We start from the raw sequence: 57,671 nt of genomic DNA, 5'->3' as shown, positions 1-57,671 counted from the left end.
GTTATCATCTCATTGGCATCGGTCATTATGGTGCCATCGTCGTTCTCAAAGCTTTTTTGCGTTTGGGAGATGACCACATTCCTGATTTTCGGCACATTGTATCTTTGGCACAAGATTCGTCGGAACGGATTGGTCTGTTTCGATTTGTTTTTCATCCCTACTTTCTTTATTGTAAACTACGCTCATGCGGTGTTTATCTATCCGGAGGATGACTTCTTGCCTGCTTTCCAATTTTCAACAAACAAGGATATTATTCCTTATGCTATTTCTGTTGCTCAGATGGCTATAGCGATGTATATGTTGGGAAGTGTGTTTTTTGAACGGAGGGATTCGGAGAGAAATGCTGCGAAAGTAAGAGTTCCCGAGATGACTGTGAACCGGTCGGCATACGTGTCGTTTGGAGTCAGTCTGGCAGTGTTCATTTATGTTTTCCTCAGTAACCAGATTCAGAGCGGTGTTACCCATCTATATCCGCGACTGATGGTCATGATCCTATCGTTGATAGGACTCTCTTGGTATTATCAGGCACAACAACTCGGTGAGAACGAACGAGGTGTCAGGACCTTATTTGGAAGGAACAAATTGAATATCGTGTCTACGGTAGCTTTCACCCTGAGTCAGTTGTTCATTGGTAGTCGTAGTGAGGTGCTTTTCCTGTTGTTGATGGTGTTATTAATCATCAACAGCTATTATATACGTGTCAGAATGAAGTACCTGTTGCCTGTTATTGTCATGGGTGTTGTTGCTATGGGCTTCCTGATGATTACGCGTGTTACTTCCTATAATCTGGTGGAAGCCAGTTTCGCGGAGTTTATCAGTTATGGAATGGAGGTCTTGGAGGAATCCCCTGAGGCAGGTTGGCTTTTGCTGACCGATCTTCTCGTGAATGCGAAGACACTCTATGATGGTGTCGACTACACGCAGGTGTATGGATTCCTCTATGGTCGGTCTTATATCCCGTATCTGTTCGTGTTTATCCCCTTTGGTGGCTCCTTCTTTACGAGGATGCTGACGGGGTTGGATATGGATTCTATCCATACAGGTTATATCCTGACAGACTTTGCCCAGGCTGATTACGGACTGGGTACTAATATGATTGGCGACCTCTATATGAACCTCTCTTTAGTAGGAGTGATTGTCCTGTTGTTCATCCTTGGCGGCATTGTCGCTAAGGTCGAGGTTCCACGTTCGCGCTATCAGTTCTTTATCTTGATGGCCTTATTCGCCAATGGTATTTATCTGGTACGTGCAGACATCTTTAGTTGGATTACTTTCCTGGTGTTCTTTGTGATTTTCGACTGGATCCTTCGCTTGCATATCAGTGTAGATGAGGAAACAGGAGGTGAGATGGAAAGACGCTCTGTTTAAAACAGAATTATATGCCTGTATTATTTCAGATTAATGTAACTGCCAACTGGGGCTCTCATGGTCGTATTGCTGAAGAAATTGGTGAGATGGCCATGGCTCAGGGGTGGGATAGCTATATAGCATATGGGCGATATGCCAATCCGAGTAAGTCGCATCTGTTGAAGGTCGGAAGTCCGTTTGGCCATTATCTCCACGGGCTACAGTCAATGCTGTTCGACCGTCATGGCCTAGGTTCAACGAGCGCGACTTGGAAACTGATTCGTGAGATAGAGTGGATCAGGCCGGATATTATTCATCTGCATAATATTCATGGATATTATCTGAATTATCCGATCTTGTTCCAGTATCTGTCAGAAATGAAGACTCCTGTCGTGTGGACGCTACACGACTGTTGGCCGATCACAGGGCACTGTGCGTTCTTTACATATGCGGATTGTGACAGATGGAAGAAAGGATGCCATCATTGTCCGTGTCAGAAAAACTATCCGACTTCTTTCCTGATGGATAGGAGTGAGGCCAATTATGAACTGAAAAGACGATCTTTTACGTCACTCAGTAATTTGACACTGGTGCCAGTCTCAGAATGGTTGGATGGACTTTTAGACGAATCTTTTCTGAAGGATGTCCCCAGAAGGTGTATCCACAACGGAATAGACACAGATGTGTTCCATGCAGATAACTCGTTTTCTTCTTTCTGTCAGGGAAAGAAGGTTGTGCTAGGTGTTAGCAATAGGTGGGAACCACGAAAGGGAATGAGAGATTTCCTGGCGTTGAGATCATTGCTCGGCAGTGACTATGTGATCGTGTTGATTGGTCTTAGCAAAAAGCAAATCTATTCGTTGCCGGAAGGTATCATTGGCATAGAACGGACAGATAATCTGCAGCAACTGGTACATTACTATTCTCGGGCTGACGTGTTTGTTAATCCCACATATGAGGATAACTTCCCAACAACAAATCTGGAGGCACTGTCATGTGGGACACCGGTTGTAACGTATCGTACAGGCGGCAGTCCGGAAGCCGTGGACGAAGAGACAGGTGTCGTGGTCCCTTGTGGCGATGTAAACTCTTTGGCAGAGCATATTGAGGCGATATGCAGTGCACCTCATCCGGGTATCCGTTCGGAGAGATGTCGTCAGAGAGTGACGGAGAATTTCTGTAAGAGTGACAGGTATCAGGAGTATCTGGCCTTGTATAACTCTTTACTGTAAGAAATAACATATATGAAGATATCAATTATAACTGCGACTTATAATAGTGAGCGAACGTTACGTGATACCATGGAGAGTGTACTCCGTCAGACGTATCACGACTATGAGTATATTATCGTTGATGGTGTCTCGAAAGATGGAACACTTGACATTATCCGTGAATATGAGCCACGCTTCGATGGTAGGATGCGATATGTGAGTGAGCCTGACCATGGTATTTACGATGCTATGAACAAGGGATTTGCCATGGCCACAGGTGATGTCGTAGGTATTCTCAATTCTGATGATTTTTATACTTCAGACGATGTCCTTCAGTCGGTGGCCGATAGTTTCGGTGGTGAATATGTAGATGCTGTCTATGCCGATGTTCACTATGTCAGTTACGAGGATTTGTCACGGTGTGTCCGATATTACTCTTCTGGTGTTTTTCGTCGATGGATGATGCGGTTTGGTATGATGCCTGCCCATCCGTCATTCTACTGCCGCAGGGCTGTTTATACCCAGTATGGAACCTTTGATACGACATATCGCATTGCCGCAGATTTCGAGATAATGCTCCGACTGTTATTCATACACCGTATTCGTACCCGATATGTCAAGAAAGACTTTGTGACAATGCGGCTTGGCGGTGCTTCTACTACAGGTTATGGCAGTTGGTCGCTGATTATGAAGGAGCATCTGCAGATTATGAAGAAGCATGGGGTTGTTACGAACCGCTTTCTCCTTAGTCTGCGTTATATATACAAACTATTTGAATATTTATAGATGATCTACGTATCCGTTATATTACCCCTGTTGTTGGCGCTTTTACTGGCGCAGTATATGATCCCGCGAATCCTGATGGTGAGTGTGAAGAAGGATCTGGTGATTCCCTCGGAGACGAGGGATAAAGGGAGACTGCGTGTGCCGCGTCTGGGTGGTGTCTCTCTCTTTCCTGTCTTAGTGATTAGTGCTGGCGCAACGGCTGCATTATGTGCACGTTTTGATGGGTCGCTGTTATGGATGACTGAGAACGACTCAGATTTTGTGCAGTATATGTTTGCGGCTGCAGGCTTGACAACGATGTATCTCCTTGGTGTGATGGATGATCTCTTGGGGGTGTCCATTACTTCGAAATTGATCATAGAGTGTCTGGCGGCCTTGCTGATACCCCTCTCAGGTCTGTGGCTTGACAATCTTCATGGGGTATTGGGCATTTACGAGCTGCCGTGGTGGATCGGAATGCCACTGACCATGTTGACGGTATTATATATTTCTAATGCTATTCCGATGCTCGATGATGTGGATGGACTCGCTTCAGGTCTGGCCATGATTGCTTTTACCGTACTTGGTGTTGTCGCGTTCTTTGCTGACGAGTTGGTGCTGTTAATATTCTGTAGCGCCATGACAGGAATGCTGGGACCTTTCTTCTTCCGTAATGTGATCGGCAGTCGTATGGGACTACGTAATATCTATCTTGGTGATACGGGTAGTCTTACAATCGGTTATATCCTTAGTGTTGTTGTGATTGGCTTGAGTCGTCTGGGAGGAAGATGTCTGCCAGAGGGTGCTATCATGGTGTGCTTTGGAACGCTCCTCATTCCGATGTTTGACGTGTTCCGTGTGGCTGTTACCCGTATGGTGAATCACCGCAATATGTTCCGTCGTGACAACAATCATATCCATCATCGTCTGATGCAGGGTGGTATGGGTCCCGTACAGGTGCTCGTGTTTATCATGATCATCACCTTTTCCTTTGTGATACTCAATGTGGTATGTGTGTGGTTCGATTGGAACCTATCTGTACTCCTTGTGACCGATGTCTCGCTATGGCTGATATTACAGGTGGTGATAAGTTACTATAAGAACAAGAAAAGAAACTTTTAGGATCATGGATGAATTACAGTTGACAATATATTCCGTTGCGATTCCATTTCTTCTGTCCGTAGTGTTAGGATGGTTGTTTATTCCGAGAGTGCTGATTCTTAGCCATCGTAAACAACTCTATGACATGCCTGACCAACGGAAGATGCATCATACTCCAGTCCCCCGGTTAGGTGGTATTACATTCCTGCCTATTCTCTTGATAGTAGTATGTATGTCTTTAGGTGTATGGGTGATGATGCGTATGCCGTACAACTCTGAGACTTTGGATGACCTGTTTACACGGTTTATACTGCTCTTTGTGGGAATGATGGTACTCTTCCTCGTGGGAGTGGTCGACGATCTCATAGGCGTCTCCTATAAGGCGAAATTCCTGACGCAGATTATCAGTGCTGTACTCTTTCCGATTTCCGGACTTTGGATACATGATCTCTCTGGGCTGTTCTGGATCAATGAGATACCTACATGGGTTGGCATTCTCTTAACGATCTTTGTTGTCGTCTATGTTACGAATGCCATTAATCTGATAGATGGCGTCGATGGTTTGGCGGCTGGTATCTGTTTCGTCTCTTTGCTCACACTAGGACTGGCGGCCATGGTAAAGGGGCAGCATCTCTTCATGCTGATAACTTTTGGTATGCTTGGCATCTTGTTACCGTTCTGGTATTTCAATGTCTTTGGTCATGTTGAGAAGGAGAAGAAAATATTCATGGGTGATACTGGCAGTCTGACTCTAGGCTATCTGGTGAGTTTCCTGCTCATCTATATGGCCAGTGGGGCTGGAATAACATTCCCTCGTGAGATGCTGATTATTGGTCTGTCCACGATGTTTCTTCCGATGTTTGATATTGTGCGCGTGGTTATTGTTCGTGTTCGAAATCATTGTAATCCTTTTCTTCCTGACAAGAATCATATTCATCATAAACTTCTCCGTACTGGTATCAGCTCGCGATGTGTGATGACGGTATTGGTGTTCGTGTCTTTACTTCTGGTTCTTGCCACGATGATGGGTGTCTTCTATCATCTTGGAACAACATTCGTTTTCCTAATTGACGTTCTGTTGTGGCTTGTGTTTGATAGTACTGTTAACTACTATATTCGGAAGAACCATAGGAAAAGATACGAGTAAGACGATTTTGAAAGAATTGTCGTCTACCATAAATTAGCCCCCAAAAGGTTTCTCCTTTTGGGGGCTAAACATTTTTATGGGTCTCGTCCTAACGGATGAATAGCAGTTCGCGGTACTTGGGTAAGCTCCAGAGACCATCTTCGACAATCAGTTCCAGATGGTCGATCTCGTTACGGATGGCATCCATCTTTGGACAGACGGTATCATGGTAGGCAATGGCGCGCTCGTGAATGCTCTGGATACGATTAGCAACACGGCGTGCATCTGTCAGTTCCTCTACCAACTGTTCTATACGTTCTGTTCGCTCCGCAATCTCCTGAATCAGTTTTAGGTTACGGGCAGAGAGACGGTAAGCCTCATCGGCAGGGAAGACATCTTTCATGCCCTGAACATTTTTGATTAGCTGACTCTGATAATGGGTGGAGACAGGAATGATATGGTTCATAGACAAGTCGCCCATGACGCGTGCTTCAATCTGTACAGTCTTGACGTAGGTTTCCCATTTTACCTCGTTGCGTGCTTCCAACTCCTTGCGGTTCATCACCTTCGTAGACTCGAACATATGAACGCTTGATTCATCAAGGTAGTGCTCATAGATGATAGGGCATGAATTCTCGACATCGAGACCACGACGTTCGGCTTCCTCAACCCATGCTTCACTATAGCCATTTCCATCGAAGCGGACAGGTTTACAGATCTTGATATCCTCACGGAGGATGTCAAGAATTGCAGACAGTTTGCTGTCACCCTGAGCGATACGTTCATCAACGCGTTTCTTGAAACTCTGAAGTGCTTCTGCCATTGCAGAGTTGAGGGCAATCATGGCAGAGGCACAGTTGGATGAAGAACCGGGTGCGCGAAACTCAAAACGGTTGCCCGTGAAGGCAAAGGGAGATGTCCGGTTTCGGTCGGTATTGTCGATAATCAGATCGGGGATCTGTGGGATGTCAATCTCCATGCCCTGTTTGCCCTTGAGGTTGAAGAGATCGTCTCGGTCGGAGAGCTCAATATGATCGAGTAGCTCGTTGAGTTGTTTACCAAGGAACGAACTGATGATTGCGGGAGGTGCTTCGTTCCCTCCAAGACGGTGAGCGTTGGTTGCACTCATGATGGAGGCCTTCAGTAGCCCATTATGACGATAGACAGCCATCAGTGTCTCCACGATGAAGGTGACGAAGCGGAGGTTCTCTTTGGCTACAGCATCTTTATCGGCAGCGCGATCTTCCTGACTCTTTCCCGGTGCATGGAGCAGTACGCCAGTATCAGTGGAGAGACTCCAGTTGTTATGCTTTCCAGAACCGTTAATACCATCGAAAGGCTTCTCGTGGAGCAGTACACGGAAACCATGATTGTGTGCCACGCGCTTCATGAGCGACATCAACAGCATATTATGGTCGACAGCCAGATTACATTCCTCGAAGATGGGAGCGAGCTCAAACTGGTTGGGAGCCACCTCGTTATGACGTGTCTTACAAGGAATGGCAAGTTCGAGTGCCTGAATCTCCAAATCCTTCATGAATGCCTGTACTCGGTCTGGAATCGTACCAAAATAGTGGTCGTCCATCTGTTGGTTTTTCGCGCTCTCATGCCCCATTAATGTACGTCCGGTGAGCATCAGATCGGGACGGGCAGAATAGAGACCTTCATCAACCAGGAAATACTCCTGTTCCCATCCGAGGTTCACCTGCACCTTTTTGACATCGTCGTAGAAATAACGACATACGTCCGTGGCTGCTTTGTCAACAGCGTGGAGAGAACGAAGTAGGGGCGCTTTATAATCGAGCGCTTCTCCAGTGTATGCAATGAATATTGTAGGTATACATAATGTGTCGTCAATGATGAAGACAGGCGAAGTGGGATCCCATGCACTATAGCCGCGCGCTTCGAAGGTATTACGGATGCCGCCATTCGGGAACGAGGATGCGTCGGGCTCTTGTTGGACAAGCAGTTTACCGCTGAAGTTCTCTACCATACCACCCTTGCCGTCATGTTCGACAAAGGCATCATGTTTCTCGGCAGTGCCCTCGGTGAGAGGCTGGAACCAGTGGGTATAATGTGTAGCACCCATTTCCATGGCCCATTTCTTCATACCTTCTGCAACAGCATCGGCAATGCTACGGTCAAGTCGTGCTCCGTTGTCAATCACGTCAATGAGTTTATTGTATATCCTATTAGGCAGATACTTGAACATCTTGTCGCGACTGAATACATACTTGCCAAAATATGCCGAGGGACGTTCGGATGGGGTCGGAACCTCGACAGCCTTTTTCTTAAAGGCCTCTTCTACTACTTGGAATCTCAGTTGATTTGACATCTTTTTTATGGTTGTTTGAAGTTTTGCTTTTTGAGAATATGTGATATTTACTTAGCCTGATCAATGAACCTCCGGGGAAGGTCGGCGTAGGCATCAATACGACGGTCTCGCAGGAAGGGCCACCAGCGTCGTACTTGTTCGGAGTGTTGGAGGTCGATGGCAACGATAACACTCTCTTCTTCATCTGTTGAGGCCTCGTAGAGAATCTCTCCCTGAGGGCCGGCTACAAAAGAGGTCCCCCAGAACTGGATGCCGGAACTTCCGCATTCTTCCCAACCGACACGGTTGATGGCAACGACAGGAAGTCCGTTTGCAACGGCATGACCGCGCTGCACAGTCTGCCACGCCCGACGTTGTCGTTCCTGTTCCTCGGGTGTATCACTGGGCTCGTAACCGATAGCGGTTGGATAGATGAGCAAGTCTGCTCCTTGAAGAGCCATCAGTCGGGCTCCCTCAGGATACCACTGATCCCAGCAGACCATGACACCAAGACATCCGACAGATGTCTGTATCGGATGAAATCCGAGATCGCCAGGTGTGAAATAGAATTTCTCGTAGTATGCGGGATCGTCGGGAATATGCATCTTCCTGTATATACCAGCGATGTTACCGTCATTTTCTATGACGACAGCTGTATTATGGTACAGACCTGCTGCACGGCGTTCAAAGAGTGATGTGACGATGACCACACCAAATTGACGTGCGAGATCGCCGAAGAACTGTGTCGATGGTCCTGGTATCGGTTCTGCAAGATCGAAGTTGTTGACATCCTCTGTCTGACAGAAATAAAGAGAGTTGTGTAGTTCTTGCAAAACAATCAACTGGGCACCTCTTTTTGCGAGGTCACCGATACCTTCCGCAAGGCGGAGAAGGTTGTCTTTTGTGTCCGCAGAATTGTGCTGCTGCAGAAATCCAATCTTGAGTTCTTTCATCTTCTTTCTCCGATTTCCGGAAACTGCATTGTACAGCAATGCAGACTTCCATGTTGTTTGATAATGCTCCGACAGTCAATGCCTACTATCTTGCGATCAGGGAAGGCTTCTCTGATGAGACGCAAAGCTTCTGTATCGAGATCTGGCTGACCGTATGTAGGACAGAGCACAGCCTCGTTGATGATTAAAAAGTTGGCATAGGTGGCAGGTAGACGTTCCCCTTCTTCGTATATCGGACGTGGCATGGGGAGCTTGATAAGCCGGTATGGCTTGCCTTCTAATGTTTGGAAAGTCATGAGCTGCTGCTCCATCAGTCGCAGTTCTTCATATTGCTCGTCAGCAGTATCGTCGCAGCCAACATAAAGGAGCGTGTCGTCAGGACAGATGCGTACGAGGGTGTCAATATGTCCGTCAGTGTCGTCACCACTCAGATTACCGTGGTCAATCCAAAGAATCCGTTTGGCACAGAGTTTATCCTTTAAATAGTCCTCGATCTCTTGTCTCGTCAGCGGTTGATTTCTGTGAGGAGCCAACAGACAGCCTGTGGTTGTAAAGACTGTTCCCTTCCCATCGCTTTCAATAGAACCTCCTTCTAACACGAAGTTGAGGCAGTTGACGTATGTTCCCTTCATAACACCAGTATCATGGAGTTGACGATTCAAAGCGTTGTCTAGTTCGGCAGGGAATTTATCCCCCCATCCGTTAAATCGAAAGTCCATCAGTCGTCGTTCACCATGACGATTTGTTATAGTGATAAAACCATGATCACGTGCCCATGTGTCGTTTGATGGGAGAGAGGAGAAGTGGTAATGGAGGAAAGGAAGAGCAGGATCCGTTGGACCAACAATGAGTAATTCCTCACGAAGGGCAATCTCTCGAGCGATCTCTTCGTAGGTGGCGATAATCTCGTTGAGCATAGGAGCCCAATCGGTGCCGGCATGCGGCCACGTCAACTGCACTCCCCATTGGGGCTCCCATTCGGCCGGCAAGCGCCATCCTTGAGTATCGTTTTTTGTGCCCAAATTGAAAAATTTGCTGCAAAGGTACAAATAAATTGAGAATAATTTATAATTTTGCTGCAAAAATTGAACAGTACCTATGTTAGAGGTAAAAGATGTATCTATCGCTGCTGAGGAGAAGATACTGCTAAAGAACTTGTCGTTTATGGCCAAGGATGGGCAATTGACCTGTATCACAGGAAGGTCAGGTGTTGGTAAGACGACACTGCTACGTACTCTGATGGGGTTCATGCCAACCAAAGAAGGATTCGTCAGTGTCGATGGAGAATTGCTGACGGTCCGGTCTGCACACGTTTACCGCAGGATGATGACCTATCTGCCTCAGGAGTGTAAGATGTTGACTCGACAATTGATTGTACCAGAGGCTCCTTCTTGTGAGGAAGACGAGTATGGGGTATGGAACAATCTGCTGCCTTCCGTGACTCCAGAGTCACAACCAGAACCTCTGTCGTCAGAAGATATCGTTCGTCTGACGGAACTGACGCTACAGAAGGCCGAGGATAAACAGATATTTATAGTTGATGAGTTTGCCGATCATCTTCTACCCGAACATACAAGGCATGTGTTAGACTTATTGAGGAGTCTGGTTAGGGTAGGGAAAACCGTTTTGGTGGTCAGCAGTCAATCGCAGATAGTCGGTTGTGCAGATCAAGTGATAAACTTAGATATGATGGAGAGATGAATACAGATATGATTATACATGTATTTCTCGGATTGCTTTTACTGGCAATCCCTGTAGGTGCGTTATATTTCTTGGAGAAACAGATGTTAAAATCGTTTGGCATAGCTGTCGGTCGTATGATAGTACAACTGCTCGTTCTCTGTCTGATAGTATGGGGATTGATCAAAGTCAACAGTCCTTGGCTCTTGATAACTTGGTTGGTGGTGATGTCTGTTGTATCGGGATGGCTGGTGCTGAAACGTTGCGAACTTGATGTCGGCCGACCGATGCTTGCTGTTAGTGGCGGACTATTGACAGGGGTGTTCTTGGTAGGAGTGTGGTTGTTGGCGATAGTACTCCCCGTCCGGACTTTCGATGCCCATTGGTTCGTTCCTGTTATGGCCTTATTGATGGGACATGTTACCGCGATGATGATACGTGGGTTGAATACCTACCTTTCTGCCTTAAAGACCGATGGACAACAGTATGAGTTCCTAAGAGGCAATGGCTTCTCCCGTCTGAAATCCCTACAGCCTTTCCTGCGTCGTAGTCTGCTGGCAGTCGTCTCACCAACCATCGCGAATTTATCTGTACTTGGTCTCACCTCCATGCCGTTGCTGTTGGTCGGCATTTTTATGGGAGGCATGTCGGCTGTTAATGCCTTCATACTGATGCTTCTCATGACGACCGGTTGTGTGGCTGCTTCTATCCTTTCTCTCGCGGTCACAATTTTTCTTGTTGACCGTATTCTTGAACGGGCAAAAATATAAAAATAGAACATCGTTTGAATTGAGGTATGATAAATAATTGGAAACATATAATCTGGGCGTTGGGATTGGCATTGGTGATGGTCTCATGTCAGGAACAGAAAAGAAAAGGAGGTTCTCCTGTTCGGTCATCATTCATGTCGCCGGCTCTGAAGAAAGCCCCGGTCTCATATAATGAGAAAGCGAAAGTTGTCGTAATGTATGAGATGCCGGCTTCCCTAAAGGATCGTCCGGAACAGATTCTGAGGAGGGTGGGTTATACGGCCTCATACAATCGTCAGACGAAGAACCCGAACTGGGTAGCATGGCATCTGACGAAAGATCATACAAGAGGAAACCATCAGCGTGCGCAGGAGGTGTTCTCAGAGGATGAGGATGTCCGTTTGCCAAGAGCTACGGATCAAGACTATTACAATTCACGCTACGATAGGGGACACATGTGTCCGGCTGGTGATAATAAGTGGAGTCAGGAGGCCATGACTCAATCTTTCCTTTTCACGAACATCTGTCCGCAGAACCATGGACTCAACAAGTACGAGTGGAATGATTTGGAGATTCTTTGTCGCGACTGGGCTAGAAAATATGGCGCTGTCGATATCGTCTGTGGACCGCTTTATGGAAAACCGGAAACTCAGAAGACTATAGGAAAGAATAAAGTGTGGGTTCCTGATGCCTTTTTCAAGGTCATCCTTTGCAGAAGAGGAACTCCCAAAGCCATAGGATTCGTCTATAGGAATGAGGGAAGGAAGCAGGTGATGGAGGAGGCTGTGAGGACGGTTGATGAGATAGAACGATTGACGGGTATTGATTTCTTCCCTTCATTAGAGGATGAAACAGAGCGAAAAGTGGAAGCCGAAGCCCGACTATCTGACTGGTAAAGAGTTAAAAACCCTTAATTAATGGAAAGGCCGGGATGATGTCTCGTCTTTTCTTTGTAATTTTGCAGCCGTGAAGATTAAGGAGGTCTTGAGCGCCCTTGAACAATTCGCGCCTCTGCCCTTGCAAGAAAGCTGGGATAATGCTGGCTTGCAGGTAGGATTGACAGAGACGGAGGTTTCAGGGGCATTATTGTGTCTGGACGTCAACGAAAAGATTGTCGACGAAGCAGTGTGTAAAGGATGCAACTTGATTGTGTCCCATCATCCGTTGTTGTTCCGCGGTCTGAAGACCATCAGTGATATGACAGATGTTCAGCGCACGGTGATGAAGGTCATTCAGAATCAGCTCTGTGTTATCTCCATGCATACGAATATCGATAATGCTCATGGTGGTGTGAATTTCCGCATCGCCCAGAAACTGGGACTCCAAGATGTGCATTTTTTCGCCCCGAAGAGCGTTGATGGCTTGGAGGGAGGAAGTGGTGTCGTCGGCATACTTGTTGAGCCCATGGCCGCCGATGATTTCGTGTTGAAGGTAAAAAAGACCTTTGGCGTGGAGTGTGCAATGTGCAACGAACTGCTGCGGCGTCCTATACAGCGGGTGGCAATCTGTGGAGGAGCTGGCGATTTCCTACTTGACGAGGCCGTTAAGACTGGTGCTGATGCTTTTATCACAGGTGAGATGCACTATCATCAATATTTTGGCTATGAGCAGCAAATACAGATCTGCGTCATCGGCCACTACCAGAGCGAACAGTTTACGGCAGAGATTTTCCAGGAGATAATCCAAAGGGAATGTCCTGATGTGAAGACAGAGATAGCGGAGACGGTAACGAATCCGATATTGTATCTATAGAAGAAAAGTTGATTGTATATAAAAACGTAAAAGATTATGGCAAAGAAAGATCCGACAGATTTGTCAGTAGAAGAGAAGCTGAAAACCTTGTATCAGCTTCAGTCCGCGCTCTCAGCCATTGACGAGAAGCGTGCGTTGAGGGGTGAGTTGCCTCTGGAAGTACAAGACCTGGAAGATGAGATTGAGGGTCTGACCACTCGTATTGAGAAGATTAAGAATGAGATTGATGAGTTCAAGCATGCCGTTACTCAGAAGAACGGTGAGATTGAGGATGCTAAGGCTAGCGTGGAGCGTTATAAGAACCAGCTGAACGATGTAAAGAATAACCGCGAATATGATACTCTGAGTAAGGAGATCGAGTTCCAGACGTTGGAGATTGAACTTTGTAATAAGAAGATTCGTGAGGCCAATAATCGTATTCAGGAGAAGCAGCAGGAGCTGGCCGAGAACGAAGAGGTTATCAAGGATCGCCAAGCTGATCTCGAGGTGAAGAAGAGTGAACTTGACGAGATCATGGCTGAGACACGTGCCGAGGAAGAAAAGTTGAAAGAGAAGGTGAAGGATCTGGAGTCAAAGATCGAGAATCGCTTGCTGACTTCTTTCAAACGTATCCGCAAGAACGCTCGTAATGGTCTGGGCGTTGTCTATGTACAGCGTGATGCTTGCGGTGGTTGCTTTAATAAGATTCCACCTCAGCGTCAACTTGATATCAAGATGCATAAGAAGATCATCGTTTGCGAGTATTGTGGTCGTATTATGATTGACCCCGAACTGGCAGGTGTGAAGATCGACAAGACAACAGGCGAGGAGAAGAAGACGCGTAAGCGCTCTATCCGCAAGTCAGCTTCTTCTAAGAAGTCGACCGATGCCAATGACATGGATTAAGTCATAGATTTTCATAATCAGGAATATCCTCCAGGAAGCAATAGCTTCGCTGGGGGATATTCATTTTACAGCAATAGTGTTGTAGACCATTGCTTATAATCAGATAATCCGCTTTCAATAGATGATTATAGATAGATATCTGATCGAAGGTTTTCTGCTGAAGTGCTACTGTAGGGGCTTTGTATTCAATAATCATTCGTGGACGAGCTTCTTTATTATATAATAAGGTGTCGCAGCGAAGTCGTTTGTCACCAATCTTAAGCTCTACCTCGTTGGCCAACAGACCTTGAGGATATCCTTTGTGATCGACTAGAAAATGTACGAAATGCTGGCGTACCCATTCCTCTGGCGTTAAAGCCACGTACTTCTTGCGTAGGAAGTCCAGAATCATTCGTTTTCCGTCTTTCTCTTGCAGTTTGATTGGATATGGAGGAAGATTCAATTCGTACATTCTGATAGTTTATGATGATTTGATGGTAATACGAGGATAAAATAATCTCGATTATTTTGCTTTTTTACTCGATTTGCACTAACTTTGCAATCGCAAAAGTACAAATAATTATTTGAATAACGTTATGCCGGAAGCAAAAAATGTGAGTTTCGAAACCATCATGCGTGATTTGAAAGCGCGGAAATTCATGCCTGTCTATTATCTGATGGGTGATGAGCCGTATTATATCGATCAGATTGCTGATTATATTGCCGATCACGTACTGCAACCGGAAGAGCGCGATTTTAATCAAACTATTCTGTTCGGCTCAGATACAACGGCTTCACAGATTGCTGATGCAGCCCGGCGCTATCCGATGATGTCGGAATTCCAGGTACTGATTGTAAAAGAGGCACAGAATGTGAAGAATACAGAAGCGCTGGAGAAATACTTCAAGGCTCCTTTGAAGTCTACGATTCTTGTCATGTGCCATAAGAATGGTACTATTGATGGACGGAAAAAGGAATATGTGAAGGCGATTCAAACTGCTGGTGTACTCTTTGAGAGCAAAAAGTTACGAGACAGAGATCTTCCTGCGTATATAGAGAGTTATCTACAGGATCGTCAGGTGAGTATCGATCCGAAGTCGGTACAGATGATTGCGGATAATATTGGAGCGGATTTGAGTCGGTTGACTGGTGAGTTGGAGAAACTCATGATTTCTTTGCCCGAACAGGATAGGAGAGTGACGCCCCAAATTGTGGAGGACCAGATAGGCATCAGTAAAGATTTCAATGGCTTCGAACTGAGAGATGCCATTGTGAGCAAGAATGTTTATAAGGCAAATCTGATAATAAAATATTTTGACGAAAATCCCAAGGCCGGTAACATCTATTCTTTTCTTCCAATGCTCTTTAATTATTTCCAAAACTTGATGATCGCATACTATGCACCGAATAATAAGAGTCAGGAAGCGGTAGCAGAATGGTTGGAATTGAGATCTCCGTGGGCTGCCAAAGACTACATGACTGGCATGAGAAACTATGCCGGAATGAAGGTGATGCAGATTATTTCCAAGATGAGAGAGATTGACGCTAAAAGTAAGGGATTGGATAACCCAAATACCCCTCCAGGAGAGTTGATGAAAGAGTTGATTTTTTATATTTTGCACTAAAATAGCTACTTTTTTTTGCTAGAATTATAGAAAAATGCGCTTTTGAGAAGCGCTTTTTTTATGCTCAAATGCCGATAAAATCAAGGGGTATGAGCGTTTTTAGACCCTTCAAAACTCGCGTATTTTTATGTCTTTCCACCGCTTGTCGGTAAAACGCCAGAAATGCGAAAATTTGAGCGACTTTCGTCTGTCGGATTCGGCTTTCACATTTTTTAAATGGCGTATTTCTCTATATTTGTGTTTGTAAATGTAAACCATTCCATCTAATATTTATATATTAAAAGATAAAACACTCTTTCGGATAATGACAGAATTGTGATTTACAAATGTAGAATTCTAAAAACACAAATGAATATTTATAAATATGCAATAGGAGAAATCAGCATATAACACACGGATTATCAGTCATATATGCAATTATTCTGCAAAAAACAGCCCATTAATTGCCTTATTTCCACATGACAACATGCATATCCGTTATTTTTGTGCTTTATATTTGTAAATACCGATTTGGCAGTCAGTTATTTGGCTAATATAGCTAAATAAGGGCTTTGTAATAGTTTATTTCCTTATATTTAGGTTTGTAATTCTAAACCAGAGATTAGTCCTTTATACATATATAATTATGAAATGCAAATATCAAAACCCAAAGTAAAGAAACTTAAATTGTTTTTAATTTTGTTGTATGTTTGAAAAAAATGCTTTATCTTTGTAAACTGAAAGAAAAATAGGCAAAATAGCCCTTAAAAGCACTTTGATTAGTATATGAAGGATCGTATCAGACAAATTATGGAGTCTCAGCATATGACTCAACAAGTCTTTGCCGATTACATCGGATTGGCACCTGCAACCCTTAGCAGTATTTTTAATGATCGTACCCGTCCTACCCTCAACGTGGTTGAGTCGATCAAAAAGAAGATACCTAACATCAGCATCGACTGGTTGATGTTTGGTTCTGGTGACATGTATCTGACTGATCCGACAGTTGAAGACCAGGCACCTCGTACCCCTCAGGTGACTCAGCAGTCGATGCTCGATTTTGATCATCCAGCATCTCCTACCCCACAGACAGCTCCAACAGGGGCACAATATTATAATGGTGTAAAGAGTACACGCCCAGAAATAATTCGCGAGGAGGTTAAAATTGTTGACAAACCGCAACGACGCGTACAAGAGATCCGTGTCTTCTATGATGATCAGACGTGGGACACTTTTGTACCTGTTAAGAAATAAGGCTCTTTAAAAATTTGGCTTTTCGTTCATTTTGCACTATCTTTGCAAACAAATTTTTGCAAAGAGTATGAAGAAGTATGTTTTAGACTTGACTGTTGTCTCCGTAGAGCAGATCCATGAGCGCTATGTGCTGATAAAGCTCACCGATATTCAACCGCTTCCGGAGATGCTGCCAGGACAGTTTGTAGAGGTACGTGTCGATGGCTCCCCATCGACATTCCTGCGTCGACCGATCTCTATCCATTATATAGATAAGGTGAATAATCAACTTTGGCTCCTGGTGGCGACAGTTGGTGAAGGTACCCGTTGGATGGCTTCGCTCCATACTGGCGACGTGGTGAACTGTGTGTTACCTCTTGGCCATGGGTTTACGATGCCTCGGCAGACAGACGAGAAGTTCCTGCTTGTCGGTGGTGGTGTTGGTGTAGCGCCCTTGCTTTATCTTGGTGCGGAGATCCGACAGATGGGAGGTGAGCCCACCTTCCTGTTAGGAGCCCGTTCTGCTAAAGATCTTCTGATGCTCGATGAATTTAGGAAATATGGTCAGGTTTACGTGACGACAGAAGATGGCAGTGCCGGAGAGAAAGGCTTTGTGACCGGTCATTCAATCCTGAGTCAGGAGCGCTTTTCTCACATTGCTTCCTGCGGTCCTACGCCGATGATGAAGGCTGTGGCCCGTTATGCACACCAAGAAGACATCGACTGTGAGGTGTCTTTGGAGAATCTGATGGCCTGTGGCCTTGGCGCCTGTCTCTGTTGCGTGGAGAAGACAACGGAGGGCAACCTCTGTGTATGCAAGGATGGTCCTGTTTTTAATATCAAGAAGTTATTATGGCAGCTTTAAATGTAAGGATTGGAGCACTGGAACTGAAGAATCCGGTGATGACAGCATCAGGAACTTTTGGCTATGGACTGGAGTTCGCGGATTTTATGCCCCTTGATGGGATTGGAGGAATCATTGTCAAGGGAACCACACTGAAACCTCGTGAAGGAAATGATTACCCACGTATGGTGGAGACAGCACAAGGGATGTTGAACTGTGTGGGACTTCAGAACAAAGGTGTCGACTATTTCTGTGAGCATATCTATCCGCAGATCAAGGATATTGATACGAATATGATCGTTAATGTCAGTGGTTCTTCGCCCGAGGACTATGCCGAGTGCGCAGCCCGTATTGATGCACTTGACGAGATACCGGCCATCGAACTGAATATCTCCTGTCCGAACGTCAAGGACGGTGGAATGGCCTTTGGTGTCACGTGTGCCGGTGCTGCCAGTGTGGTGAAGGCTGTTCGTGCCCGTTACCACAAGACGCTTATTGTGAAGCTTTCTCCCAATGTGACGGATATCACAGAGATCGCCCGTGCTGTAGAGGCCGAGGGGGCCGATGCCGTGTCGCTTATCAACACGCTGATGGGAATGGCTATTGATATTGAAAGGCGGAAGACCATGCTCAGCATCAATACCGGTGGACTGAGTGGTCCTGCAGTAAAGCCTGTAGCCCTGCGTATGGTATGGCAGGTGGCGAAAGCCGTCAACATTCCCGTTGTCGGCTTAGGTGGTATCAGTTCCGCCAAGGATGCCATCGAGTTCCTGATGGCCGGTGCTACCGCCATTGAGATTGGAACAGCCAACTTCCTTGATCCTGCTATATCTATTAAGGTACGCGATGGCATCAACGACTGGCTCGACAGTCATGGTTGTCAGTCGGTGCAGGAGATCATAGGGGTGATATGAAAAATTTGAGGGTGATCAATAGACCACCCTCAACCAACACAAAAACTAAACTAGACTTAACTAATACATACCAGGATTTTCACAAACCCTCGGAATGTTGATGCAAATATACGATATTTTCTCTTATCAACCAAGAGAAAAACTCATTTTCTTGCAAAAAAAATGCGTTTCTTATCTTTTACCTGCCTTTCCCAACAGGTAGAAGTCAGCAATAGTCATTGCCGCCATTGCCTCAACCACGGGCACCGCCCTGGGCAGCACACACGGGTCATGCCTTCCACGAGCCGTGAAGAGGGTGGGGTTACCTTCCAGGTCTACAGTCTCCTGTTCCTTGAGGATGGTAGCCACGGGCTTAAAGGCCACACGGAAATAAATGTCCTGTCCGTTTGAGATGCCTCCTTGTATGCCACCGCTATGATTCGTACGGGTGGTCACGGTCTGGTCGGTAGAGGGCACGAAAACATCGTTCTGCTCAGAGCCGCGTGTGGTCACGCAGTCGAAGCCCTCACCATACTCGAATCCCTTGACGGCGTTGATGCTGAGCATCGCCGAGCCCAAGGCCGCATGTAACTTCCCGAATTCCGGTTCACCCAGTCCGGCAGGACAGCCCTTGATGACACAGGTGATGATACCACCGATGGTATCGCCCTCAGCCTTGATCTTGGCAATCAGAGCCTCCATCTCGGCAGCCTTCTCCGGATCAGGACAGCGCACGGCGTTGTTCTCTGTCTGCGAGAGGTCGTAGCGATGGTAGTCGCGGTCCAAGGCGATGTCGCCCACCTGAGAGGTGTAGGCTTGGATGCTGATGCCGTATTCACGGAGCACCATCTTGGCCAGGGCACCACCCACACACCGACTGATGGTGATACGAGCGGAGGAACGACCGCCGCCCCGGTGGTCTCGCACCCCGTATTTATTATAATAGGTGTAATCAGCATGAGAAGGACGGAACAGACAGCGCATATTCTCATAGTCCTGCGAGTGCTGGTTGGTGTTTCTGACGATAAAGCCGATAGGACAGCCTGTCGACTTCCCTTCAAAGACACCGCTTAACAGCTCCACTTGGTCGGGCTCTTGTCTTGAGGTCGTGATCTTGCTCTGACCAGGTCTGCGCCTGTTCAGTTCCTCCTGAATGAATTTCACGTCGACGTCAATGCCGGCAGGCATCCCGTCGACCACTCCACCAATGGCCTCGCCGTGACTCTCACCAAATGTGGTCAGTCTGAAAATATTGCCGAATGTATTCACTTCTCACCTTTTAATATCACTTCTTAATGGCAGTGACCGCAGCCGCATCCGTCACCATGGTGATGATCGTCGCAGTCACATCCGCCGTCGTGCTCATGCCCACAGTCGCATCCGTCACCGTGCTCATGCCCGCAGTCGCATCCGTCACCGTGGTGATGCCCACATCCACATCCGCAGCCGCCAGTCATCTGCTTGATGAGCGCCTGTACTTCCTCCTGAGTGGCCTCGCGGTTCTCGACGACAGTACCCGTGAAGTTCAGCACCTTCCCGGCCAGCGGGTGGTTGGTGTCGATGGTTACACCGTCTTCCTCGATTTTCTGTACCTTCGCCATGAAGCGCTGGTCGTCAGCGCCCATCAGCGTGATGACAGCGCCCTCGAAGATATTGTCATGGTCGAAATGCCCATTGATTGTGAAGACCTCACGTCCCAGTTTGTGTACACCCTCGGGATCATAAACGCCGAAAGCCTCTGCCGGTTGGAGGGTGAAGTCGAAGGTTGCGCCTTTCTCGTGCTTGATCACCTCCTCCTCGAAACGGTCGAGGGCGATGCCGAAGCCGGTAATCAACTCAAACGGTCGCTCTTCGCCCGTCTGCTCCTCAAGGTTCTTCTGCCCGTCAGTGATAGTATATAACTGGTATACGACTGATATGAATCTGTTTTGTGGTTTGTCCATCTTGAATGTCTTCTTTTTATGTCTATTTTTCAAATTTTCGTGCAAAGGTACGAATAATCGGTCGAATATCCAAATATATTTGAATAAATCCCAATAATTGTGATAGATAGCCAATCTGTTGACCTGTATCAACAAAACGGCTGTTATCGCACACAATTTTCATTTATTGCTTGTTTGGTATTCAAAAACATCGTACCTTTGCAGCGTCAAAAGACATAAAAAGATATTTGAACTTAAACCCGTTAAGGCGGGAAAACAGCGTAAGCCGGGAAGGCTGCGCAACAGGATAACATTTTAAACAATTAAAGAAAGGGTAAAAAGATGAAAAAGATGATTTTGACAATGGTAGCAATGCTGAGTATGACAACTGCATTTGCTGAGGGTGAGAGCGCTTCTAGCGTGAACAGTGTAGAGGCTTACGAGCTGAATGTCAATATGAACAAGCTCGCTGATGCACTGCGTCTGGATAGCGACCAGAAAGAGGCCGTGAGCAACATCCATCGCGTATTCGCTTCTGAGCTGAAGAACGCAGCCCTGAATGGTGAGAGCAATCGTAAGGCACTTGTTGATCGTGCCATCGTTAACGATGTTAAGCACATGCGCTATGTGCTGACCGAGGATCAGTTCCGTACTTATCTGAGACTGCTCAACACAACGATCAACAACCGTGGTTTGAACATGTAATACAGTGAATGGTTGATAGTTATTGAGGGGCGCTCCGAAAGGGGCGCCTCTTTTTTATGCCTATAATTTGTCAGTCTCGTTTTTTTTTATTTATTTTGCAGTCATAAACTCTAAAATAACTGCGATATGAAAAATCTGAAAGCTATTCTTGTGTCAGTCGTTGCTGTCCTGATGGTCAGTTGCGGAACGACCCGTACGGTACCCCTTACCGGGCGTCAGCAGAATCTGATGGTCGAGGATGGACAGATACTAAGTCTGGCCACCCAACAGTATCAGGAGTTCATGAAGACCGCCAAGCTGTCGACCAATGCTGCTAACACGGCGATGGTGAAGCGTGTCGGTCAGAACCTCGCCAATGCTGTGGTGAACTACCTGAATGCCGCAGGTCTCTCTTCCGAGGTTGCCAACTACAAGTGGACCTTCAACCTCGTGCAGGACAAGCAGGTCAATGCCTGGTGCATGCCTGGAGGACTCATCTGTGTCTACGAAGGACTGCTTCCCGTCACGCAGGATGAAGCCTCGCTGGCCATCGTACTGGGACATGAGATCGCTCATGCCGTAGCCCGTCACTCTGCCGAGCAGATGAGTACGCAGATCAAGCAGCAGTACGGTCTGCAGATCGGTGCTGCCCTATTGGGACAGGTAGGCATGGGAGCTAACACAAGTTCCATCATACAGGCCATCGCTGCCCAGGGCTTTAACTTCAAGAACCTGAAATACTCGCGCAACCACGAGAACGAGGCCGACCACATGGGACTGATCTTTGCCGCCATGGCAGGTTACGACCCGCGGGTGGCTACCACGTTCTGGCAGCGCATGGCAGCCAGCAAGACCACCCAGACGGCTGAGTTCCTGAGCGACCACCCGTCGGATGCTACCCGCATCAAGAATATCCAGGGATGGATGCCGGAGGCCTTGAGGTATTATAACCCGAAGGTTGCCAGCACGGTGCCTACAGCCAAGACAACGAAGACGGCCAAGACGTTGAAGGTGTCATCGAGTAAGAAGTAAACAACATATATGAAGCGAAACGTAATCAGTGTTTTTTGTGTCGTCTGCGCCGTGGCAACAGCTGGAGCGCAGACGAAGAGTGGTGGCATCTCTCAGGAGATGCTGAAAGATATTCAGAAAGAAGTCGTGTCGGAGCCGGTCAACAAGGCCTTAGTGAATGCCGTTGCCGCCAATAGTATTGATGCGCTGGCGAAGAACCACCAGAATGCAGGTGCTTTCGACACCTATTTCAATGTAGAGACGAAGAAACAGTCGATCACCGACCAGCGGTCGTCGGGCCGTTGTTGGATGTTCAGCGGTCTCAATGTGCTCCGTAGCAATTTCACCCAGAAGCACGACTCCGTAGAGATCAGCTTCTCCCAGGCCTATCTGTTCTTCTGGGATCAGTTGGAGAAGGCGAACCTGATGCTGCAGGGAGTTGTCGATACGGGTAAGAAGCCCATCGACGATCAGCGCGTGCAGTTCTTCTTCCATCATCCTATCAGTGATGGTGGCACCTTCTGTGGTGTCTCCGACCTGACGGAGAAGTACGGTCTCGTACCGGCAGAGGTGATGCCCGAGTCGTTCTCCAGCGACAATACCGACAAGGCGCGCAGTCTCATTGCCTCAAAGCTCCGTGAGTTCGGACTGCAGTTGCGCGATATGGTGGCCAAGGACCGTAAGCAGGCATCCATCGACAAGGCCAAGACCCGTATGCTGGCCCAGATCTATAAGATGCTTCAGATGACGATCGGCGAACCGCCGCAGAAATTCGTCTATGCTTTCAAGGATAAGAACGGCAAGGCTGTCGGTCGTGCCAAGGAGTACACCCCGCAGTCGTTCTACCAAGAGGTGGTAGGTGGTCCGCTCAACGGCACGTTCATCATGGCGATGAACGATCCGCGTCGCCCTTATTACAAGACCTATGAGGTAGAGTATGACCGTCACACCTACGACGGGCACAACTGGAAGTATGTGAACCTGCCGATGGACGATATCGAGCAGATGGCCATCGCCTCATTGAAGGACGGTCGCAAGCTCTATAGCAGTTACGACGTGGGTAAGTTCCTCGATCGTAAGCGTGGCTATGCCGACACGGAGAACTTCGATTATCAGTCGCTCTTCGGCACGACCTTCGGCATGAACAAGGCCGATCGTATCTCTACCTTCGATAGCGGTTCCACCCATGCCATGACACTGACGGCCGTCGACCTCGACGAGAAGGGTAAGGCCCGTAAGTGGAAGGTCGAGAACTCGTGGGGCGCCTCCTGGGGCCAGCAGGGTTGTCTGATCATGACCGACCGTTGGTTCCGTGAGTATATGTTCCGTCTGGTGGTCAACAAGAAGTATGTTTCCGAGAAGATCCTGAAGGCAGCCGAGACCGAGCCGGTGATGGTGATGCCCGAGGATCCGCTCTTCCTGCCCGACGAGTAGATGAAACCCTCCATGATCTTCCACCAGTATATCTGGCTGGTCAACACGCTGCGGCGCTATAAGAAGATGACGCTCGACGAACTCAGTCAGCGGTGGGTCGACGACGAGGTCGCCGACGGTAACCCGCTTTCCCGGTCCTCGTTCAACCGTCACCGCGATGCCATCCTCGACATGTTCGGCATCGTCATCGAGTGCGACGCGCAGGATGGCTACAGGTACTATATCTATAACCCCGAGGTGCTCGACGACGACACGATGGAGCGGTGGATGCTCTCCACGCTCACCGTCGGCGGTGTGCTCTCCGACGGGCTTTCCGTTCAAGAGCGTATCATCCTCGAGGATGTACCTGCCGGAGAAGAGTTCCTCCAGACCATCATCCGGGCCATCAAGACCAATAAGATCATTACCATCGGCTATCGGCGCTTCGGGGCCGACAGCTACGAGAAGACCGTGGCGCCCTATGCCCTGAAGCTGTTCCACCAGCGGTGGTACCTGCTGGCCTTTACGGGCCGTCATTTCGCCACCTACTCACTGGACCGGATGACGACCGTCACGCTGACCGACGAGACCTTCAAGATGCCTGACGATTTCTCGCCCCAGGCTTATTTCTCCGAGTATTTCGGGGTGCTGACCGACGAGACGCCTATGGCGCATGTCGTCGTTCGTGCCTATGGCCGGACGCCCGACTACTTGCGCACTTTGCCGCTCCATCGGTCACAGCGCGAGGTTGCATCGACCGATACGTATGCCGACTTCTCCTTCGACATCCGTCCTACGGCCGACTTCATCGGCACGCTCCTCTCGCATGGCGACGGTTTGGAGGTGCTCCAGCCTCAGGACCTCCGTCAGAGGTTCCTGCAACAAGTGGATGCCTTACGTGCCAGATATCAGTAGAAATACTTTTTTTAGAAAAAATACGAGGGTGTATCAACTTATGGTACACCCTCGTTTTATCTTTGCATCCGATAACATGATTGTACAACTAAAAAAGTAATAAGACTATGACTGGTTTATTTTGCATCTTCCTGATCTCTATCGCCCTCGTCGGACTGGTAAACGGATACCTCAATGCACTCGACAGTGCAGAGACAGTCAACAGGCATTAACCTCGTGATATCAGCAGATGGATAGACTGATAGATATGATGATGACATCACTCCTGAGGTTGGCTGACTACCTGACCCGTAGCCACGCACCTTCCGACCGTGCCTCTGAAACGGCAGAGTCTCCTGTGCCCCGTATCCGCTTCTCTCGTGAGGACCAGATGGTAGAGGGCGACCTGTTCTGACTTGTCCTATATCATCTTTTTTCTTGAATGGTATTCGTTTTTGACTGTCAGATGCATGATACTAAGTTCTTGTTTGTATCTTTGTCGTCTCAAACAAATCTTTAAATAATTATGGAAAAAGAAGAGAAATACAAACTGCTCGTAAAGCAGATCCGAAGTTTGGTCGAAGGTGAGACTAATGCCATCGGTGTGATGGCCAATGTGTGTGCAGCCATCCACGAGACGATGGGCTTTTTCTGGACGGGCTTCTACCGTGTGGAGAATGGCGAACTGCTGTTGGGTCCGTTCCAGGGCCCTGTGGCTTGTATGCGTATCCGTCTCGGACGTGGCGTGTGCAGTGCATCGGTAGAGCGCCGCGAGTCGGTGGTTGTGCCCGACGTAGAGCAGTTCCCTGGCCATGTCGCCTGCAGCAGTCTCTCACGTTCCGAGATTGTCGTGCCTCTGTTCTCTGCCGCTGGTGAGGTGATGGCCGTGCTCGATATCGACAGCAAGGAACTGTCGACCTTCGACGATACCGATCGTCGTTATCTGGAGACCATCTGCCAGATCGTTTCCCCCCTCCTCGGCTGAGAATAAGATTTGTCACAAACAGATGCTCATGGGTGTTTGCCCATGAGCATATTTTTTATACCCATACCTCTGCCTATTCCACCGGAGCGTTCTTCAGTTGCTCGAGAGCGCGGCAGAGCTGATCGGGGCATGATGTACTCTTCGTCCCGCAGCGGATACCGTTGAGGCGTCGTATCACGTCGTCGATATGCTGGCCGCGCACCAGTTGACCGATGCCCTGCAGGTTGCCGTTGCAACCACCCAGGAAGAATACCTGTTGGATGATGTTGTTCTCGTCGGCTGTCACGTCAATGAGCTTTGAGCATGTGCCTTGTGTTTCGTACTGGATGTGCTTGGTTTTCATAAAGCGATATTATCTTGTTAGTTTTAATCTGAGACTGTTCATCACGACGCTCACGCTCGAGAAGGCCATGAGTGCCGAAGCCCACATCGGGTTGATCTGCCACTGAGCGCCGAAGAGATAGGGTAGGCCGGCGGCAAGAGGGATACAGACGATGTTGTAGATGAACGCCCAGAAGAGGTTCTGGCGTATCATGCCCACCGTGCGCCTGGAGAGGTCGACAGCCTCGCCGATGCGTCGCAGGTCGGTGCCCATGAGTGTCACCTGTGCCACCTCCATCGCCACGTCGGTGCCCTTGCCCATGGCGATGCTCACATCCGCAATCGCCAGAGCCTGTGAGTCGTTGATGCCGTCGCCTACCATCGCCACGCGATGCCCCTCGTTCTGCAGCTGGCGCACCAGATCCTCCTTGTCCTGTGGCAGCACCTCACTGCGGTAGTGGGCGATGGCGGCCTCGTCGGCAATCTGTCGTGCCCGCTCGTCCTGGTCGCCGCTGCACATCCATACCGCTATGCCGTGAGCCTTCAAGGCCTCCATCGCCTCACGGGCGTGGGGCTTCAGTTGCTCTCCCGTATCAGTGGGCATGGTCAGCGTACCCGTCTTGTCGATCACCATCGTGTCAATCTTTCGCATCTCCTCAAGGGCCGTCGCATCCTTGATGAGGATATTCTTCTTTGCCGCCTTGCCGATGCCCACCATCAGGGCCGTTGGCGTGGCGAGTCCCATGGCACAGGGACAGGCTATCACCAGCACCGAGACGGCTGAGAGGATGGCCTGTGGCAGTACGGTGACACCGCCGATGAGCAGCCATACGAGGCCGGTGAGCAGACTGATGCCCACCACGACGGGCACGAACACGAGGGCGATCCTGTCGACCACCCGTTGCACGGGTGCCTTTGAGCCCTGTGCCTCCTGAACCCTCTTGATGATATGGGCGAGCATGGTCTTCTGTCCCACCTCTTGTGCCTTGAAACGGAACGTGCCTTGTCTGACGATGGTACCTGCGAACACCCTGTCGCCCGCCTTCTTCGCTGCGGCTATCGGCTCACCGGTGATCATCGACTCGTCGACGCTGCCCTCGCTGTCGCCTACCACCGTACCGTCAACGGCGATCCTCTCGCCTGGTCTCACCTCAATGGTGTCGCCTGGCTGCAGCACGGTGATAGGTGCCTCCGTGATCGTGCCGTTCTCCACGAGATGGGCCGTCTTCGGCTGTAACCCCATCAGGGCGCGGATGGCCGAGGCCGTACCGTTCTTGGCGCGCTCCTCTATCAGTCGTCCTGTCAGCACGAAGGTGATGATCATCACCGAGGCGTCGAAGTAGGTATGCCACTCCATGCCTCGTGCGCCCCACACCCGCTCTCCCCAGAACGTGTTGAAGGCACTGAACAGGAAGCTGATGCCCGTGGAGAGAGCCACCAGCGTGTCCATGTTCGCCGAGCCGTGTATCAGCTGCTTCCCTGCCGTCGCATAGAACTGCCGTCCGCAGTATAAGAGGTTCGTCAGTGCGATGATGAGCATGGTCTGATTGGCCGTATCGCGTGAGCCGATGGCGACCCAGTCCATCGAGATGGCCATCACCAGCAGGGCAAGGAGCCACGACCAAGCGACCTTATTCCTGAGCGTCGTATAGGCGCGCCGCTCGATGGTTTCTATATTTCGGTCTTCCTCGATCACCATGTCGTAGCCGATCTTACCCAGTTCGTCCTTCATCTGTTCGAGTGAGATCCTCGCAGGGTCATACTCCACCAGGGCCGTCCGAGCAGGCAGGTTCACCGCAGCCGACAGGATGCCGTCGAGACTGTTGAGCTTCTGTTCGACGCGTGCCGAGCACCCTGCGCACATCATTCCGAGTATGGCAATTGTTCTTTTCTCCATTCTGATGGCAAAGGTACGAATAAGTGAGAAGAAAGCCAAAAGTTTTTGTGGCTTTCTCGAACGTAAGTCCCATTGCCATGTCCCCCGCCACCCCCCTGTGCCCCTCTGCGGTCCCTGAGCTTGTCGCGCTCGAGCTTTGCTCGCTTGGCTTGTCCAAGAAGGGAAAACCGCAGAGTCTGTCGAAACATCGAAGCGCGCAGCCGAGAAAGATCACGCCAGACCTTTGATGGTCTGAGCGTACCTTAATGTAAGAGCGACAGGAGGAGCGGTTAAGCCTTCCCATATAGGGGAAGGTTTGGTTAGGGTGGATGTCTCTTTTGGTTCTTTTCTCTGCGCCAGAGAAAAAGAACAGACTGCAGGGTACAACCCTGCATTGTAGATAGAACTTCTTGCGTCCCGCTGGTAACAAGCGAGATAGTCTTCTTGCCATATATCTTTACAAATGCCCCCTCATAACTCGCATGGAGATCAGGAATGCAGGAATGAACTCCGTACACGCGAGTTTTGAGTGAATTCTGTATTTATCTGATATCAAGCACTTTACATCTACCCAACAAAGGGGCGGAATTTTTCCCTCAAAGAGATAGGCCTTATGAGTCGTGGAGATAGGCTCCACGAGTGAAGGAGATAATCCCTATACCCTATAAGAGATTATCTCTTTCACTCATAAGTGCCATTCCTTACCATCGTGGAGATTATCTCTTTAACCATAAAGAGGCGGGTCAACCCAGAGCAGGCCCGTTCTTTACTCCGGACAGGTCCCAAGTATGCCATAACAGGGCTAAAAGGAGCTAGAAGAGCCACCCTGTTTCTTCTGGTTCGCAACTTTACACAACCACTTTTTTTATTACTTTTTCCTGACAAAAGACTTTTCTCTCTTGCCTCGTTCCTCCGATTTAGTGTCAAGACAGTGAATGAAATCACCCACCTTTACATGACACTAACTAATAATAAACAGATATGCGTGACCTCTTGCAGCAAGAAATAGAGAGTAAACAAGAGCCGAATGCTCTCTATGAGAAGTTGGGATATAGTTTATGGTTCTTTCCAATTTATAAAGAATTGGAAAGAATTGAATAGTTATAAATGGTTAAATATAGGTTTTTATTTGAATTAATTCTTTCCAATTCTTGTAATATTGGAAAGAATTGTATATATTTGCGGTCAGAAATCATTATAAGGAAGATATGATAGAAAGACCTCCATATATAACAGACAGGGATTTGGTAACGGTGATGCTTGACAAGTCAAGAAGACCTGATGAGAAGTTGAACGCATTAATTGGCAAGATTAACGACGACTACGAATATTGGGATACGATCAAATACAAAAAACGCCCAGATAGTTGCGTTTCAGCTCAAGAGTTATGGTTAAGTGTAAAAGCCTCTCGCATATCAAGTACCGTTTATACTTGGGACAAATACAACGTAAATTTCGGCATGACCAACAAGATGCAGAGGTTGTGCCACGAGTTTGATATGAACTTTGGTGGTTCATGGGGGACGGGTAGTGTCATTCCTAATGAGAATAGAGAGCGATATCTAATCAGTTCGCTGATGGAAGAAGCCATCTATTCTAGCCAGATGGAAGGTGCTGCTACGACCCGTAAGGTGGCAAAGGATATGTTACGTAGGCAAATATCGCCTAAGGACAAGTCGCAGCAGATGATAGTCAACAACTATCAGACTATTCGTTTTATTGTTGAGAACAAGCATACTCCGTTGACACCGGAATTAGTGTTACACATCCATCATTTGATGACGGATAAGACTCTCAACGACCCCAATGATGCTGGCAGGCTCCGCACAAATAACGAGGTGGTGGTAGAAGATGGCATTACCCATGAAGTTGTTCATACGCCCCCCTCTTATGAAGAACTGCCAACATTCCTGAAGGAGTTGTGCAAATACTTCAATGAGACAAACGCAAGAGTATTTGTCCATCCCATTATTCGTGGCATCATCATCCATTTCATGGTGGCTTATATGCATCCCTTTGTTGATGGAAATGGCAGAACGGCTCGTGCCTTGTTCTACTGGTATATGTTGAAGCAGGGCTATTGGCTCACGGAGTATCTTTCCATCTCTCGTGTTATAGCTATGTCAAAGAATTCGTATGAGAAAGCTTATCAATATGTGGAAGCTGATGATAACGATTTGGGCTATTTCATTACTTACAACCTAAAAGTGCTTGACCAAGCTTTTAAGCAATTGCAGAATTACATCAAGAAGAAACAGGACGAAAAGATGTTGGCAAGTACATTTCTTCAGATTGGTGATATCAATGAGCGTCAAGCCCAGATTATCCGTATGTATATGGAGAATCCAAAAGAAGTGCTGACGGTGAAGGATCTGCAGAACAAGTTCATGGTGACTGCCACTACAGCCAAAAGTGATATCATAGGCTTGTTGAATCGTGGCTTGCTTAAAGAAATCGCATTCAATAAAGTGAAGCGTGGTTACGTAAAAGGCGAAGAATACGATGATATCGTAAAGGACATAGAGTTTAGATAGCATTGAAATATACTCGCGTTTCTTTCCTATGCGCTCCCCTAACTGTTGTTGCGTCAGTTTCTGACTTCAAATAACGAGATGTTTATTTCCCCCACTTGAGGCCCAGATAGTGGGCGAGGGCGAGGTTGGCAACTATGAGGGGTAAGCCGATCAGAGCGTACGACAACAGTTGGGATGGACTGAACTGATGGCATAGCTCGTGTATGACCATGTAGGAAAAGGGGAGTAGGAGGATGGATGACACAAGACCTGGTATGTAGCCTCTTACGACAATTGCCTGAATGACATGTACGACGAGATGGATGGAGAAGGCCAGGAATATGGCTGTCCAGAGTTCGATGGCGTATGCGCCTCCGAGAAGTGCATAGATGGTGATGGCCACCAACACGATGAGCTCTTCTAATGCGGCCGTCAGGAAGGCCTTGGTGCTCATACGCTGCAGGTGGTCGAATATACGTCGCAACCTGGGGAGACGTGAACTCAAGGCGGCATGATGTGCGGTCACCCATCTGTGCTGCACGGCCACCTCTTCCCCGTCGTGAACGACGAAGGCAAGAATGAATAGGATGTAAATGATGTTCATCGTCATGCAAAGATCGGAAATTCTTGTCGTAACCCGATGACAAAAGGCGTTTTTTTGTGTCGGAGAGGCGATATTCTTGACATAGACGTAATTATAATAAGAAGAAATGTTGTATCTTTGCGACATGATAACAGATAATCAATAACTGATGTGATGGAAAAGAGAAGAGCAATCGTGATTGGAGCGTCGTCGGGCATCGGAAGAGAGGTGGCGCGGCTGTTGATCGCCGAGGGATGGACGCTGGGCGTGGCGGCACGACGGACAGACTTGTTGCAGACGCTCGGTGACGTGCAGGTGGAGCAGATCGACGTGACCAGTGAGGATGCGACGAGTCGTTTGCGCACGCTAATAAATAAGGTGGGCGGCATGGATCTGTTCTTCTATGCCTCGGGCATCGGCAAACAGAACCGTGAACTGGCGGAGGGTATCGAGATGGCGACGATGCAGACGAACGCCTTGGGGTTTACCCGGATGATTGGCGAGGCCTACCGTTATTTCGCGGAACAGGGTGGGGGGCATATCGCTGCCATCAGTTCAATCGCAGGGACGAAAGGACTGGGACCGGCACCGGCGTATTCGGCCACGAAGGCCATGCAGAACGTGTATCTGCAGGCTTTGGAGCAGCAGGCGCACAGCCGAGGGTTGAAAATACGGTTTACGGATATCAGACCTGGCTTCGTGGATACGGCTCTGCTTGCGGGCGACTTCCGCTATCCGATGATGCTGAAGCCTGAGCGGGTGGCCAAGGAGATCGTGCGGGCCATCAACGACAAACGTCATATCCGCGTGATCGACTGGAAGTACAGATTGCTGACGGCCGTATGGCGGGGGATTCCCAATTGTGTCTGGCGACGGATCCCCAGGTGTGTCTGGCGACGGATGAAGCTCTGAAGACAGAGAAGAGGGGCCGACAAGGGGGTAAAATAGAAAAATGTAAGTGAAAACGCAAATTTTATAGCAAAATATTTGTTTGTTTCAAGGAAAAGTGATAATTTTGCACCCGTCAAACAAAAAGAGAAGACAATGAATAAGTTGAACGCCTATATTTACGTCTACTTTTACTTTGCAAGAAATTGTGAAGCGGGAAGTTGCGTGTAAATTCAACTTATGACTGAATAAAGAAATACAAGGTCCCGCTTCACATCCGTGAAAGCGGGATTTTTGTTAAAGCAAAGAATAAAGGAAAGAAAAAGATATGAAGAGAATAGCCATACAAGGACTGATCGGATCGTTCCACGATATCGCCGCACATCTGTACTTCGAGGGAGAGCAGATACAACTGATCTGCTGTTCAACCTTTGAGCAGGTGTTCGCTCAGATCAAGCAGGATCCCACAGCCATCGGCATGCTGGCCATCGAGAACACAATCGCCGGCTCGCTGTTGCATAACTATGAACTGCTGCGTGATAGTGGTACGACGGTGGTCGGCGAGCATAAGCTGCACATCACCCACTGTATCTGCTGTCTGCCTGAGGACGATTGGAGCACCATCACTGAGGTGCACTCTCATCCTGTAGCTCTGATGCAGTGCCGTAACTTCCTGTCTCAGCACCCTACGCTGAAGAACGTGGAGGCGGAGGATACGGCTGGATCGGCGAAGATGATAGCCGAGGGACAGAAACGCGGATGGGCGGCCATCTGTCATGCTGAGGCTGCCAGACTCTACGGACTGAAGGTGCTCGAGGATCATATCGAGGACAACAAGCACAACTTCACCCGCTTCCTTGTGGTGTCGAATCCGAACAAGGCTGATATGCTACGTCCACTGACAGAGGCCAATAAGTCGAGCATCGTCTTCTCGTTGCCCCACGAGGAGGGCTCGCTCTCTCACGTGTTGGCCATTCTCTCGTTCTATAAGATCAATCTGACGAAGATCCAGTCGTTGCCAATCATCGGACGTGAATGGGAGTACTTGTTCTATGTCGATGTGATGTACGACGATCTGACGCGTTACCGTCAGGCGGTGGATGCGATCATTCCGCTGACAAGGGACCTGAAGATCCTGGGTGAATATAAAGATGGGAAACAGACGAATTAATCGACAGTTATATATTATGGATACTAAGATACAACCAGCAGACAGGCTCAGTTTAGTGAGCGAATACTACTTCAGTAGAAAGTTAAAGGAGGTGGCCCAGCTGAATGCCGAGGGCAAGGATATCATCAGTCTGGCCATTGGCAGTCCGGATATGCCGCCGTCGGAGCAGACTGTGGAGAAGCTCTGTGAGGTGGCACACGACCCTACCGCCCACGGCTACCAGCCCACGATGGGTATTCCTGAGTTGCGTGAGGCGATGGCCGACTTCTACAAGCGTTGGTATGACGTGGACCTCGATCCGAAGACGGAGATACAGCCACTCATCGGCTCAAAGGAGGGTATCCTGCATGTGACGCTGGCCTTCGTGAACCCAGGCGACGAGGTGCTCGTGCCTAATCCAGGCTATCCCACCTACACGTCGCTGTCGAAGATCCTTGGAGCGAAGATCGTGAACTACAACCTGCGTGAGGACAACGGATGGCAGCCCGACTTCGACGAACTGGAGCAGATGGATCTGTCGAAGGTGAAGCTGATGTGGACCAACTATCCCAATATGCCGACAGGCGGGAATGCGCGTCGTGAGACCTACGAACGGCTGGTTCAGTTTGCTAAGGATCATCAGATCGTCGTGGTGAACGACAATCCATACTCGTTCATCCTCAATGACCATCCGATGTCACTGTTGCAGGTGCCTGGGGCGAAAGACTGTTGTATTGAGTTCAACTCGATGTCGAAGAGTCATAATATGCCGGGCTGGCGTGTGGGTATGTGTGCTACGAACGCCACCTTTATCTCTTGGATCCTGAAGATTAAGAGTAATATCGACTCGGGTACGTTCCGAGGACTCCAGTTGGCGGCCGCCGAGGCTTACCGTAACTCAGAAAAGTGGCATCATGAGGCGAATATCGAGACCTACGGGCGTCGCCGTCAGTATGCTGAGCAGATCATGGATGTGCTGGGCTGTACCTACGACCCCAATCAGGTGGGTATGTTCCTCTGGGGAAAGATTCCCGAGAAATATGCTGATGTCGAGGATCTGACAGAGAAAGTGCTCCATGAGGCGCGTGTGTTCATCACACCTGGCTTTATCTTCGGCAGTAACGGTCAGCGTTATATCCGCATCTCGCTCTGCGCCAAGGAAGACAAGATCAAGGAAGCGTTAGAAAGAATTAAGAATAAAATTAAATAAACACAGAGTGACAGAGGCGCAGAGAGAAAACAACTCTGTATCTTTGTGTCTCTGTGTTCAAAAACAGAAACTATATGGAACTGGAATTAGCACCATTGAACTTACCGAGTGACAATGAACGTCCCTTCGTGATTGCCGGGCCTTGCTCAGCAGAAACAGAGGAACAAGTGATGACTACTGCCCGTGAGCTGGCCATGAAGGGCTGCCATAACTTCCGTGCTGGTGTGTGGAAGCCACGCACGAAACCGGGTGGCTTCGAGGGGCACGGTGAGCCCGCACTCGTATGGCTGAAACAGGTGAAGGAAGATACGAAGATGTTGGTTTCTACTGAGGTGGCCACACCTGAGCACGTAGAGCTGTGCTTGAAGTATGATATTGACATCCTCTGGATTGGTGCTCGTACGTCGGCTAACCCCTTTGCCATGCAGGCAATCGCCGACTCGCTGAAGGGTGTGGATATCCCCGTGTTCGTGAAGAACCCGGTGAATCCTGATCTGGAACTCTGGATTGGTGCCTTGGAGCGTCTGAACCAGGCTGGCGTGAAGCGTCTGGGAGCTATCCATCGCGGTTTCTCATCTTATGAGCAGAAGATCTACCGTAATGCGCCGATGTGGCAGATTCCCATCGAACTGCGTCGTCGTGTGCCTGAGCTGCCGATTATCAGTGATCCGTCGCATATCGGAGGGCGTCGCGAACTGATCGCACCTCTTTGTCAGCAGGCGATGGACTTAGGTTTCGATGGTCTGATCATCGAGAGCCACTGTGATCCTGATAAGGCATGGAGTGATGCTAAGCAACAGGTGACACCTGATGTGCTCGACTATATCCTCTCGCTGTTGGTGATCCGTGATGAGAACACCACCACCGAGGGCATCACCTCTCTGCGTAAGCAGATTGATGAGCTCGACAACCAACTCATGGACTTGCTCGCCAAGCGTATGAGAGTGTGCCGTGAGATCGGACAGTACAAGAAGGAGCATAATATGACCGTGTTGCAGGCCAACCGCTACAATGAGATCCTGAACAAGCGTGGTGCACAGGGCTCACTCTGTGGCATGGACCCGGAGTTTGTGGCTCATGTGTTTGAGAATATCCATGAGGAATCGGTTCGTCAGCAGATTGAAATCATCAATAAGTAGGTATAGGAGAAGGAAGCAGATGAAAATATTAGTAATGGGCGCAGGTAAGATGGGAAGTTTCTTCATCGACCTGCTGAGCTTTGAACACGAAGTGGCTGTCTTTGAGCGCGACGCCAAGCGGATGCGCTTTACCTACAATTGTCAGCGCTTCACTACTTTTGAAGAGATTAAGGAGTTTAAACCCGAACTACTCATCAATGCGGTCACTCTGAAATACACGATCCCGGTGTTCAAGGAGGTGATCCCTTATCTCCCCAAGGAGTGTATCATCAGTGACATCGCTTCGGTGAAGACTGATATGAAGGAGTTCTATGAGTCGACGGGCATGCGTTATGTCTCGACACACCCGATGTTCGGTCCTACGTTCGCCAACCTGCAGCAGCTCTCTGAGGAGAACGCGATCATCATCAGCGAGGGCGACTACATGGGTCGTATCTTCTTCAAGGACCTCTATCAGAAGTTGGGACTCAACATCTACGAATATACCTTCGAGGAGCATGATAAGACGGTGGCCTACTCGCTGTCAATCCCGTTCGTGTCGACGTTTGTGTTTGCGGCTGTCATGAAGCATCAGGATGCGCCGGGTACTACCTTCAAGCGTCATATGCGGATTGCCAAGGGGGTGCTCAACGAGGATGACTATCTGCTTCAGGAAATACTCTTCAACCCCTATACTCACGATCAGGTGGCCCAGATTCGCACGGAACTGAAGGAGCTTCTTGAGATTATTGATAAGAAGGATGCCGGTGGTATGAAGAAGTACTTGACGAAGATCCGTAACAATGTGAAACGCGACATAGAGATTAAATGAAATATCATCTTGTAGCATTTGCGATCGTAGCAATATGGGGCAGCACCTTCGTCTTTACGAAGATGTTGCTCCAAAATGGTCTGTCACCGGCGCAGATCTTCACCCTTCGCTTCGCCATCGCTTATATCCTGTTGCTGGCCTTCAGTATCGCCCAGAAGAACTTCCGGCTCTTCTGCGACAACTGGCGCGACGAGTTGCTGATGGTCGTGCTTGGCCTTACCGGCGGATCGGTCTATTTCCTGGCGGAGAACGCGGCGATGCTCTACACGACAGCCACCAATACATCACTTATCGTATGTAGTTGTCCGCTGTTTGCCATGCTGGCCTTCGCATTGCTGTATCGCCATAGCGAGCGCATCACAAGGGTTCAGGCATTGGGCTCTTTCGTGGCTTTTCTGGGAATGGCGGTCGTGGTACTGAACGGGCGTTTCGTGCTCCATCTCTCGCCTCTTGGTGATATGCTGGCCTTTGCCGCCTGTCTCTGTTGGGTGGTCTACTCCTTGTTGATGAAGCCGTTTGTAGAGCGCTATTCCACGCTGTTCATCACCCGTAAGGTGTTTATCTATGGTCTTGTCACCATCATACCTTACTACCTGATCGTGCCGGGCTTCCCTTCACTCGACGTGCTTCTGAAGCCGGATGTGATATGGAACCTGCTCTTCCTGGGTGTTGTGGCCTCAATGATCTGTTATGTCGTATGGAACTGGGTCATCAGCAAGCTCGGGGCTGTCGTCGCTACCAACTGGATCTATTTCAACCCTATCACCACGATCCTCTTCGCATGGTGGTTGCTCCATGAGCAGATCACCGTCTGGTTCCTCCTTGGTACTGTCTTCATTCTTGGGGGTATGTATCTGGCTAACAGGAAAAAATGAGCGAGTTTCTTTGTACTTTGAATATATTTGTCTATATTTGCGGTATGAATCGAACTAAAAACGAATGATTATGGGTAGTATTATTTTCACAATTGTTATCGGATGTCTGGCTGGCTTCTGTGCTGGCAAGTTGATGAAAGGTGGCGGCTACGGCTTTGTCATGAACCTGGTGCTTGGCCTCTTCGGTAGTGTTCTCGGTAGCTGGTTGTTTACTGAACTGGGCATCGAGTGGGGTGGACTTCTGGGACAGCTTGGCACAGCCATCATCGGTGCTGTTGCCATCCTCTGGATCGCTTCACTGATCAAGAAGTAAAAAACAAAGAAAAAACACAGAGGGACGGTTCTTTTGTGTCGGACGGCACATGAGAGCCGTCCCCTTGTGTTTAAAAGTAAATTATTCCTAATCGCTTTGCGGTATCGGATATTATATGTACTTTTGCAGGTAAAAAGAAACGATGGTAGCAGGAAAATGGATTGGTGGCTTTATCGGCTGGATGGCCGGAGGGCCGTTGGGCGCATTAGCCGGATATCTGGTGGGAGCGCTCTTCGACTCTATGCTCGATGGGGTGAACACCCCCGACAACTCCGGCACGTGGGGCTATGGCTCACAGCGTGATGGCAACTGGCAACAGACATATCAGGATTATAGTCAGGCTTATCAGCAGGCCTATCGCCAGCGTCAGCAGCAGGGTAACCGGAACAGTTTCCTGTTCTCGTTGCTCGTGCTTTCCTCGTATATCATCAAGGCCGATGGTAAGGCGATGCACTCGGAGATGGAGATGGTGCGACAGATGCTCAGGCAGAACTTCGGCGCTGCTGCAGTGGCCCAAGGCAATGAGATCCTGAACAAACTCTTCGAGGAACAGAAACGGGAGGGGTGGTCGCAGTTTAAGCAGACCGTCCGGGAGTGTTGTGCACAGATCAATCGACAGATGGACTACTCACAGCGCCTCCAGTTGCTTAACTACCTCGTGATGGTGGCCAAAGCCGATGGTCGGTTGCCCCAGAGTGAGGTGACGGCGCTGAAGGAGTGTGCCGGTTGGATGGGTCTCCGTGAGAGTGAGGTCGACTCGATGCTCCACCTCGAAGGCAATACCCTCGAGGATGCTTATAAGGTGCTGGGTGTCAGTCCTGATGCCAGTGATAATGAGGTGAAGAAGGCTTATCGTAAACTGGCTCTTGAGCACCATCCCGACAAGGTGGCGGCTCTTGGCGATGATGTGAGAAAGGCAGCCGAGAAGAAGTTCCAGGAGATCAACGCTGCGAAAGACCGTATCTGGAAAGCTCGCGGACTATGATATCATGAAGAAGCCTGCGATTATAGTACCAGAAGGGTGTAAGGAGGTGCTGTTGCATGCCTGTTGTGCACCTTGTTCATCTGCTATCGTGGAGTGGATGGTGCAGCATGATGTGCACCCCACCATCTTCTACTATAATCCGAACATCTGGCCTCGTGAGGAGTATGAGATCCGTAAGCAGGAGAGCAAACGGCATGCAGAGAGTCTCGGACTGACATGGATCGACGGTGACTATGACCACGAGCAGTGGCGGCAGAACGTGTGCGGCCTTGAGGGGGAACCGGAGCGGGGACGGCGCTGTGAACTGTGTTTCACACTCCGTCTGACGGCGGCCGCCCGGGAGGCCAAGGAACTCGGACTGCAGTATTTCACGACGACGCTTGCCTCTAGTCGGTGGAAGAGCCTGGAACAGATAGAACGTGCTGGGCATCAGGCTGAACAGACTGTGGCGGGTACTACCTTCTGGGCACAGAACTGGCGTAAAGGCGGACTCTATGAGCGACGGAACCAACTGCTGAAGGAATATGCCTTCTATAACCAGCAGTACTGTGGCTGTGAGTTTTCGCAACGTCCTTCTGGTGAACAAAATAAATAAAAACGAGACTATTGTTTGTGAGTCTCGTTTTTTTTGTGTAATTTTGCAGCCTAAAATAAATAAGGTAGTATGTTTGAGAACTTAAGTGATAGACTTGAACGGTCGTTCAAGATATTGAAGGGTGAAGGAAAGATCACCGAGATCAATGTTGCTGAGACACTGAAGGATGTACGTCGTGCGCTGCTTGATGCCGACGTGAACTACAAGGTGGCGAAAAACTTCACCGACACAGTGAAGCAGAAGGCTCTTGGCATGAACGTGCTGACGGCTGTGAAGCCGAGTCAGTTGATGGTGAAGATCGTGCACGACGAGCTCGCCGAACTGATGGGTGGTAAGGCTGCCGAACTGAAGGTCGAGGGCCGTGTCGGTGCTCCTGCCATCATCCTGATGTCGGGTCTGCAGGGTTCTGGTAAGACCACGTTCAGTGGTAAGCTGGCCAACCTGCTCAAGAACCAGAACCATAAGAAACCTCTGTTGGTGGCCTGCGACGTGTATCGTCCTGCTGCCATTGAGCAGTTGAAGGTGGTAGGAGAGAGCGTAGGTGTGCCCGTCTATTCCGAGCCCGACAACAAGAATGTGGTGGAGATTGCCAACCATGCCATCCAGGAGGCTAAGTCTAAGGCTAATGACGTGGTGATCATCGATACCGCCGGTCGTCTGGCTGTCGACGAGGAAATGATGAATGAGATCGAGACGCTGAAGAATGCAATCCATCCCAATGAGACCCTCTTCGTGGTTGACTCGATGACCGGTCAGGATGCCGTGAACACCGCCAAGGAGTTCAATGATCGTCTCGACTTCGACGGCGTGGTACTGACAAAGCTCGACGGTGACACCCGTGGTGGTGCTGCCCTCTCTATCCGTACGGTGGTGACGAAGCCTATCAAGTTCGTCGGTACGGGTGAGAAGATGGAGGCCATCGATGTGTTCCATCCTGAGCGTATGGCCGACCGTATCCTCGGCATGGGTGATATCGTCTCGCTGGTGGAGCGCGCCCAGCAACAGTACGACGAGGAGGAGGCTAAGCGTCTGGAGAAGAAGATCCGCAAGAACAAGTTCGACTTCGACGACTTTATGGGTCAGATACAGCAGATCAAAAAGATGGGTAACATCAAGGATCTGGCAGGTATGATCCCTGGTGTCGGTAAGCAAATCAAGGATCTGGATATCGACGACGATGCCTTCAAGGGTATTGAGGCTATCATTAACTCGATGACACCGAAGGAGCGTGCCAATCCGGACATCATCAATCAGAGTCGCCGTCGTCGTATCGCCGCTGGCTCGGGAACGAAGATGGAAGATGTGAACCGTCTGATGAAGCAGTTCGACCAGACCCGTAAGATGATGAAGATGGTAACTGGCATGAACGCGTCGAAGATGGCTCAGATGGCTAATGCCATGAAGGCTATGAAAGGCGGCATGCCGAAGTTCTAGGATATTTTATTTTGAGATATGCAACTGATAGACGGAAAAGCAACAGCAACGGCCATCAAGGCTGAGATTGCTGAGGAGGTAAAGGAGATTGTTGCCAAGGGTGGCAAGCAGCCCCATCTGGCTGCTGTGCTCGTGGGTCACGATGGTGGCTCGGAGACGTATGTGAAGAACAAGGTATTGGCTTGTGAGGCCTGTGGCTTCAAGTCGACACTCATTCGTTTTGAGGACGATATCACCGAGGCGGAGCTGCTGGCGTGTGTCGACAAGCTCAACAAGGATGAGGATGTTGATGGCTTTATCGTTCAGTTGCCTCTGCCGAAGCATATCGATGAGCAGAAGATTATCGAGGCCATCGACTATCGCAAGGATGTCGACGGTTTCCATCCTATCAACGTGGGACGCATGGCGATCGGTCTGCCGTGTTTCATCTCTGCCACTCCGTTGGGTATTATCACTTTGTTGAAGCGTTATGGCATCGAGACCTCCGGTAAGAAATGCGTCATCCTCGGGCGTTCTAACATCGTCGGTAAGCCTATGGCTCAGCTGATGATGCAGAAACAGTATGGTGACGCGACGGTGACCGTTTGTCACTCTCGTTCCAAAACTCTTAAGGAGGAGTGTCGTGCAGCAGATATCATCATCGCTGCTATCGGTCAGCCTGACTTCGTGACGGCCGACATGGTGAAGGAAGGTGCTGTGATTGTCGACGTAGGTACCACCCGTGTGCCTGACGCAACTCGTAAGAGTGGCTTCCGTCTGAACGGTGATGTGAAGTTCGATGAGGTGGCTCCTAAGTGCTCGTTTATCACACCTGTTCCCGGTGGGGTTGGTCCGATGACCATCTGTTCGCTGATGAAGAATACTCTCGCCGCAGGCAAGAAGGAATATTATAAGTAGTCGATAGTGATAGTGTAGAGTCTGTAGTTATCTGATCTATATACTCTGCACTATCAGCTATCAAAAAAGGAAAGATGACAGCAGAAGAGTATTATCAGCAAGGTAATGAGGCGCGTAAGCGCGGTCAGTGGCACGAGGCTATCAATAGCTATATACGGGCTATTGAACTCGACCCGGACAGTCCTGCTGTCGAGGCCAAGCGGATGCTCGACGATATCATGGCCTTTTACTGCAAGGATATGTATAATCCCTGAACCCTCAACAACCAATAAACTATATTTATTTTAACTAACAACTTATTATTTTCTTATAACTAACAACTTATTATGAAAAGATTATTATTGCCTCTACTGCTCTTGGTAGCAGTGTCTGCCAATGCTGCAGAGAATCCCGTGTTAACGATTGAAGGTGGTAAGGTCCAAGGTGTTCTGGCCGACGATCATCCTGATGTGTTTGTTTATCGTGGCATCCCTTATGCCGCACCTCCTATTAAGGAAAACCGTTGGAAGGCTCCACAGCCGGTCATACCCTGGAAGGGTGTGAAGATCTGTGATACCTTCGGACGTCCCAGTTATCAGGCTATTCAGTATCCAGGTGGATACTACACCGAGTGGGGCTATGGTAAGGAGGCCGGTTCCAGTGAGGACTGCTTATATCTGAACGTATGGACAAAGGCTCCTGGTCAGGTCGGTAAGAAACTGCCTGTAGCCCTGTGGATTCATGGTGGTGGCTATCGCGAGGGCTTCGGCTCAGAGCCTGAGTTCGACGGACAGGAGTGGGGCGCTAAGGACGTCGTGCTCGTTTCTATCAACTATCGTTTGGGCGTGTTCGGATTCCTCGTACACCCTGCTCTTTCTGAGGAGAGTCCTAATAAGGTGTCGGGCAACTATGGTATCCTCGACCAGATTGAGGCTCTGAAATGGATTAAGAAGAACATCGCCCAGTTTGGTGGCGATCCCGATAACGTGACGATCTTCGGACAGAGTGCTGGTGGTGGTAGTGTACGTACTCTCTGTGAGTCGCCCTTGGCTCGTGGTCTTTTCAACAAGGCCGTGATCATGAGTGCCCAGGGACTTGCAATCCCTGATGCTCAGGGCAATATGATGGGTGCCCGTTACAGTGGCGGCACATTCCAGGAGGCTGAGGCCAATGCCAAGAAGGTATTCGACTGGGCTGGTCTGACTGATCTGAAGAAGATGCGTCAGGCTTCCACAGAGACTATCTTTGCTCTGCCTACGCTCTACTATCAGATTAACAACGACGGTCAGCAGGCCAGTGGCCCCATGGCGTTTATGCGCATGGGTCTGCCATTCATGCCGATGATCGATGGCTATGTCAGTGAGAAGAGCTTTGATGATGCTACTCGTGGAGGTACACTGGCCGACGTGCCTTATATGATTGGTTTTACCCTCAACGATATGGGTAACATGGCTCCTAATATCGCCGAGTTCTGTAAGGTTCGCGAACAGAAGGGTGGTAAGGCCTGGGCTTATGAGTTTGCTCGTCCGTTGCCCGATGACGGCTCTCATCCTGAGGTGACAGCTCGTCTCAAAGGTGCTTTCCATAGCAGTGACCTCTGGTTTGTGTTCAAGTCGCTCAAGCACTGCTGGCGTCCTTGGACTCAGGGCGATTGGGATCTCTCAGAGAAGATGCTCACTGCGTGGACTAATTTCGTGAAATACGCTGATCCGAATGGTCCGAAGGGTGGCGAATGGGCTCCCTGTACAGAGAAGAATACGAAGTTCATGGTGTTCAAACTCGATGATAAGGATGCTGAGGCTTCTTTCTTCGGTGATCCCGAGATTGCACCTCAGCCGCAAGGCTTCCCCTTCGGTGCTCCCAGCGGTAGGTAATCTGTATGTTTTCTGTTGTAGAGACATATATAATCCCTGGACCGTTGACGGTCCAGGGATTGCTTTTCGTGACGAAAATGAAGAATAATGGGGGCGTAAATGTAAAAAACCTAAGGAAATTTGTTTATTTGCTTACTTATTGTTACCTTTGCACCCAATTTTAGAAATTAGTGCATTAATACATAAGATAATATGGCAAAATTGAAAGGCGCCATTGAGGTGAATACTGAAAGATGCAAGGGATGTTCGTTGTGTATCATCGCTTGTCCCCAGAAGGTGATCGCTCTGGCCAACAAAGTGAATTTGCACGGTTATCCCTATGTGGAGGCTGTCAACGAGGAGGCCTGTGTGGGTTGTGCCTCGTGTGGCATCGTCTGCCCAGATGGTTGTATCACCGTGTATCGTAAAAAAGTGGAGGAATAAGCTATGGCAGAAGAAAGAGAAGTTGTGTTGATGAAAGGTAACGAGGCGATTGCCCACGCTGCTATTCGTTGCGGATGCGACGGCTATTTCGGCTATCCTATTACTCCGCAGAGTGAAGTGATTGAGACGCTGGCTGAACTGAAACCCTGGGAGACCACTGGTATGCAGGTGGTGCAGGCAGAGAGTGAACTGGCTTCAATTTATATGGTCTATGGTGCTGCCGGTGCCGGTAAGCGTGCCATGACCTCCTCTTCATCACCTGGTATTGCACTGATGCAGGAGGGTATCACCTATATGGCTGGCGCCGAGGTGCCAGGTGTGTTCGTGAACGTGCAGCGTGGCGGTCCCGGACTGGGAACCATCCAACCTTCACAGGGAGACTATTTCCAGGCTACTCGTGGTGGTGGTAATGGTGACTATAAGGTGATCGTACTTGCACCGTCGTCTGTGCAGGAGATGGCCGACTTCGTGGATCTCGCTTTTGAGTTGGCATTCAAATATCGTAACCCTGCCATGATTCTCTCTGATGGTGTGATCGGTCAGATGATGGAGAAGGTGGTGTTGCCGCCATTCAAGCCCCGTCGTACAGACGAGGAGGTTATCAAAGAGTGTCCATGGGCTTCTACTGGTAAGCCAAAGAACCGTGAGCGTGTGGTAATCACCTCACTGGAGTTGAAGCCGGAGATCATGGAACAGCGTAACCTTGCCCTTCAGGAGAAATATCGTAAGATTGAGGAGAACGAAGTGCGTTATGAGATGCAGCAGTGCGATGATGCTGAGTATGCCATCGTGGCTTTCGGTAGTGCTGCCCGTATTGCAGAGAAGGCTATCGAGGTTGCTCGTGAGCAGGGCATCAAGGTTGGTCTGTTCCGTCCTATCACCCTGTTCCCGTTCCCCACGAAGGAGATCGCAGAGTTGTCTAAGAAGGTCAAAGGTATTCTCGTGGCAGAGATTAACGCTGGACAGATGGTTCAGGATGTCCGTCTCGCTGTGAACGGTGCCGTACCTGTAGAGCAGTTCGGTCGTCTGGGTGGTATCGTCCCCGATCCCGAGGAAATTGTTAACGCACTGAAAAAGGTCATGTAAGCTATGGATAGAAATCAGATCATTAGTCCAGAGAACATCGTCTGCAAGAAGCCGACGCTGATGAACGACAATAATATGCACTACTGCCCGGGCTGTAGCCACGGTGTGGTACATAAGCTCATTGCCGAGGTCATCGAAGAAATGGGTATGGAAGACAAGACCGTAGGTGTATCGCCTGTAGGCTGCGCTGTCTTCGCATATAATTATATTGATATCGACTGGCAGGAAGCTGCACATGGTCGTGCTCCCGCACTGGCTACGGGTATCAAGCGCTGCTGGCCCGACCGTCTGGTGTTCACCTATCAGGGTGATGGAGACCTGGCATGTATTGGTACTTGTGAGACCATCCACGCCTTGAACCGTGGCGAGAACATTGTCATCATCTTCGTCAACAATGCCATCTATGGTATGACGGGTGGTCAGATGGCTCCTACCACACTGATTGGTCAGAAGACCTCTACTTGTCCTTACGGTCGTGATCCAGAGATCCACGGTTATCCTCTGAAGATGGCTGATATTGCCGCTCAGTTGGAGGGAACCTGCTACGTCACTCGTCAGAGTGTGGAGAGTGTGGCTTCTATCAACAAGGCTAAAAAAGCTCTTCGTAAGGCTTTCGAGGCTTCGATGGCTGGCAAGGGCTCGAGTCTCGTAGAATTCGTCTCCACCTGTAACAGCGGTTGGAAACTCACTCCTGCCAAGGCTAATGAATGGATGAAGGAGAATATGTTCCCCTTCTATCCAAAGGGAGACCTGAAAGATACCACAAATCTTTAATTAAGTGTTAGGAATTAAGAATTAAGAAAAGATGAAGAAAGAGATAATTATTTCAGGTTTCGGAGGTCAGGGTGTGCTCTCTATGGGTAAGATTCTGGCCTATTCAGGACTGATGGAGGATAAGGAGGTGACATGGATGCCGGCCTATGGTCCTGAGCAGCGTGGTGGAACAGCCAACGTGACGGTTATCGTCAGTGATGAGCGTATCTCTTCGCCCATCCTCAGTAAGTACGATATCGCCGTGGTACTCAACCAGCCCTCACTTGAGAAGTTCGAACCGAAGATCAAGCCAGGTGGTATTCTGATCTACGATGGTTTTGGTATTATCAATAAGCCAACCCGTAAGGATATTACCATCTATGAGATCAATGCCATGGACAAGGCTGCCGAGATGAAGAACGGTAAGGTGTTCAATATGATTGTGCTTGGTGGTCTGTTGAAGGTGGCTCCCGTAGTCAGCGACAAGGGTGTGGAGAAAGCACTCTATAAGACTCTTCCCGAGCGTCATCACGGATTGATTCCTCTGAATATGCAGGCTCTGCAGGAGGGAGGAAAGATTATTGAGCAGAAGTAATCTCTACGGTTATACATAAAAGAAATCCCCACTTCTGGTGGGGATTTCTTTGTTTATATACTATTTATGGTTATTTGTGCGACTGGTAGTAGTCGAGTCCCAAACGGACATTCTTCACGACTGCCTCGGAGGAATAGGTGGCACCGGTAACGGCATCGACCTTCAGCTGGGAAGCCTCCTTTACTTTCAGCCCGTTCCATTTCTCCAGAAGGGCTTTCTTGACCTTGGCATAATACTTCGGGCTTTCTGCACTTTTCAGGGCCTCAATCTTCACGACTGTATTTTTCTTGATGTAGATCTTCAAGGGAGTCGGTCCGTTATAACCCTCTATATCCTTGCCGATAGATGTCGTATTGATCACGAACATACCATCTTCCTTTGTCATCGTGTTATCATTGATGCCGGCACTCAGGAGTGTGAGTGATATGGCGATGATTGAACAGATGCTCAGTGCTTTGATTTGATTTCTTTTCATTGTTATCACCTTATTTAATCTTTTCGAGTTGCAAAGGTAAGCATTTAATTCTGTTTGTACAATAGCAAAGGTACAAAATCATTATTTTTTGGTATGTTATCTGGTTGGAATATCGATGGCCTGTGAGAGGTTCAGATGTTCATCCGTTACCTTGAGTGTGATGGCTCCTGCCTCTTTGGTACTGCGTACAATCACGACAAGTTGACCGTGGAAAAGCTTCATCGTCGGTTGGGTGAAGGACTCCAGACTGGTGGCATCACCATTGCAGACAGCTTCGAAGGAACCAGCACCTGAGACCTCGAAGGTCAGTTGGTCGGAAGCATCGGGAATAAGAGTACCTTGGGCATCGGTCAGTGAGACGGTCACGAAAGCAAGGTCGTCACCGTCAGCCTTCAGAAGATGACCTTCAGCCATCCATGCATCAAGTTGGAGCTTGGCAGGTTTGCCGGCGGTACGGATGATCCGTTCGCCAGCGAGATTGCCTTGTCCGTCGTAAACCACGACCTTGATCTCACCCGGCTCGTATCTTACATCGTTCCAGCGCAGGCGGTAGCGATCGAGACGACTGGCGGGATTCTTGGATATCTTACCTTGACTTTTGCCGTTGACGAAGAGTTCAGCGGTGGGGTAGTCGGTATAACAGTAGACGGGCGTCATTTCTCCCCGACGTTTCTTGTCCCACGTCCAGTGGGGTAACAGATGGATGGTGTGTTCGTCCTTGTTCCATTTCGAGCGATAAAGCCAATAACGATCCTTGGGTAGTCCAGCCAGGTCGCAGATGCCAAAGTAGCTGCTGCGTGATGGCCAGTATTCATCATAGGGCGTCGGTTCTCCGAGATAGTCATAACCCGTCCATACGAACTCACCAATCACCCATGGTTTATCGTCTTGCCATACCCAGTCGTCATCGGGTAGATTACTCCATGAGCAGTATTCAACATCATAGCTGGAGCATTGTCCGTCGGCGGTCTGGATAGCAGTAGGGTCATAGGTAGGTGCCCACGAGGCATAGCGCGAGTTGTCGGTAATCTCAACAGGGAATTTATACACGCCACGACTGCTTACCGTTGAGGCGGTCTCACTTCCTAGAAGAAATCCTTGTGGTAGTTGTTCGATATTCTTTGAGTACTTATGCACCCGATAGTTAAAGCCAGGCACATCCATCACCTGAGCAAAGCCGCTCTTCAGTGCCTCCTCTGCGCGGTCCATACCTTGTGTGACAGGACGGGTGGGATCGAGCTGATGGCACAGCTCCTGCAGATGGCAGGATATCTCACGGCCTTTCTCGCTACCTTGTTCGGGAATCTCATTGCCGATGCTCCACATGATGATGCTCGGGTGGTTTCGGTTGACAAGCACGAGGTTCGTGATATCTCTGTCGGCCCACTCGTTAAAGAAACGGGCATAGCCATTCTTGCACTTCGGATAGAGCCACATGTCGAAACTCTCGGCCATGACCATCATACCCAGAGAGTCGCAGATATCCATCTGCATCTGACTCGGCATGTTATGTGAGGTGCGGATGGCATCGCAGCCCATCTCTTTCATCGTCTTAATCTGACGGATGAGGGCTGACTTATTGATGGCCGTGCCAAGAGGTCCCAGGTCGTGATGCAGACAAACACCTTTGATCTTACGTGTGACACCATTCAGTTGGAAACCGCCTTCTTCCGAGACGCTGACGGTGCGGATGCCGAAACGCAGGCGTGTCTCATCTATAGTCACAACATCAGCTATTCCTGCCGCCTCGTCCACATCTTCACGAACAAGACTAAGTCCCAGGGTATACAGATATGGTGTCTCTGGTGTCCATAACGAAGGTTCTTCCACCTCAATCGTAGATGTCAGGTCACCGTGGGCTGGAACCTTCACCCAGTTTGTCTTAACAATCTGTCCGTCTCGGTCGATCAAGGAAATGAAAATCTCCTGTTCCTCCAGAGGGTTCTCTACCTTAGCTGACACGCGGATGAGTGCTTTATTCTCTTGTATTGATAAGGTTTGCACGCAGGTCTGCCACATATCAATGTGACTTTTGGGTGTCAGTACCAGTTTTACGGGACGATAAATGCCTGCGCCGGGATACCAACGACTGCTTTCCTCGACGTTCTTCAGGTCGACCTCCAGAAGATTATCACCAGTCTTGATATAGGGTGTGATATCAATGCGGAAGGCATTATAGCCGTAGGCCCAGTAGCCTGCTTTGTGACCGTTAATAGATACAGATGGTTCGGCCATTGCTCCGTCGAATACGAGTTCGGCATGTTCATAGCCTTCGGGAATCTGGAATGTCCGTCGGTAATGACCTTCTCCAATCCATGGTAAGGCACCAGAGCGACCGCTCTTCTCGGTGGCTTGTTTTTCCCCGTTCTGTTCGATAGCAACCGTCTGCAGGTCCCATTTCTTATCGAAAGGACCGCTGATGGCCCAGTCGTGTGGCACGCTGACAGTCTTCCAGACCGCTCCGTCATTGTCGCATGAACCTTTGCAGAATTGCCAATTGTCGGAAAGGGTGATTTCACAACGAGGTTGTGCGATGGCGGTTGCTGCAACAGCCATTGTCAGCACAAGGAGTTTGATTCTCATAATTGACTATTGTTTTAGTTGACTATATACGGTGCAAAAATACTAAAAAAACTCGAATTTGTTGGTCGTTTGGCAGATTTAATGTAAATTTGCACCTAAATTTGTTGGAAATACTTAAAAAATGAAACATCAGTTGAGAAGTGCTGTCTGTACTGAAGGCAGAAGGATGGCAGGAGCTCGTGCGCTCTGGGTGGCAACAGGTATGAAACCGGAGCAGTTTGGTAAGCCGATTATCGCCATCGTGAACTCCTTTACGCAGTTTGTTCCGGGACACACCCATCTGCATGAGATTGGGCAGATTGTCAAGGCCGAGATAGAGAAGATGGGCTGTTATGCGGCCGAGTTCAATACGATTGCCATCGATGACGGTATCGCCATGGGTCATGACGGCATGCTCTATTCCTTGCCTTCACGTGATATCATCGCCGACTCTGTGGAGTATATGGTGAATGCTCATAAGGCTGATGCCATGATCTGCATCTCAAACTGCGATAAGGTGACCCCTGGTATGCTGATGGCCTCGATGCGACTGAATATCCCAACGGTATTCTGTAGTGGTGGTCCGATGGAGGCAGGGAAATGGCGCGGAGAGAATGCCGACCTGATTACAGCGATGGTTAAAGGCGCCGATCCTTCGGTCAGCGATGAGGAGATGAAGGAGATAGAAGGCTGTGCCTGTCCTGGTTGCGGTTCCTGCTCGGGTATGTTCACTGCCAACTCGATGAACTCATTGACAGAGGCTATTGGTCTGTCGTTACCTGGCAATGGTACGATTCTGGCTACCCATACCAATCGTGTGGAACTCTTCAAGGCTGCTGCCCGTCAGGTGGTGAAGAATGCCTTTGCCTATTATGAGGATGGTGACGAGTCTGTTCTTCCCCGGAGCATTGCAACGCGTCAGGCATTTATGAATGCCATGGCTCTTGACATCGCCATGGGCGGATCTACGAATACGGTGCTTCATCTGCTTGCTGTTGCGCAGGAGGCTGGTGCTGATTTCACTATGAAAGATATAGATGCGTTAAGTCGTCAGGTGCCTTGCTTGTGTAAGCTTGCCCCGAATACACAGAAGTACTCTGTTCAGGAGTGCGGTCGTGCCGGTGGAATCCTGGGTATCTTGAATGAACTTAATAAGGGCGGACTTGTTGATGGCTCTGCCATACGTGTGGATGGTATGACACTTTCTGAGGCGATGAAGAAATACAGTATCGTAGACAGTGCTATCGATCCAGAGGCAAACCGCATCTATCAGACGGCTCCTGGTAATCGTTTCTCAACGAAGATGGGATCGCAGTCGGAAGAGTGGGGAACACTTGACACCGATCGTGCGAATGGTTGTATTCGTGATTTGTCCCATGCCTATACTAAGGATGGTGGACTTGCAGTTCTCTTCGGTAATATAGCCCAAGACGGCTGTGTGGTGAAGACTGCAGGTGTTGATGAGACATTATGGCATTTTGAAGGACCTGCAGTGGTGTTCGACTCTCAGGAAGATGCCTGCGAAGGCATCCTTGGCGGTAAGGTGAAGAGCGGCGACTGTGTGGTGATAACCCATGAGGGGCCCAAAGGCGGACCTGGCATGCAGGAGATGCTTTATCCTACATCATACATCAAGAGTATGCACCTTGGTAAGGAATGTGCGTTGATTACTGACGGTCGTTTCTCGGGTGGAACGTCGGGACTCAGTATCGGACACATCTCCCCGGAGGCTGCTTCTGGTGGTAATATTGGTAAGATCAAGGATGGTGATATCATCGTGATAGATATCCCTAGTCGTTCCATCTGCGTGAAGCTCTCTGATGAGGAACTGGCTGCTCGCCCGCAACAGCCGATGAGACGTAACCGTTTGGTTAGTAAGGCACTTCGTGCTTATGCTCAGAGCGTCTCATCTGCAGACAAGGGTGGAGTAAGGATTATTGAGTAGGAAAAATGATATGGAAAAGAAAATGATAACAGGTAGCGAGGCGCTGATGAGGGCGTTGCAGAACGAAGGGGTAAAGACTATTTTCGGTTATCCCGGAGGATCTATCATGCCTGTCTATGATGCACTATACGACTATACAAGAGGAGAAAAGAAAGCGTTTGATCATATCCTTGTTCGTCATGAACAGGCTGCGACACATGCAGCCGAGGGTTTTGCACGTGTCTCAGGTCATGTGGGAGTAGCTTTAGTGACCAGTGGTCCGGGTGCAACGAACACACTGACGGGTGTTGCAGATGCCATGCTTGATTCTACGCCAATTGTGGTCATAGCAGGACAGGTGCCTATTGCTGCATTGGGTACAGATGCGTTCCAAGAGGTTGATCTCGTGGGTCTTGCGCAACCGATATCGAAATGGAGCTACCAGATCCGACATGCAGAAGATATCGCATGGGCTGTGAGTCGTGCGTTCTATATAGCACGTAGCGGTCGCCCCGGTCCTGTTGTTCTTGACTTCCCGAAGAATGCTCAGACAGAAATGGTTGACTTTGAGCCGAAGAAGGTTGACTTCGTGCGCTCCTATGTGGCTTATCCAAAGCTTGATGCAAAAGCCGTGAAAGAAGCTGCAGATTTGATTAACCAGGCGAAGAAACCTATGGCACTTGTTGGCCAGGGTGTTGAACTTGGTAATGCACAAGAGGAGTTAGTGCGCTTCCTTGAGAAAGCTGATATACCAGCCGGACGAACAATGCTTGGACTCTCTGCTCTGCCCAGTACTCATCCGCTTAATGTGGGTATGCTCGGTATGCATGGAAATTATGCGCCCAACCTAAAAGAGCAGGAGTGTGATGTGCTTATCGCCATCGGTATGCGTTTTAGTGACCGTGTGACGGGTAATCTCAAGACCTATGCGAAGCAGGCAAAGGTGATTCATCTCGATATAGACAGAAGTGAGATTGACAAGAACGTAAAGAGCGATGTGGCTGTGATTGCCGACTGTAAGGAGTCGCTACCGGCGCTTACAGCCCTCATTCAGAAGGCTGATCACCGTGAGTGGCGCGACTCATTCCTGCCTTTGGCGGAGAAAGAACGTGAGAAGGTGATAGAGCCTGCCATCCATCCGACGGAAGGACCTTTGTTGATGGGTGAGGTAGTCAATGCGGTAGCGGAGGCTACACAGGGTGATGCAGTCCTAGTGACAGATGTTGGACAGAACCAATTGTTTGCCACTCGCTATTTCAGATATCCCAAGAAACGTAGCATCTGTACTAGTGGTGGTTTGGGTACCATGGGCTATTCCATGCCTGCAGCCATTGGCGCGACATTCGGAGCACCCGACCGGACTATTGTCAGTTTCTCCGGTGACGGTGGATTCCAGATGTGTATTGAGGAGTTAGGCACGATTATGGAGCAGCAGTGCCCGGTCAAGATGATCTTGATGAACAATCATTATCTCGGCAATGTACGTCAGTGGCAGGATATGTTCTGGAAACGTCGTAAGTCGTTCACCAAGATGTTGAATCCCAACTATGAGATGATAGCCAAAGGTTATGGCATCCCTTATCAGGCAGTAGTTGACCGTAAGGATCTTGCTGCGGCAGTCGAAAAGATGCTCTCTACTGATGGCCCATATATCCTTGAGTGTGCTATCCTCGAAGACGACGATGTACTGCCCATGACTCCTCCAGGTATGAACGTCGATGATATGATGCTGGAGATAGAAGTATAATTTATTGATTGCAATGGAAGAAAAAAAGTTATATACCCTTCTAGTCTATTCTGAGAATATCGCTGGTATTCTGAATCAGATTACTGCGGTGTTTACTCGTCGGCAGGTAAATATTGAAAGTCTGAACGTGTCGGCTTCAAGTATCCCTGGCGTTCACAAGTACACCATCACGGCATGGAGCGATGAGGATCAGATTATTAAGATCACCCGTCAGATAGAGAAGAAGATCGATGTGGTGAAGGCAAACTATTTTACTGACGAACAGTTGTTTATTCGTGAATCAGGTCTGTATAAACTCACGACCGATATGGTGATGAACAATCCGGAAATCTCACGCACAGTCCGCAGATTTGATGCCCATATCATTGAGGTGAACCCCACCTATGTGATTGTCATGAAACATGGTATCACAGAGGATATCATCTCTCTTTATCGGGCTCTTGATGCTTTCGGATGTGTACTCCAGTATACCCGTAGCGGACGCATAGCCGTTACTCGCGGCATGCAGGAGCAGGTAAGTGAGTTCCTTGAGCAACGTGAGCAGGACCTCTTAAAGACAGATAACTGAAAGAGGGATGAAGTGTAAGACCATATTAATGATGGTGCTGTTGTCGCTGACGTCGCAACTCTTTGCGCAGGATTTATATGTCGGTGGTGATGTCTCGTTGTTACAGCAGTATGATGATTATGGTGTGTCTTACTACGATCAACAGGGACAGCCTATCAGTGATGTGCTGACTTATATGAAGAGTGAAGCTGTCGGCTGGAATGCCCAGCGTGTGCGACTCTTTGTCGATCCTAATCCGGCTCTTGAATATAACGATCCGGCTGTTTGTCAGGATCTGGCTTACGTCGCCCGATTAGGAAAGCGTATCAAGGATGCAGGATTTGCTTTTATGTTGGACTTCCACTATAGTGATGTGTGGGCTGATCCAGCTAAGCAATGGACGCCAATGGCCTGGCTTTCACTAAATGACACGGAGCTACAGACAAAGATTTATGAGTATACGAGGGATTGCTTGACAAAACTGGTGGAAGCCGGTGCAACTCCCGACTTCATACAGACGGGTAATGAAATATCTTATGGTATGCTGTGGGGGGAGAAAGGCTCTGGTAGTAATCGTTGTTACACTAATTCGGATGATAATTGGCCACGTTTCATTGCCTTACTTCAGCAGGCAGGAAAAGCCTGTCGGGAGGTGTGTCCACAGGCGAAGATAGTCATCCATACCGAACGTAATGGGCAGCCTGATGTCTTAAGAGGTATCTATGAACGGTTGACGAGTGTAGACTACGATATTATCGGACTGAGCTATTACCCGTTCTGGCATAAGGGTCTTTCTACTCTGTCGGAATCATTGAATATGCTGGCTACAGTCTTTCCGGATAAGAAAGTACAGATTGTAGAAACCGCCTATTATTATCAATGGCAGCCACAGGTCGGCAATGGCATTGACTATGACTTCTCTTCGACGTGGCCTGCCACTGCAGAGGGCCAAGCTTCTTTTGTCAGAGATCTTATCGCTGAACTCAAGAAACATAGCAATGTAAATGCGCTCTACTGGTGGTTCCCAGAGGAGAATGGGACTGGTCCGAACAAAGCAGTTATCGGCGGTTGGCTTAACCGTGGACTATGGGATAATAACACACATTGTGCCCTGCCAGCCCTCTATGAGCTGAAATCATTCTTTGATGGAAGAACGGGCATAGCTTCTGTAATGGCAGATATGGATGACAGTAAATGGTACACCTTACGGGGGGTATGCCTTGATTCTTGTCCTGCCTTTCCTGGTATTTATGTAAGGAACAGACAGAAGGTGGCTGTCAAATAGTTTTTTATGAATAATGGATAAAGTAGGAAAATACGAATTTTTGGCGGAGCCGTTCCATTGTGATTTTAATGGAAAACTTTTCATGGGACATCTGGGTAATCATATGCTTAATGCTGCCGACTTCCATTCTACGGCTCGAGGTTTCGGTATGAAGTACCTGATGACGATTAAGCGTTCTTGGGTCTTATCGCGTCTGGCTATTGAGATGATTGAGATGCCGACACAGTATACGAAGTTCACGGTTGAGACTTGGGTGGAGAGTGCAATGCGCTATTTTACCAGCCGTAATTTCCGCGTAATAGGAGAAGATGGGAAAGTGTATGGCTATGGGCGTAGTATTTGGGCGATGATTGATACGGAGAGTCGGCAGCCCACAGACATTTTTTCTATCGACAATGGAGCGATTAACGACTGGATTGAAAAAGAAAAGGAATGTCCGATAGATAAGGGCGGTCGTGTAAAGATGGATGATCAGGCGGAACTCGTCCGTACCATCGATACTTATTATAATGATATAGATATCAATGGACACGTGAATTCCGTGAAATATATCGAGCATGTGCTTGACCTCTGGGATCTTGCTTGGTATAAGGAACATCAGATCAAACGTTTTGAGATCGCCTATGTGGCTGAGGCTCATCAGGGTGATCAACTCAGCTTCTATCGAACAGCATCTGGTGACAGCGAATATTGCGTTCGCATATGCAAGGAAGGCGATGTGGAAACCTGTCGCAGCAAGGTCACCTTTTTCGATTAAAAGTTTGGCGGTCTCGCCATAAATGATTAATTTTGCAAGCGATTTTAAGTTAACCCCTCGTCGTACCCTCGGGTAGGGTAGGAATGGACTGACAAGACGACGGCTCTCGGGTAGGGCTGGCACGGTACATAGGGATAAGTATAACATTCAAAACAAAAACTATTATGGCAGAAATGAATTTTGGTGGCGTTATCGAGACTGTTGTCACCAGTAAGGAATTTCCTTTGGAGAAAGCACGTGAAGTATTAAAGGATGAGGTGATCGCTGTGATCGGCTATGGCATCCAGGGGCCTGGTCAGGCATGTAACCTGCGCGACAATGGATTTAATGTAATTGTCGGTCAGCGTCAGGGTAAGACCTATGACAAGGCTGTTGCCGATGGCTGGGTTCCCGGTGAGACGCTCTTTTCTATTGAAGAGGCTGCCGAGAAGGGCACTATCCTTTGTATGTTGCTCTCCGATGCTGGTCAGATTCAGGTATGGCCAACCATCAAGAAATATCTGAAGCCTGGCAAGACTCTTTATTATAGTCATGGCTTTGCTATTAACTGGAGCGATCGTACGGGTGTGGTTCCTCCTGCAGATGTTGACGTGATCATGGTGGCTCCTAAGGGCTCTGGTACATCTCTTCGTACAATGTTCTGTGAGGGTCGTGGCCTGAACTGTTCATATGCCGTTTATCAGGATGCTTCCGGTAAGGCAAAGGACAAGACTCTTGCCTTTGGTATCGGTATCGGTGCTGGTTACATGTTTGAGACAACCTTCCAGCGCGAGGCAACCAGTGACCTGACAGGTGAGCGTGGTTCTTTGATGGGTGCTATTCAGGGTCTTCTGCTCGCTCAGTATGAGGTGCTTCGTGAGAACGGACACACACCATCTGAGGCCTTTAATGAGACTGTCGAGGAACTGACTCAGAGCCTTGGCCCGCTTTTCGGTGAGAAGGGTATGGACTGGATGTATGCCAATTGCTCTACCACGGCTCAGCGTGGTGCGCTCGATTGGGCTCCCCGTTTCCATGATGCCATCAAGCCTGTTATGGAGTGGTTGTACTACTCCGTGAAGACCGGTAATGAGGCTCAGATCTCTATCGACTCTAACTCTAAGCCCGACTATCGTGCTGGTCTGGAGAAGGAATTGGAGGCGATGCGTAATCAGGAGATGTGGCGTGCTGGTGAGACCGTGCGCAAGCTTCGTCCAGAGAATCAGGATGTATAATTAATAAGAATAGACACGGGGACGTACGACGCCCCCGTGTTTTATTATATTCAATCATAATGGGAAAATTAGTAATCAATTCGTATGATGAGTTTGCTGCTCATCTGGGTGAGGAGCTCGGTGCTTCTGATTGGCTGCAGGTAGATCAGGAGCGTATCAATATGTTTGCCGACGCTACACTTGATCATCAGTGGATCCATGTGGATGTGGAGCGTGCCAAGAAAGAGAGTCAGTATCAAAGCACAATAGCCCATGGTTATCTGACACTGTCGCTATTGCCATACATGTGGGATCAGATTATTGAAGTGAACAATATCAAGATGCTGGTGAACTATGGTATGGACAAGATGCGCTTTGGGCAGCCTGTAATCACGGGCTCACGCGTCCGTCTGGTAACGAAGTTACACAATATACAGAACCTGCGTGGAATCTGTAAGGCGGAGATCGAATTCAGAATCGAGATTGAGGGACAGCGTAAGCCCGCTTTGGAGGGTATTGCTTCGTTCCTGTATTATTTTAATTAAGTAAATAAGAGGCTTAGGCTGTTATTATCAGTCGTTGGCCGTTAGCAAAAAGCAAATGGTATAAATTATGGGAGGATTCTTTGGAACCATCGCCGTCAGGGATTGTGTGAATGATCTTTTCTATGGTACGGATTATAATTCGCACTTGGGAACCAAACGTGCCGGATTGGTAACGTTTGATCAGGAGAAAGGCTTTAGTAGAAAGATCCATAATCTGGAGCGCGACTATTTCCGTTCAAAGTTTGAGGATGAACTGGAGTCGTTCTCTGGCAATCAGGGCATCGGTGTTATCAGTGATACCGATCCACAACCGATCATCATTAATTCACACTTGGGGCGCTATGCCGTGGTGACGGTGGCAAAGATCAACAATCTGCATGAGATAGCAGAGGAATTGTTGGAGCGTCGTATGCATTTCAGTGAGCTCTCAGCCAACAATATCAACCAGACGGAGCTGGTGGCTTTGCTCATCAATATGGGACGTACCTTCGTGGAGGGTATCAATCTGGTATATAAGAAGATTGAAGGCTCATGCTCGATGCTGATCCTCACAGAGAAAGGTATTATTGCTGCTCGTGATTTCTTGGGACGTACGCCGATAGTCATCGGTAAGAAAGATGGCGCATATGCAGTGAGCAGTGAGACCACCAGTTTCCCGAATCTCGACTATCGTCGTGTGAGGGACTTGGGACCTGGTGAGATTGTGTATCTTCAGGCAGATAAACTTGAGGTGCTGCAGGAACCATTCAAACGGGAGCAGATTTGCTCGTTCCTCTGGGTGTACTACGGGTTCCCTGCTTCGGATTATAATGGAATCAATGTAGAGGCTGTGCGTGAGGCGAATGGAAAAATGATGGGTGAGCACGACGAAACAGATGTTGACTGTGTATGTGGCGTTCCCGATTCTGGTGTCGGTATGGCGCTGGGGTATGCTGAGGGCAAGGGTGTTCCCTATCAGCGTGCGGTGCTGAAATATACACCGACATGGCCC

57 protein-coding genes (2 of these 57 cut by a window edge) are annotated in these 57,671 nt (G+C 48.9%); 46 read left to right on the top strand and 11 right to left on the bottom strand.

Annotation, left to right across the window (positions count from 1 at the left end; all coding sequences use genetic code 11):
* The 5 genes in view from wzy to BMY63_RS10160 are tightly spaced (at most 12 nt apart) and all read left to right on the top strand, a layout consistent with a single transcriptional unit that may run on beyond the window.
* Positions 1–1,368, top strand: the 3' portion of a protein-coding gene (gene wzy / locus BMY63_RS10180) for an O-antigen polysaccharide polymerase Wzy (protein WP_143065774.1). Its footprint begins 24 nt before the window's first position; only the last 1,368 of its 1,392 coding nucleotides appear in the window; its start codon lies beyond the left edge, outside the window; the stop codon is at positions 1,366–1,368.
* An 11-nt stretch (positions 1,369–1,379) separates the two neighbouring features.
* On the top strand, positions 1,380–2,579 hold the full coding sequence (locus tag BMY63_RS10175) for a glycosyltransferase (protein WP_091916449.1): 1,200 nt from the start codon (positions 1,380–1,382) through the stop codon (positions 2,577–2,579).
* A 12-nt stretch (positions 2,580–2,591) separates the two neighbouring features.
* Positions 2,592–3,344, top strand: coding sequence for a glycosyltransferase family 2 protein (locus tag BMY63_RS10170; RefSeq protein ID WP_091916448.1), 753 nt, complete (start codon positions 2,592–2,594; stop codon positions 3,342–3,344).
* Positions 3,345–4,445 (top strand): MraY family glycosyltransferase, encoded by a 1,101-nt coding sequence (locus BMY63_RS10165; protein ID WP_091916438.1) that lies wholly within the window; start codon positions 3,345–3,347, stop codon positions 4,443–4,445.
* A 4-nt stretch (positions 4,446–4,449) separates the two neighbouring features.
* Positions 4,450–5,571, top strand: a complete 1,122-nt coding sequence (locus tag BMY63_RS10160; RefSeq protein ID WP_091900513.1) for an MraY family glycosyltransferase — start codon at positions 4,450–4,452, stop codon at positions 5,569–5,571.
* Positions 5,572–5,659: 88 nt separating this feature from the next.
* Here BMY63_RS10160 and BMY63_RS10155 read toward each other — a convergent pair whose 3' ends face one another.
* The 3 genes from BMY63_RS10155 to BMY63_RS10145 are packed head-to-tail and all read right to left on the bottom strand — an operon-like array spanning position 5,660 to position 9,839.
* Positions 5,660–7,885, bottom strand: coding sequence for a glutamine synthetase III family protein (locus BMY63_RS10155; protein ID WP_091916437.1), 2,226 nt, complete (start codon positions 7,883–7,885; stop codon positions 5,660–5,662).
* A 47-nt stretch (positions 7,886–7,932) separates the two neighbouring features.
* Positions 7,933–8,817 carry a carbon-nitrogen hydrolase gene (locus tag BMY63_RS10150; protein ID WP_091916436.1) on the bottom strand — a complete coding sequence of 295 codons (885 nt, stop codon included), beginning with the start codon at positions 8,815–8,817 and terminating at the stop codon, positions 7,933–7,935.
* Positions 8,814–9,839, bottom strand: coding sequence for an agmatine deiminase family protein (locus tag BMY63_RS10145; RefSeq protein WP_256218997.1), 1,026 nt, complete (start codon positions 9,837–9,839; stop codon positions 8,814–8,816). The genes BMY63_RS10150 and BMY63_RS10145 overlap by 4 nt, the downstream gene beginning before the upstream one ends.
* A gap of 76 nt (positions 9,840–9,915) precedes the next feature.
* On the opposite strand from BMY63_RS10145, the gene BMY63_RS10140 reads away from it, so the two are divergent.
* The 5 genes from BMY63_RS10140 to BMY63_RS10120 all read left to right on the top strand — a co-directional run bounded on the left by BMY63_RS10140 (position 9,916) and on the right by BMY63_RS10120 (position 13,883).
* Positions 9,916–10,518: an ATP-binding cassette domain-containing protein gene (locus BMY63_RS10140; RefSeq protein WP_091916680.1), complete on the top strand. Its 603-nt coding sequence runs from the start codon at positions 9,916–9,918 to the stop codon at positions 10,516–10,518.
* An 8-nt stretch (positions 10,519–10,526) separates the two neighbouring features.
* Entirely contained in the window at positions 10,527–11,267 is a 741-nt protein-coding gene (locus tag BMY63_RS10135; RefSeq protein WP_176771070.1) for an ABC transporter permease, read from the top strand.
* A gap of 26 nt (positions 11,268–11,293) precedes the next feature.
* Positions 11,294–12,142, top strand: coding sequence for a DNA/RNA non-specific endonuclease (locus tag BMY63_RS10130; RefSeq protein ID WP_091916434.1), 849 nt, complete (start codon positions 11,294–11,296; stop codon positions 12,140–12,142).
* A 70-nt stretch (positions 12,143–12,212) separates the two neighbouring features.
* Positions 12,213–12,998 carry a Nif3-like dinuclear metal center hexameric protein gene (locus tag BMY63_RS10125; protein ID WP_091916413.1) on the top strand — a complete coding sequence of 262 codons (786 nt, stop codon included), beginning with the start codon at positions 12,213–12,215 and terminating at the stop codon, positions 12,996–12,998.
* Positions 12,999–13,034: 36 nt separating this feature from the next.
* Positions 13,035–13,883 (top strand): zinc ribbon domain-containing protein, encoded by an 849-nt coding sequence (locus tag BMY63_RS10120; RefSeq protein ID WP_091900498.1) that lies wholly within the window; start codon positions 13,035–13,037, stop codon positions 13,881–13,883.
* A 1-nt stretch (position 13,884) separates the two neighbouring features.
* Here the strand turns inward: BMY63_RS10120 and BMY63_RS10115 are convergent, their stop codons facing one another.
* Positions 13,885–14,334 carry a type I restriction enzyme HsdR N-terminal domain-containing protein gene (locus tag BMY63_RS10115; protein ID WP_091916411.1) on the bottom strand — a complete coding sequence of 150 codons (450 nt, stop codon included), beginning with the start codon at positions 14,332–14,334 and terminating at the stop codon, positions 13,885–13,887.
* A gap of 124 nt (positions 14,335–14,458) precedes the next feature.
* Between BMY63_RS10115 and holA the strand changes: the two genes are divergently transcribed.
* The 4 genes from holA to BMY63_RS10095 all read left to right on the top strand — a co-directional run bounded on the left by holA (position 14,459) and on the right by BMY63_RS10095 (position 18,457).
* Positions 14,459–15,487, top strand: a complete 1,029-nt coding sequence (holA, locus tag BMY63_RS10110; protein WP_091916667.1) for a DNA polymerase III subunit delta — start codon at positions 14,459–14,461, stop codon at positions 15,485–15,487.
* 765 nt (positions 15,488–16,252) lie between these two features.
* Positions 16,253–16,720 (top strand): helix-turn-helix domain-containing protein, encoded by a 468-nt coding sequence (locus BMY63_RS10105; protein ID WP_091900492.1) that lies wholly within the window; start codon positions 16,253–16,255, stop codon positions 16,718–16,720.
* 67 nt (positions 16,721–16,787) lie between these two features.
* Positions 16,788–17,564, top strand: coding sequence for a dihydroorotate dehydrogenase electron transfer subunit (locus BMY63_RS10100; RefSeq protein WP_091916410.1), 777 nt, complete (start codon positions 16,788–16,790; stop codon positions 17,562–17,564).
* Entirely contained in the window at positions 17,552–18,457 is a 906-nt protein-coding gene (locus tag BMY63_RS10095; RefSeq protein ID WP_091900489.1) for a dihydroorotate dehydrogenase, read from the top strand. Before BMY63_RS10100 ends, BMY63_RS10095 begins: the two co-directional genes overlap by 13 nt.
* 171 nt (positions 18,458–18,628) lie before the next feature.
* Here the strand turns inward: BMY63_RS10095 and aroC are convergent, their stop codons facing one another.
* Positions 18,629–19,705, bottom strand: coding sequence for a chorismate synthase (gene aroC, locus BMY63_RS10090; protein WP_091916409.1), 1,077 nt, complete (start codon positions 19,703–19,705; stop codon positions 18,629–18,631).
* A gap of 23 nt (positions 19,706–19,728) precedes the next feature.
* Positions 19,729–20,379 (bottom strand): FKBP-type peptidyl-prolyl cis-trans isomerase, encoded by a 651-nt coding sequence (locus BMY63_RS10085; protein ID WP_091901104.1) that lies wholly within the window; start codon positions 20,377–20,379, stop codon positions 19,729–19,731.
* A 321-nt stretch (positions 20,380–20,700) separates the two neighbouring features.
* Here BMY63_RS10085 and BMY63_RS10080 point away from each other — a divergent pair, with 321 nt between their 5' ends.
* The 6 genes from BMY63_RS10080 (at position 20,701) to BMY63_RS10060 (ending at position 25,345) form a co-directional block, all read left to right on the top strand.
* On the top strand, positions 20,701–21,063 hold the full coding sequence (locus tag BMY63_RS10080; protein WP_091900485.1) for a hypothetical protein: 363 nt from the start codon (positions 20,701–20,703) through the stop codon (positions 21,061–21,063).
* A gap of 126 nt (positions 21,064–21,189) precedes the next feature.
* On the top strand, positions 21,190–22,074 hold the full coding sequence (locus BMY63_RS10075; RefSeq protein WP_091916408.1) for a M48 family metallopeptidase: 885 nt from the start codon (positions 21,190–21,192) through the stop codon (positions 22,072–22,074).
* Positions 22,075–22,083: 9 nt separating this feature from the next.
* Entirely contained in the window at positions 22,084–23,487 is a 1,404-nt protein-coding gene (locus BMY63_RS10070) for a C1 family peptidase (protein ID WP_091916407.1), read from the top strand.
* Positions 23,488–24,381 carry a helix-turn-helix transcriptional regulator gene (locus BMY63_RS10065; RefSeq protein ID WP_091900479.1) on the top strand — a complete coding sequence of 298 codons (894 nt, stop codon included), beginning with the start codon at positions 23,488–23,490 and terminating at the stop codon, positions 24,379–24,381.
* 229 nt (positions 24,382–24,610) lie between these two features.
* Positions 24,611–24,775, top strand: a complete 165-nt coding sequence (locus BMY63_RS12360; protein ID WP_177178428.1) for a hypothetical protein — start codon at positions 24,611–24,613, stop codon at positions 24,773–24,775.
* A gap of 111 nt (positions 24,776–24,886) precedes the next feature.
* Positions 24,887–25,345 carry a GAF domain-containing protein gene (locus BMY63_RS10060; protein WP_091900477.1) on the top strand — a complete coding sequence of 153 codons (459 nt, stop codon included), beginning with the start codon at positions 24,887–24,889 and terminating at the stop codon, positions 25,343–25,345.
* A gap of 73 nt (positions 25,346–25,418) precedes the next feature.
* Here the strand turns inward: BMY63_RS10060 and BMY63_RS10055 are convergent, their stop codons facing one another.
* Positions 25,419–25,688: a TIGR03905 family TSCPD domain-containing protein gene (locus tag BMY63_RS10055; RefSeq protein ID WP_091916406.1), complete on the bottom strand. Its 270-nt coding sequence runs from the start codon at positions 25,686–25,688 to the stop codon at positions 25,419–25,421.
* 9 nt (positions 25,689–25,697) lie between these two features.
* Positions 25,698–27,563: a heavy metal translocating P-type ATPase gene (locus tag BMY63_RS10050; RefSeq protein ID WP_091916404.1), complete on the bottom strand. Its 1,866-nt coding sequence runs from the start codon at positions 27,561–27,563 to the stop codon at positions 25,698–25,700.
* Between the two features lie 1,187 nt (positions 27,564–28,750).
* Between BMY63_RS10050 and BMY63_RS10045 the strand changes: the two genes are divergently transcribed.
* On the top strand, positions 28,751–30,076 hold the full coding sequence (locus BMY63_RS10045) for a Fic family protein (RefSeq protein WP_091916403.1): 1,326 nt from the start codon (positions 28,751–28,753) through the stop codon (positions 30,074–30,076).
* An 82-nt stretch (positions 30,077–30,158) separates the two neighbouring features.
* Here the strand turns inward: BMY63_RS10045 and BMY63_RS10040 are convergent, their stop codons facing one another.
* Positions 30,159–30,659: an HXXEE domain-containing protein gene (locus BMY63_RS10040; protein WP_177178427.1), complete on the bottom strand. Its 501-nt coding sequence runs from the start codon at positions 30,657–30,659 to the stop codon at positions 30,159–30,161.
* Between the two features lie 153 nt (positions 30,660–30,812).
* Here BMY63_RS10040 and BMY63_RS10035 point away from each other — a divergent pair, with 153 nt between their 5' ends.
* From BMY63_RS10035 to BMY63_RS09955, 17 genes are all read left to right on the top strand, one after another.
* Complete coding sequence (locus tag BMY63_RS10035) at positions 30,813–31,550, top strand: SDR family NAD(P)-dependent oxidoreductase (protein WP_091916401.1); 738 nt, start codon at positions 30,813–30,815, stop codon at positions 31,548–31,550.
* A gap of 304 nt (positions 31,551–31,854) precedes the next feature.
* Positions 31,855–32,697, top strand: a complete 843-nt coding sequence (locus BMY63_RS10030; RefSeq protein WP_091900465.1) for a prephenate dehydratase — start codon at positions 31,855–31,857, stop codon at positions 32,695–32,697.
* Between the two features lie 16 nt (positions 32,698–32,713).
* A complete protein-coding gene (locus tag BMY63_RS10025; protein WP_091900463.1) occupies positions 32,714–33,886 on the top strand; it encodes a pyridoxal phosphate-dependent aminotransferase in 1,173 nt (390 codons plus the stop codon).
* Between the two features lie 74 nt (positions 33,887–33,960).
* Positions 33,961–35,025, top strand: coding sequence for a bifunctional 3-deoxy-7-phosphoheptulonate synthase/chorismate mutase type II (locus BMY63_RS10020; RefSeq protein WP_091900461.1), 1,065 nt, complete (start codon positions 33,961–33,963; stop codon positions 35,023–35,025).
* A 19-nt stretch (positions 35,026–35,044) separates the two neighbouring features.
* Positions 35,045–35,836 carry a prephenate dehydrogenase gene (locus BMY63_RS10015; protein ID WP_091900459.1) on the top strand — a complete coding sequence of 264 codons (792 nt, stop codon included), beginning with the start codon at positions 35,045–35,047 and terminating at the stop codon, positions 35,834–35,836.
* Complete coding sequence (locus BMY63_RS10010) at positions 35,833–36,711, top strand: DMT family transporter (RefSeq protein WP_091916400.1); 879 nt, start codon at positions 35,833–35,835, stop codon at positions 36,709–36,711. Before BMY63_RS10015 ends, BMY63_RS10010 begins: the two co-directional genes overlap by 4 nt.
* Positions 36,712–36,781: 70 nt before the next feature.
* Positions 36,782–37,024: a GlsB/YeaQ/YmgE family stress response membrane protein gene (locus BMY63_RS10005; protein WP_091900455.1), complete on the top strand. Its 243-nt coding sequence runs from the start codon at positions 36,782–36,784 to the stop codon at positions 37,022–37,024.
* 142 nt (positions 37,025–37,166) lie between these two features.
* Positions 37,167–38,009, top strand: coding sequence for a DnaJ domain-containing protein (locus tag BMY63_RS10000; RefSeq protein WP_091916399.1), 843 nt, complete (start codon positions 37,167–37,169; stop codon positions 38,007–38,009).
* A 1-nt stretch (position 38,010) separates the two neighbouring features.
* On the top strand, positions 38,011–38,604 hold the full coding sequence (locus BMY63_RS09995; protein ID WP_091916398.1) for an epoxyqueuosine reductase QueH: 594 nt from the start codon (positions 38,011–38,013) through the stop codon (positions 38,602–38,604).
* Between the two features lie 69 nt (positions 38,605–38,673).
* Positions 38,674–40,038, top strand: a complete 1,365-nt coding sequence (gene ffh / locus BMY63_RS09990) for a signal recognition particle protein (RefSeq protein WP_091916392.1) — start codon at positions 38,674–38,676, stop codon at positions 40,036–40,038.
* 18 nt (positions 40,039–40,056) lie between these two features.
* Complete coding sequence (gene folD / locus BMY63_RS09985; protein WP_091900449.1) at positions 40,057–40,935, top strand: bifunctional methylenetetrahydrofolate dehydrogenase/methenyltetrahydrofolate cyclohydrolase FolD; 879 nt, start codon at positions 40,057–40,059, stop codon at positions 40,933–40,935.
* A 74-nt stretch (positions 40,936–41,009) separates the two neighbouring features.
* On the top strand, positions 41,010–41,189 hold the full coding sequence (locus tag BMY63_RS09980; RefSeq protein ID WP_091916391.1) for a tetratricopeptide repeat protein: 180 nt from the start codon (positions 41,010–41,012) through the stop codon (positions 41,187–41,189).
* Positions 41,190–41,261: 72 nt separating this feature from the next.
* Positions 41,262–42,788: a carboxylesterase/lipase family protein gene (locus BMY63_RS09975; RefSeq protein WP_091916390.1), complete on the top strand. Its 1,527-nt coding sequence runs from the start codon at positions 41,262–41,264 to the stop codon at positions 42,786–42,788.
* Positions 42,789–42,980: 192 nt separating this feature from the next.
* Positions 42,981–43,211: a 4Fe-4S dicluster domain-containing protein gene (locus BMY63_RS09970; protein WP_036911182.1), complete on the top strand. Its 231-nt coding sequence runs from the start codon at positions 42,981–42,983 to the stop codon at positions 43,209–43,211.
* A 3-nt stretch (positions 43,212–43,214) separates the two neighbouring features.
* Positions 43,215–44,297, top strand: coding sequence for a 3-methyl-2-oxobutanoate dehydrogenase subunit VorB (locus tag BMY63_RS09965; RefSeq protein WP_091900446.1), 1,083 nt, complete (start codon positions 43,215–43,217; stop codon positions 44,295–44,297).
* 3 nt (positions 44,298–44,300) lie between these two features.
* Positions 44,301–45,071: a thiamine pyrophosphate-dependent enzyme gene (locus tag BMY63_RS09960; RefSeq protein ID WP_091900445.1), complete on the top strand. Its 771-nt coding sequence runs from the start codon at positions 44,301–44,303 to the stop codon at positions 45,069–45,071.
* A gap of 31 nt (positions 45,072–45,102) precedes the next feature.
* The gene (locus tag BMY63_RS09955) at positions 45,103–45,645 is read left to right on the top strand and encodes a 2-oxoacid:acceptor oxidoreductase family protein (protein ID WP_091900444.1); all 543 of its coding nucleotides are present in this window, start codon (positions 45,103–45,105) and stop codon (positions 45,643–45,645) included.
* 70 nt (positions 45,646–45,715) lie between these two features.
* On the opposite strand, the gene BMY63_RS09950 is transcribed toward BMY63_RS09955, so the two are convergent.
* Together BMY63_RS09950 and BMY63_RS09945 are read right to left on the bottom strand one after the other, a co-directional pair.
* Positions 45,716–46,120, bottom strand: a complete 405-nt coding sequence (locus BMY63_RS09950) for an FMN-binding protein (protein WP_091916389.1) — start codon at positions 46,118–46,120, stop codon at positions 45,716–45,718.
* Positions 46,121–46,216: 96 nt separating this feature from the next.
* The gene (locus BMY63_RS09945) at positions 46,217–48,703 is read right to left on the bottom strand and encodes a glycoside hydrolase family 2 TIM barrel-domain containing protein (RefSeq protein WP_091916388.1); all 2,487 of its coding nucleotides are present in this window, start codon (positions 48,701–48,703) and stop codon (positions 46,217–46,219) included.
* A gap of 121 nt (positions 48,704–48,824) precedes the next feature.
* Between BMY63_RS09945 and ilvD the strand changes: the two genes are divergently transcribed.
* The 8 genes from ilvD to BMY63_RS09905 form a co-directional block, all read left to right on the top strand.
* Positions 48,825–50,627 carry a dihydroxy-acid dehydratase gene (ilvD, locus tag BMY63_RS09940; protein WP_091900441.1) on the top strand — a complete coding sequence of 601 codons (1,803 nt, stop codon included), beginning with the start codon at positions 48,825–48,827 and terminating at the stop codon, positions 50,625–50,627.
* Positions 50,628–50,637: 10 nt separating this feature from the next.
* Positions 50,638–52,353 carry a biosynthetic-type acetolactate synthase large subunit gene (gene ilvB, locus BMY63_RS09935; protein WP_091916386.1) on the top strand — a complete coding sequence of 572 codons (1,716 nt, stop codon included), beginning with the start codon at positions 50,638–50,640 and terminating at the stop codon, positions 52,351–52,353.
* A 13-nt stretch (positions 52,354–52,366) separates the two neighbouring features.
* A complete protein-coding gene (gene ilvN, locus BMY63_RS09930; RefSeq protein ID WP_091916377.1) occupies positions 52,367–52,921 on the top strand; it encodes an acetolactate synthase small subunit in 555 nt (184 codons plus the stop codon).
* A gap of 7 nt (positions 52,922–52,928) precedes the next feature.
* The gene (locus BMY63_RS09925; protein ID WP_091916376.1) at positions 52,929–54,185 is read left to right on the top strand and encodes a glycosyl hydrolase 53 family protein; all 1,257 of its coding nucleotides are present in this window, start codon (positions 52,929–52,931) and stop codon (positions 54,183–54,185) included.
* Between the two features lie 13 nt (positions 54,186–54,198).
* On the top strand, positions 54,199–54,942 hold the full coding sequence (locus tag BMY63_RS09920; protein WP_091916375.1) for an acyl-[acyl-carrier-protein] thioesterase: 744 nt from the start codon (positions 54,199–54,201) through the stop codon (positions 54,940–54,942).
* 164 nt (positions 54,943–55,106) lie between these two features.
* Complete coding sequence (ilvC, locus tag BMY63_RS09915) at positions 55,107–56,156, top strand: ketol-acid reductoisomerase (RefSeq protein WP_091900436.1); 1,050 nt, start codon at positions 55,107–55,109, stop codon at positions 56,154–56,156.
* Positions 56,157–56,215: 59 nt separating this feature from the next.
* A complete protein-coding gene (locus tag BMY63_RS09910; RefSeq protein ID WP_091916374.1) occupies positions 56,216–56,680 on the top strand; it encodes a MaoC family dehydratase in 465 nt (154 codons plus the stop codon).
* Positions 56,681–56,747: 67 nt separating this feature from the next.
* Positions 56,748–57,671: the 5' portion of an amidophosphoribosyltransferase gene (locus BMY63_RS09905; protein ID WP_091900434.1), read on the top strand. Its footprint extends 528 nt past the window's final position; only the first 924 of its 1,452 coding nucleotides appear in the window; its start codon is at positions 56,748–56,750; its stop codon lies beyond the right edge, outside the window.

The sequence above is a fragment of the Prevotella aff. ruminicola Tc2-24 genome (assembly GCF_900110895.1).
Taxonomy (GTDB): domain Bacteria; phylum Bacteroidota; class Bacteroidia; order Bacteroidales; family Bacteroidaceae; genus Prevotella.
This window is presented reverse-complemented; position numbering and strand designations above follow the sequence as displayed.

Excerpts from the sequence above, each read along its gene's own strand:
- BMY63_RS10165 (WP_091916438.1), top strand. The coding sequence starts at position 3,345 with ATGATCTACGTATCCGTTATATTACCCCTGTTGTTGGCGCTTTTACTG.
- BMY63_RS10170 (WP_091916448.1), top strand. The coding sequence starts at position 2,592 with ATGAAGATATCAATTATAACTGCGACTTATAATAGTGAGCGAACGTTA.
- BMY63_RS09960 (WP_091900445.1), top strand. The coding sequence starts at position 44,301 with ATGGATAGAAATCAGATCATTAGTCCAGAGAACATCGTCTGCAAGAAG.
- BMY63_RS10135 (WP_176771070.1), top strand. The coding sequence starts at position 10,527 with ATGATTATACATGTATTTCTCGGATTGCTTTTACTGGCAATCCCTGTA.
- BMY63_RS10010 (WP_091916400.1), top strand. The coding sequence starts at position 35,833 with ATGAAATATCATCTTGTAGCATTTGCGATCGTAGCAATATGGGGCAGC.
- holA (WP_091916667.1), top strand. The coding sequence starts at position 14,459 with ATGCCGGAAGCAAAAAATGTGAGTTTCGAAACCATCATGCGTGATTTG.
- BMY63_RS10045 (WP_091916403.1), top strand. The coding sequence starts at position 28,751 with ATGATAGAAAGACCTCCATATATAACAGACAGGGATTTGGTAACGGTG.
- BMY63_RS10105 (WP_091900492.1), top strand. The coding sequence starts at position 16,253 with ATGAAGGATCGTATCAGACAAATTATGGAGTCTCAGCATATGACTCAA.
- BMY63_RS12360 (WP_177178428.1), top strand. The coding sequence starts at position 24,611 with ATGGATAGACTGATAGATATGATGATGACATCACTCCTGAGGTTGGCT.
- BMY63_RS10120 (WP_091900498.1), top strand. The coding sequence starts at position 13,035 with ATGGCAAAGAAAGATCCGACAGATTTGTCAGTAGAAGAGAAGCTGAAA.
- ilvN (WP_091916377.1), top strand. The coding sequence starts at position 52,367 with ATGGAAGAAAAAAAGTTATATACCCTTCTAGTCTATTCTGAGAATATC.
- BMY63_RS10065 (WP_091900479.1), top strand. The coding sequence starts at position 23,488 with ATGAAACCCTCCATGATCTTCCACCAGTATATCTGGCTGGTCAACACG.
- BMY63_RS10060 (WP_091900477.1), top strand. The coding sequence starts at position 24,887 with ATGGAAAAAGAAGAGAAATACAAACTGCTCGTAAAGCAGATCCGAAGT.
- BMY63_RS09910 (WP_091916374.1), top strand. The coding sequence starts at position 56,216 with ATGGGAAAATTAGTAATCAATTCGTATGATGAGTTTGCTGCTCATCTG.
- BMY63_RS10140 (WP_091916680.1), top strand. The coding sequence starts at position 9,916 with ATGTTAGAGGTAAAAGATGTATCTATCGCTGCTGAGGAGAAGATACTG.
- BMY63_RS09950 (WP_091916389.1), bottom strand. The coding sequence starts at position 46,120 with ATGAAAAGAAATCAAATCAAAGCACTGAGCATCTGTTCAATCATCGCC.
- BMY63_RS10075 (WP_091916408.1), top strand. The coding sequence starts at position 21,190 with ATGAAAAATCTGAAAGCTATTCTTGTGTCAGTCGTTGCTGTCCTGATG.
- BMY63_RS10040 (WP_177178427.1), bottom strand. The coding sequence starts at position 30,659 with ATGAACATCATTTACATCCTATTCATTCTTGCCTTCGTCGTTCACGAC.
- BMY63_RS10155 (WP_091916437.1), bottom strand. The coding sequence starts at position 7,885 with ATGTCAAATCAACTGAGATTCCAAGTAGTAGAAGAGGCCTTTAAGAAA.
- BMY63_RS10055 (WP_091916406.1), bottom strand. The coding sequence starts at position 25,688 with ATGAAAACCAAGCACATCCAGTACGAAACACAAGGCACATGCTCAAAG.
- BMY63_RS10160 (WP_091900513.1), top strand. The coding sequence starts at position 4,450 with ATGGATGAATTACAGTTGACAATATATTCCGTTGCGATTCCATTTCTT.
- BMY63_RS10000 (WP_091916399.1), top strand. The coding sequence starts at position 37,167 with ATGGTAGCAGGAAAATGGATTGGTGGCTTTATCGGCTGGATGGCCGGA.
- BMY63_RS10175 (WP_091916449.1), top strand. The coding sequence starts at position 1,380 with ATGCCTGTATTATTTCAGATTAATGTAACTGCCAACTGGGGCTCTCAT.
- BMY63_RS10035 (WP_091916401.1), top strand. The coding sequence starts at position 30,813 with ATGGAAAAGAGAAGAGCAATCGTGATTGGAGCGTCGTCGGGCATCGGA.
- BMY63_RS10115 (WP_091916411.1), bottom strand. The coding sequence starts at position 14,334 with ATGTACGAATTGAATCTTCCTCCATATCCAATCAAACTGCAAGAGAAA.
- BMY63_RS09965 (WP_091900446.1), top strand. The coding sequence starts at position 43,215 with ATGGCAGAAGAAAGAGAAGTTGTGTTGATGAAAGGTAACGAGGCGATT.
- BMY63_RS10130 (WP_091916434.1), top strand. The coding sequence starts at position 11,294 with ATGATAAATAATTGGAAACATATAATCTGGGCGTTGGGATTGGCATTG.
- ilvC (WP_091900436.1), top strand. The coding sequence starts at position 55,107 with ATGGCAGAAATGAATTTTGGTGGCGTTATCGAGACTGTTGTCACCAGT.
- BMY63_RS09970 (WP_036911182.1), top strand. The coding sequence starts at position 42,981 with ATGGCAAAATTGAAAGGCGCCATTGAGGTGAATACTGAAAGATGCAAG.
- BMY63_RS09955 (WP_091900444.1), top strand. The coding sequence starts at position 45,103 with ATGAAGAAAGAGATAATTATTTCAGGTTTCGGAGGTCAGGGTGTGCTC.
- folD (WP_091900449.1), top strand. The coding sequence starts at position 40,057 with ATGCAACTGATAGACGGAAAAGCAACAGCAACGGCCATCAAGGCTGAG.
- BMY63_RS10095 (WP_091900489.1), top strand. The coding sequence starts at position 17,552 with ATGGCAGCTTTAAATGTAAGGATTGGAGCACTGGAACTGAAGAATCCG.
- BMY63_RS10005 (WP_091900455.1), top strand. The coding sequence starts at position 36,782 with ATGGGTAGTATTATTTTCACAATTGTTATCGGATGTCTGGCTGGCTTC.
- BMY63_RS09920 (WP_091916375.1), top strand. The coding sequence starts at position 54,199 with ATGGATAAAGTAGGAAAATACGAATTTTTGGCGGAGCCGTTCCATTGT.
- BMY63_RS10025 (WP_091900463.1), top strand. The coding sequence starts at position 32,714 with ATGGATACTAAGATACAACCAGCAGACAGGCTCAGTTTAGTGAGCGAA.
- BMY63_RS09945 (WP_091916388.1), bottom strand. The coding sequence starts at position 48,703 with ATGAGAATCAAACTCCTTGTGCTGACAATGGCTGTTGCAGCAACCGCC.
- BMY63_RS10150 (WP_091916436.1), bottom strand. The coding sequence starts at position 8,817 with ATGAAAGAACTCAAGATTGGATTTCTGCAGCAGCACAATTCTGCGGAC.
- ffh (WP_091916392.1), top strand. The coding sequence starts at position 38,674 with ATGTTTGAGAACTTAAGTGATAGACTTGAACGGTCGTTCAAGATATTG.
- ilvB (WP_091916386.1), top strand. The coding sequence starts at position 50,638 with ATGGAAAAGAAAATGATAACAGGTAGCGAGGCGCTGATGAGGGCGTTG.
- BMY63_RS10100 (WP_091916410.1), top strand. The coding sequence starts at position 16,788 with ATGAAGAAGTATGTTTTAGACTTGACTGTTGTCTCCGTAGAGCAGATC.
- BMY63_RS09975 (WP_091916390.1), top strand. The coding sequence starts at position 41,262 with ATGAAAAGATTATTATTGCCTCTACTGCTCTTGGTAGCAGTGTCTGCC.
- BMY63_RS10015 (WP_091900459.1), top strand. The coding sequence starts at position 35,045 with ATGAAAATATTAGTAATGGGCGCAGGTAAGATGGGAAGTTTCTTCATC.
- BMY63_RS10070 (WP_091916407.1), top strand. The coding sequence starts at position 22,084 with ATGAAGCGAAACGTAATCAGTGTTTTTTGTGTCGTCTGCGCCGTGGCA.
- BMY63_RS10050 (WP_091916404.1), bottom strand. The coding sequence starts at position 27,563 with ATGGAGAAAAGAACAATTGCCATACTCGGAATGATGTGCGCAGGGTGC.
- ilvD (WP_091900441.1), top strand. The coding sequence starts at position 48,825 with ATGAAACATCAGTTGAGAAGTGCTGTCTGTACTGAAGGCAGAAGGATG.
- BMY63_RS10030 (WP_091900465.1), top strand. The coding sequence starts at position 31,855 with ATGAAGAGAATAGCCATACAAGGACTGATCGGATCGTTCCACGATATC.
- BMY63_RS09980 (WP_091916391.1), top strand. The coding sequence starts at position 41,010 with ATGACAGCAGAAGAGTATTATCAGCAAGGTAATGAGGCGCGTAAGCGC.
- BMY63_RS10085 (WP_091901104.1), bottom strand. The coding sequence starts at position 20,379 with ATGGACAAACCACAAAACAGATTCATATCAGTCGTATACCAGTTATAT.
- BMY63_RS09925 (WP_091916376.1), top strand. The coding sequence starts at position 52,929 with ATGAAGTGTAAGACCATATTAATGATGGTGCTGTTGTCGCTGACGTCG.
- BMY63_RS10080 (WP_091900485.1), top strand. The coding sequence starts at position 20,701 with ATGAAAAAGATGATTTTGACAATGGTAGCAATGCTGAGTATGACAACT.
- BMY63_RS10020 (WP_091900461.1), top strand. The coding sequence starts at position 33,961 with ATGGAACTGGAATTAGCACCATTGAACTTACCGAGTGACAATGAACGT.